Source organism: Roseisolibacter agri (assembly GCF_030159095.1).
GTDB classification, from domain to species: Bacteria; Gemmatimonadota; Gemmatimonadetes; order Gemmatimonadales; family Gemmatimonadaceae; genus Roseisolibacter; species Roseisolibacter agri.
On record NZ_BRXS01000010.1, the window covers coordinates 56,762 to 104,423 of the forward strand.

Annotated in this window: 37 protein-coding genes (1 of these 37 only partly in view); 26 read left to right on the top strand and 11 right to left on the bottom strand. The window is 74.0% G+C overall.

Going from position 1 to position 47,662, the window contains the following annotated elements; translation table 11 throughout:
• The 6 genes from rosag_RS24635 to ygfZ form a co-directional block, all read left to right on the top strand.
• Nucleotides 1-800 carry the 3' portion of an FAD-linked oxidase C-terminal domain-containing protein gene (locus rosag_RS24635; RefSeq protein ID WP_284352852.1) on the top strand. 685 nt of this gene lie to the left of the window's left edge, so 800 of the gene's 1,485 nt are visible here — the last part of the coding sequence; its start codon lies off the left edge, out of view; the stop codon is at nucleotides 798-800.
• A complete protein-coding gene (locus rosag_RS24640; protein ID WP_284352853.1) occupies nucleotides 797-2,011 on the top strand; it encodes an FAD-binding oxidoreductase in 1,215 nt (404 codons plus the stop codon). The genes rosag_RS24635 and rosag_RS24640 overlap by 4 nt, the downstream gene beginning before the upstream one ends.
• Nucleotides 2,008-3,315: a (Fe-S)-binding protein gene (locus rosag_RS24645; RefSeq protein ID WP_284352854.1), complete on the top strand. Its 1,308-nt coding sequence runs from the start codon at nucleotides 2,008-2,010 to the stop codon at nucleotides 3,313-3,315. The genes rosag_RS24640 and rosag_RS24645 overlap by 4 nt, the downstream gene beginning before the upstream one ends.
• A 329-nt stretch (nucleotides 3,316-3,644) precedes the next feature.
• Nucleotides 3,645-4,760: an OmpA family protein gene (locus rosag_RS24650; protein WP_284352855.1), complete on the top strand. Its 1,116-nt coding sequence runs from the start codon at nucleotides 3,645-3,647 to the stop codon at nucleotides 4,758-4,760.
• A gap of 127 nt (nucleotides 4,761-4,887) precedes the next feature.
• Nucleotides 4,888-5,610: an HAD-IA family hydrolase gene (locus tag rosag_RS24655; RefSeq protein ID WP_284352856.1), complete on the top strand. Its 723-nt coding sequence runs from the start codon at nucleotides 4,888-4,890 to the stop codon at nucleotides 5,608-5,610.
• Nucleotides 5,607-6,809 carry a CAF17-like 4Fe-4S cluster assembly/insertion protein YgfZ gene (gene ygfZ, locus rosag_RS24660; RefSeq protein WP_284352857.1) on the top strand — a complete coding sequence of 401 codons (1,203 nt, stop codon included), beginning with the start codon at nucleotides 5,607-5,609 and terminating at the stop codon, nucleotides 6,807-6,809. Before rosag_RS24655 ends, ygfZ begins: the two co-directional genes overlap by 4 nt.
• Before the next feature lie 89 nt (nucleotides 6,810-6,898).
• Here ygfZ and rosag_RS24665 read toward each other — a convergent pair whose 3' ends face one another.
• The gene (locus tag rosag_RS24665) at nucleotides 6,899-7,111 is read right to left on the bottom strand and encodes a hypothetical protein (protein ID WP_284352858.1); all 213 of its coding nucleotides are present in this window, start codon (nucleotides 7,109-7,111) and stop codon (nucleotides 6,899-6,901) included.
• 409 nt (nucleotides 7,112-7,520) lie between these two features.
• On the opposite strand from rosag_RS24665, the gene rosag_RS24670 reads away from it, so the two are divergent.
• The 4 genes from rosag_RS24670 (at nucleotide 7,521) to rosag_RS24685 (ending at nucleotide 13,172) form a co-directional block, all read left to right on the top strand.
• Entirely contained in the window at nucleotides 7,521-9,002 is a 1,482-nt protein-coding gene (locus tag rosag_RS24670) for a magnesium chelatase ATPase subunit I (protein WP_284352859.1), read from the top strand.
• Entirely contained in the window at nucleotides 8,995-9,573 is a 579-nt protein-coding gene (locus tag rosag_RS24675; protein WP_284352860.1) for a GNAT family N-acetyltransferase, read from the top strand. The genes rosag_RS24670 and rosag_RS24675 overlap by 8 nt, the downstream gene beginning before the upstream one ends.
• 268 nt (nucleotides 9,574-9,841) lie before the next feature.
• The gene (locus rosag_RS24680; RefSeq protein ID WP_284352861.1) at nucleotides 9,842-12,499 is read left to right on the top strand and encodes an ATP-binding protein; all 2,658 of its coding nucleotides are present in this window, start codon (nucleotides 9,842-9,844) and stop codon (nucleotides 12,497-12,499) included.
• Between the two features lie 25 nt (nucleotides 12,500-12,524).
• Complete coding sequence (locus rosag_RS24685; protein ID WP_284352862.1) at nucleotides 12,525-13,172, top strand: cytidylate kinase-like family protein; 648 nt, start codon at nucleotides 12,525-12,527, stop codon at nucleotides 13,170-13,172.
• Here the strand turns inward: rosag_RS24685 and rosag_RS24690 are convergent.
• Nucleotides 13,169-14,395 carry an MFS transporter gene (locus tag rosag_RS24690; protein ID WP_284352863.1) on the bottom strand — a complete coding sequence of 409 codons (1,227 nt, stop codon included), beginning with the start codon at nucleotides 14,393-14,395 and terminating at the stop codon, nucleotides 13,169-13,171. The genes rosag_RS24685 and rosag_RS24690 overlap by 4 nt on opposite strands.
• Before the next feature lie 170 nt (nucleotides 14,396-14,565).
• On the opposite strand from rosag_RS24690, the gene rosag_RS24695 reads away from it, so the two are divergent.
• Complete coding sequence (locus tag rosag_RS24695; protein WP_284352864.1) at nucleotides 14,566-15,846, top strand: vWA domain-containing protein; 1,281 nt, start codon at nucleotides 14,566-14,568, stop codon at nucleotides 15,844-15,846.
• Nucleotides 15,847-15,872: 26 nt separating this feature from the next.
• Nucleotides 15,873-16,604: an A/G-specific adenine glycosylase gene (locus rosag_RS24700; protein WP_284352865.1), complete on the top strand. Its 732-nt coding sequence runs from the start codon at nucleotides 15,873-15,875 to the stop codon at nucleotides 16,602-16,604.
• Here the strand turns inward: rosag_RS24700 and asnB (rosag_RS24705) are convergent.
• Complete coding sequence (gene asnB / locus rosag_RS24705; RefSeq protein ID WP_284352866.1) at nucleotides 16,594-18,507, bottom strand: asparagine synthase (glutamine-hydrolyzing); 1,914 nt, start codon at nucleotides 18,505-18,507, stop codon at nucleotides 16,594-16,596. The genes rosag_RS24700 and asnB (rosag_RS24705) overlap by 11 nt on opposite strands.
• Nucleotides 18,508-18,852: 345 nt before the next feature.
• Between asnB (rosag_RS24705) and rosag_RS24710 the strand changes: the two genes are divergently transcribed.
• On the top strand, nucleotides 18,853-19,932 hold the full coding sequence (locus tag rosag_RS24710) for a glycosyltransferase family 4 protein (protein WP_284352867.1): 1,080 nt from the start codon (nucleotides 18,853-18,855) through the stop codon (nucleotides 19,930-19,932).
• A gap of 85 nt (nucleotides 19,933-20,017) precedes the next feature.
• Here rosag_RS24710 and rosag_RS24715 read toward each other — a convergent pair whose 3' ends face one another.
• A complete protein-coding gene (locus rosag_RS24715; RefSeq protein ID WP_284352868.1) occupies nucleotides 20,018-21,406 on the bottom strand; it encodes a citrate synthase in 1,389 nt (462 codons plus the stop codon).
• 299 nt (nucleotides 21,407-21,705) lie between these two features.
• Here rosag_RS24715 and rosag_RS24720 point away from each other — a divergent pair, with 299 nt between their 5' ends.
• The gene (locus rosag_RS24720; protein ID WP_284352869.1) at nucleotides 21,706-22,533 is read left to right on the top strand and encodes an FkbM family methyltransferase; all 828 of its coding nucleotides are present in this window, start codon (nucleotides 21,706-21,708) and stop codon (nucleotides 22,531-22,533) included.
• Nucleotides 22,534-22,592: 59 nt separating this feature from the next.
• Here the strand turns inward: rosag_RS24720 and rosag_RS24725 are convergent, their stop codons facing one another.
• Nucleotides 22,593-23,111, bottom strand: a complete 519-nt coding sequence (locus rosag_RS24725) for an EVE domain-containing protein (RefSeq protein WP_284352870.1) — start codon at nucleotides 23,109-23,111, stop codon at nucleotides 22,593-22,595.
• Between the two features lie 139 nt (nucleotides 23,112-23,250).
• Between rosag_RS24725 and rosag_RS24730 the strand changes: the two genes are divergently transcribed.
• On the top strand, nucleotides 23,251-23,775 hold the full coding sequence (locus tag rosag_RS24730) for an NYN domain-containing protein (protein ID WP_284352871.1): 525 nt from the start codon (nucleotides 23,251-23,253) through the stop codon (nucleotides 23,773-23,775).
• A 12-nt stretch (nucleotides 23,776-23,787) separates the two neighbouring features.
• Here the strand turns inward: rosag_RS24730 and rosag_RS24735 are convergent, their stop codons facing one another.
• Together rosag_RS24735 and rosag_RS24740 are read right to left on the bottom strand one after the other, a co-directional pair.
• Nucleotides 23,788-24,957, bottom strand: coding sequence for a sensor histidine kinase (locus tag rosag_RS24735; protein ID WP_284352872.1), 1,170 nt, complete (start codon nucleotides 24,955-24,957; stop codon nucleotides 23,788-23,790).
• Nucleotides 24,958-25,021: 64 nt separating this feature from the next.
• On the bottom strand, nucleotides 25,022-26,542 hold the full coding sequence (locus rosag_RS24740) for a sigma-54-dependent transcriptional regulator (RefSeq protein WP_284352873.1): 1,521 nt from the start codon (nucleotides 26,540-26,542) through the stop codon (nucleotides 25,022-25,024).
• A 322-nt stretch (nucleotides 26,543-26,864) separates the two neighbouring features.
• On the opposite strand from rosag_RS24740, the gene rosag_RS24745 reads away from it, so the two are divergent.
• Nucleotides 26,865-29,300 carry a GumC family protein gene (locus rosag_RS24745; protein ID WP_284352874.1) on the top strand — a complete coding sequence of 812 codons (2,436 nt, stop codon included), beginning with the start codon at nucleotides 26,865-26,867 and terminating at the stop codon, nucleotides 29,298-29,300.
• 89 nt (nucleotides 29,301-29,389) lie between these two features.
• On the opposite strand, the gene rosag_RS24750 is transcribed toward rosag_RS24745, so the two are convergent.
• The gene (locus rosag_RS24750; RefSeq protein WP_284352875.1) at nucleotides 29,390-30,292 is read right to left on the bottom strand and encodes a response regulator; all 903 of its coding nucleotides are present in this window, start codon (nucleotides 30,290-30,292) and stop codon (nucleotides 29,390-29,392) included.
• 347 nt (nucleotides 30,293-30,639) lie between these two features.
• On the opposite strand from rosag_RS24750, the gene rosag_RS24755 reads away from it, so the two are divergent.
• From rosag_RS24755 to asnB (rosag_RS24775), 5 genes are all read left to right on the top strand, one after another.
• Nucleotides 30,640-31,563: a polysaccharide biosynthesis/export family protein gene (locus rosag_RS24755; protein WP_284352876.1), complete on the top strand. Its 924-nt coding sequence runs from the start codon at nucleotides 30,640-30,642 to the stop codon at nucleotides 31,561-31,563.
• A 97-nt stretch (nucleotides 31,564-31,660) separates the two neighbouring features.
• Nucleotides 31,661-32,431 carry a sugar transferase gene (locus tag rosag_RS24760; RefSeq protein ID WP_284352877.1) on the top strand — a complete coding sequence of 257 codons (771 nt, stop codon included), beginning with the start codon at nucleotides 31,661-31,663 and terminating at the stop codon, nucleotides 32,429-32,431.
• Nucleotides 32,365-33,669 carry a glycosyltransferase gene (locus rosag_RS24765; protein ID WP_284352878.1) on the top strand — a complete coding sequence of 435 codons (1,305 nt, stop codon included), beginning with the start codon at nucleotides 32,365-32,367 and terminating at the stop codon, nucleotides 33,667-33,669. Before rosag_RS24760 ends, rosag_RS24765 begins: the two co-directional genes overlap by 67 nt.
• A gap of 94 nt (nucleotides 33,670-33,763) precedes the next feature.
• Nucleotides 33,764-35,101 (top strand): O-antigen ligase family protein, encoded by a 1,338-nt coding sequence (locus tag rosag_RS24770; RefSeq protein ID WP_284352879.1) that lies wholly within the window; start codon nucleotides 33,764-33,766, stop codon nucleotides 35,099-35,101.
• A gap of 27 nt (nucleotides 35,102-35,128) precedes the next feature.
• Nucleotides 35,129-37,033, top strand: coding sequence for an asparagine synthase (glutamine-hydrolyzing) (asnB, locus tag rosag_RS24775; RefSeq protein WP_284352880.1), 1,905 nt, complete (start codon nucleotides 35,129-35,131; stop codon nucleotides 37,031-37,033).
• Between the two features lie 33 nt (nucleotides 37,034-37,066).
• Here asnB (rosag_RS24775) and rosag_RS24780 read toward each other — a convergent pair whose 3' ends face one another.
• Entirely contained in the window at nucleotides 37,067-37,963 is an 897-nt protein-coding gene (locus tag rosag_RS24780; RefSeq protein WP_284352881.1) for a glycosyltransferase family 2 protein, read from the bottom strand.
• Nucleotides 37,964-38,004: 41 nt separating this feature from the next.
• On the bottom strand, nucleotides 38,005-38,988 hold the full coding sequence (locus tag rosag_RS24785; RefSeq protein ID WP_284352882.1) for an NAD-dependent epimerase/dehydratase family protein: 984 nt from the start codon (nucleotides 38,986-38,988) through the stop codon (nucleotides 38,005-38,007).
• A gap of 197 nt (nucleotides 38,989-39,185) precedes the next feature.
• Between rosag_RS24785 and rosag_RS24790 the strand changes: the two genes are divergently transcribed.
• From rosag_RS24790 to rosag_RS24810, 5 genes are all read left to right on the top strand, one after another.
• Nucleotides 39,186-41,615, top strand: coding sequence for an alginate lyase family protein (locus tag rosag_RS24790; RefSeq protein WP_284352883.1), 2,430 nt, complete (start codon nucleotides 39,186-39,188; stop codon nucleotides 41,613-41,615).
• A 37-nt stretch (nucleotides 41,616-41,652) separates the two neighbouring features.
• Nucleotides 41,653-43,626, top strand: coding sequence for an asparagine synthase (glutamine-hydrolyzing) (gene asnB, locus rosag_RS24795; protein WP_284352884.1), 1,974 nt, complete (start codon nucleotides 41,653-41,655; stop codon nucleotides 43,624-43,626).
• Nucleotides 43,627-43,637: 11 nt separating this feature from the next.
• Nucleotides 43,638-44,858 carry a glycosyltransferase gene (locus tag rosag_RS24800; protein WP_284352885.1) on the top strand — a complete coding sequence of 407 codons (1,221 nt, stop codon included), beginning with the start codon at nucleotides 43,638-43,640 and terminating at the stop codon, nucleotides 44,856-44,858.
• Nucleotides 44,859-44,945: 87 nt separating this feature from the next.
• Nucleotides 44,946-46,265, top strand: coding sequence for a nucleotide sugar dehydrogenase (locus tag rosag_RS24805; RefSeq protein WP_284352886.1), 1,320 nt, complete (start codon nucleotides 44,946-44,948; stop codon nucleotides 46,263-46,265).
• 156 nt (nucleotides 46,266-46,421) lie between these two features.
• Nucleotides 46,422-47,369, top strand: coding sequence for a class I SAM-dependent methyltransferase (locus rosag_RS24810; RefSeq protein ID WP_284352887.1), 948 nt, complete (start codon nucleotides 46,422-46,424; stop codon nucleotides 47,367-47,369).
• Between the two features lie 87 nt (nucleotides 47,370-47,456).
• Here rosag_RS24810 and rosag_RS24815 read toward each other — a convergent pair.
• Nucleotides 47,457-47,662, bottom strand: a 206-nt coding sequence (locus rosag_RS24815; protein ID WP_284352888.1) for a hypothetical protein, incomplete at its 5' end; no start/stop codon positions are given.

Below are 47,662 nucleotides of genomic sequence, written 5' to 3' on the forward strand. Positions count from 1 at the left end.
ATCCGCAGGCGGTGCGCACGCTGCTGGCCGACTTCGCCGACATGGACGACGCGGCGCGCGCGGTATCGCGCATCATCGCGGCCGGCATCGTCCCCGCCGCGCTGGAGATGATGGACGGCGCGGCGATCCGCGCGGTGGAGGCGTCGATCTACGCGGCCGGCTATCCGACGGACGCGGCGGCGATCCTGCTGTGCGAGCTCGATGGGCTGGCGGCGGGGCTGGACGAGGACGCGGCGCGCGTCGCGGCGCTCTGCCGGGCCGAGGGCGCGCGCGACGTGGCGGTGGCCAGCGACGCGGCGCAGCGCGCGCGCCTCTGGCAGGGGCGCAAGAAGGCGTTCGGCGCGATGGGCCGCATCGCCCCGCACCTCGTGCTCCAGGACGCGGTGGTGCCGCGCACGCGGCTGCCCGCGGTGCTCGCGCGCATCGCCGAGATCGGCGCGTCGCACGGCGTGCGCATCGGCAACGTCTTCCACGCGGGCGACGGCAACCTGCACCCGAACATCAGCTACGACGCGCACGACGCCGACGAGAGCGCGCGCGTGCACGCCGCGATGTCGGAGGTGATGCAGGCGTGCATCGACGCCGGCGGCACCATCACCGGCGAGCACGGCGTGGGGCTGGACAAGCGCGACTACATGGACGCGCTGTTCGACGCGCCGTCGCTGGCCGCGATGTGCCGGCTGCGCGACGTGTTCGATCCGGAGCGCCGCGCGAACCCGGGCAAGGTCGTGCCGGTGCACGCGTGCCGCGAGTGGCACGCGACGCCCGCCGTGCGCCGGCACGCGGGAGCCGCGTCGTGACGACCGCCGCGACGGCGCCGGAGACGCTGCCCCTCTTCGGCGCGCCGCGCGACGAGCCCGAGACGGCGGCGCTGGTGCGCGAGGCGGCGTCGCGCGGCACGCGCCTGCGACTCGTGGGCGGCGGCACGTGGGCGGGCGGCGGTCGGCCGGTGCGCGCGGACGCGACGCTGCGGCTGTCGGCGCTGCACGGCATCGTCGATTACGTGCCGGGCGACCTCACGCTCACCGCGCGCGCGGGCACGCCGCTGTCCGAGATCGCGCGCGTGACGGCGGCGGAGCGCCAGCTCCTCGCGCTCGATCCGTTCGGCGACGCGGCGGGCACCATCGGCGCGACGGTCGCCACGGCATCGGTCGGGCCGCTCGCGCACGCGTTCGGCGGGCCGCGCGACAACGTGCTGGGGCTCGCGTTCGTCACCGGCACGGGCGACGTCGTGCGCGCGGGCGGTCGCGTGGTGAAGAACGTCGCCGGCTTCGACCTCGTGCGGCTGCTCACGGGCGCGTGGGGCACGCTCGGCGCGCTCACGGAGGTCAGCGTGCGGCTGCGCGCGCTCCCCGAGGTGGACGCGACGGTCGCCGTCGCGCTGCCGTCCGTGCGCGAGCTGGATGCGTGGCTGGCGCGCCTGCGCGCCGCGTCGCTCGCCGCGTGGGCGCTGGAGCTGGTGAACGCGCCGCTGGCCACGCAGCTGGACGCGGGCGACCGCGCGCTGCTGCTGGCACGGCTGGCCGGCAACGCCTCCGCCGTCGACGCGCAGCGCGCGACGCTCGCCACGCTCGGCGATCTCCGCGAGCTGCCGCCCGACGTGTGGGCACGGCTGCGCGGCTGCGAGCCCGCGGATGCGATCGTCGCGCGGATCTCCGCGCGGCCGTCGCGCCTCGCCGCGCTGTGCGCGGAGCTGTTCGCGCCCGCCGCGCGCGCGTTCGGGCTGATGGCGCATGCCAGCGTCACGCGCGGCGTCGTGCGCTTCGTGCTGCCGGGCGCGGACGGCTTCGGCATGCCGCGCGCGTCGGCACCCGCCACGGATGCGCCGCCCGTGCGCCGCGTGCTGGAGCGCGCCCCCGCCGCGCTCTGGCCCATGCTCGCGGCCGACTGGAGCGCGCCACGCGCCACCGACGCGCTGTCACGCCGCGTACGCGCCGCGTTCGACCCGCACGGCCTTCTCAACCCCGGCGCGATGGACGCGCCGGACGCCGGTCCCGCCGCATCATCATGAGCTCCACCGCCCTTCCCGTCGCCGCGCCGTGCGCGCTCCCCGGCACGCCGCTCGCCGACGTCCGATCGGGGATCGACGCGTGCGTGCACTGCGGCTTCTGCCTGCAGGCGTGCCCCACGTACGTGAACCTGCAGGACGAGAACGACTCGCCGCGCGGCCGCATCCTGCTGATGCGCGAGGTGCTCGAGGGGACGCTGCCCGTCGACGACCCCGACGTGCAGACGCACATCGACCGCTGCCTGGGCTGCCGCGCGTGCGAGACCGCATGTCCGTCGGGCGTGCCGTACGGCCAGATGCTGGAGGCGATGCGCGCGACGCTGGCCGAGGGGCGCCCGCGCCCGCTCGTGGCGCGCGTGATCCTCGGCACCTTCGCGCGCCGGTGGCTGCTGGCGCTCGTGCTCTTCGGCGCGCGCGTGCTGCGCGCGACCCGCATCCCGGGCCTGCTCGCGCGCGTGGTGCGCGGGCGCCTGGGCTTCGCGATGGCGATGCTCGCCTCGACGCGCCGCGCTGTGCCGACGCGCGGCTGGCGCGCCGCGGGCGACGGCGCGCGCGGGCCGGCCGTGCTGCTGGAGGGCTGCGTGATGCGCGGCCTCTACGCGCACACGCACGCCGCCACGCGCCGCACGCTCGCGCACAACGGCTACCGCATGACGGCGGCGCGCAGGCAGGGGTGCTGCGGCGCGCTGCACGCGCACGCGGGCGACCTCGAAGGCGCGCGGGCGCTCGCGCGCACCAACATCGCCGCGTTCGAGCGCGCGCCGGACGCCACGATCGTCACCAACTCCGCGGGCTGCGGCGCGATGCTCAAGGAGTACGGGCACCTGCTGGCCGACGATCCCGCGTGGGCCGAGCGTGCGCACGCCGTCGCGCAGCGGGCGCGTGACGTGAGCGAGCTGCTGGCGGCGGCCGGCCCGCGCCCCGCACGGGGCCGCGTGCGTGACGGCGCCGCGCCGGTGCGCGTGACCTACGACGCCCCCTGCCATCTGCTGCACGCGCAGCGCCTCGCGGACCCGCCGCTGGCGGTGCTGCGCGCGGTGGGCGGCGTGGAGCTAGTGCCGCTGGCCGAGGCGGACCAGTGCTGCGGCAGCGCGGGGATCTACAACCTGATCGAGCCCGAGACGTCGGACGCGGTGCTCGCGCCCAAGCTGCAGCACGTCGCGGAGACGGGCGCCGCGCTGGTGGCGAGCGGCAATCCGGGGTGCCTGATGCAGCTGGGCGCGGGGCTCGCGCGCAGCGGGTTGGCCGCGCGCGTGGTCCATCCGGTGGAGCTGCTGGACGCCGCGTACGCGTCGGCGCCGCGCTAGAGCGCACCCGCAGTCGCCGCGCGACGTCTGTTTATCGCGCGACTGTGGCGCGCGCGCCGCACCGGGCGTCGCCGTGTGCTCGCTACATGCGTTTGTACGGCACAGTGCGTCGCGCGCGCATGGAACGTGCGAAGGCGACCCCGACACTGACACGGGCCTCGCCCAACGCATCGCGTGACGCGCCGTCGATCGTGCCATGGACCGGGCCGCTGTATATTGGCCGCGGTTCGGCGACGGAGTGCGCACGGACGTCGGACCGGAGGCCTCGCCCACGTTCGTTCGATCGTTCGCTGTCGCGCCGCGCCCGGCTTACCCTCACGACCTCCCACATGAAGACACGTCTGGTTGTCACTGCCGGCATGCTCGCCGCCCTGGCGCTGCCGTCGCTCGCGTCGGCCCAGCTGCCCACGGGCATCCGGCAGCGCGCCATCGAGATCGGCGCCATCGGCCGTTACACGATCTTCCCCGACGAGACGCAGACGGACAACGTGATCGCCGGCGGCGGCCGCCTCGGCTACTACATCTGGAACAACCTGGCCGTCGAGGGCGAGGTGTCGTTCGGCGTCACCAAGCCGACGATCAACCCGTTCCCGAACCGCACGGACCTCGACGACGTCTCGCACACGCTGTGGGACGTGCGCCTGCTCTACAACACGCCGCAGCGCGGCCGCACGAGCTTCCACATCGGCGCCGGCTACGGCTACGACGGCTTCGCGCGCGAGCGCGTGAACGGCGTCGGCCCGCGCGGCCACGGCCCGACCGGCCTGCTCGGCCTGCGCCTCTTCGTCACGCCGCGCGTCACGATCCGCGGCGACGTCGGCGGCCTGTACGTGATCGACGACAAGGAGCCGCGCGACGAGGCGAACGAGATCGACAACGAGGAGCGCACGCCGCGCTTCGAGCCGAGCATCCGCCTCGGCCTCGGCATCCTGTTCCGCAACCAGCCGACGACGTCGGTCGTGACGCAGACGATCGCGCGCGTCGACACGGTCCGCGTCGTCACGCCGCCCGACACGATCTACCGCGACCGCATCGCCGCGGCGACGCAGCCGGGCGCCAACGCGGCGACCAGCACGTCGACGGCGAGCAGCGCGACGGTCGTCATCGGCGTCGTGAACTTCGACTTCGACCGCGCCGAGATCTCGAGCGACGCGCGCCGCATCCTGGACGACATCGCGGCGTCGATGTCGCGCCCCGAGGCGACGCAGCTGAAGCTGATCCTGACGGGCAACACGGACGCGATCGGCGGCGAGAGCTACAACAACCGCCTCTCCGAGCGCCGCGCCGAGGCCGTGCGCGCGTACCTGGTGAGCAAGGGGATCTCCGAGAGCCGCATGACGCCGCGCGCCGCGGGCGAGGGCAACCCGGTGGCCTCGAACAGCAACCCCGAGGGCCGCGCGACGAACCGTCGCACGCTCATCGAGCTGGACAACAGCGGCCGCTGATGCGCGTCTGACGCGCGCCGCCTGACGGAACGCGACGGGCCGGCTCCTCACGGAGTCGGCCCGTCGTGCATCGTGGGGTGACGCGCGCCGCTCTCGCGCCTCCGGATGCCGCGATACATTTGGCCGCATGCTGCAGGCGGCGCTGTTCGAGCTCGAGGGCGTGCTGGTCGACACGCACGCCGCGCGGCGGGAGGCGCTGCGGCGCGCGCTCGCGGACGACGGCGTGACGCTCGCGCCGGCGCAGTACGACGCGTGGTGCGCGGGCCTCTCGCCCGACGCGGCGGCGGTGGTGGCCGCTGCGCGGCTGGCGCCGACGTCGGAGGCCGCGCGTGCGCTCGACGACACCGCGGTCGAGCTGGTCGCGCGGCGCGCGGAGCGGGCGTTCGCGGCGCAGCTGGCCGCGGGCGCGACGCTGGCGCCCGGTGCGCGCGAGGCGCTGGACGCGCTCGCCGGCGCGCTGCGCCTCGGTCTCGTCACGCGCGCGCGACGCCGCGAGGTGGACGGGGTGCTCGCCCTCGCCGGGCTCGAGGCGCACTTTGCGTGCGTCGTGACCGCGGACGACGTGCGGGCGCCGCGGCCGGCGGCGGACGGGCACCGACTGGCGCTGGCGCGGCTGGCCGCGCGCGGCGGCGCGGCGCCAGCCGCGACGGTCGCGTTCGAGGACGACGCGCTCGGCGTCGCGGCCGCACGCGCCGCCGGCCTGCGGACGGTCCGCGTGGCATCATCCGCGCACCGCGCGTCGGACGACGACGAGCGCGGCGCCTCGCCGGACGCCCGGCTCACGACGCTCGCCGGCCTCACCCCGGGCTCGCTCGCGGCCCTTCTCGATCTCGCTCCCGTTCCGACATGACCGCTCCCACGCCTCCGTCCGCGCGCGCCGTGGGCTCCGCGCCCTCCGCGCCGCCGACGCTGGTCCGCGACTACGGCGACCCGGCGACGGAGTACGCGGCGCTGCGCACCGGCGCGCTGCTCGTGGACCGCAGCCATCGCGACCGCTGGACGCTCCGCGGCGCCAAGGCGCGCGAGACGCTGACCGGGCTGGTCACCAACGACGTCGCGGCGCTCGCGGCGGGCCACGGCTGCTACGCCGCCGCGCTGACGCCCAAGGGGAAGATCATCGCCGACGTGCGCGTGTTCGCGATCGACGGCGGCACCGCCGTCCCGCCCAGCGTCGACGGCGTGCGGACGTGGCTGGACGACGTCGCGCTCGTGGTCGACGTCCCCGCGCGTGCGGCCGAGGGGTGGGGCGGGATGCTGAAGAAGTACGTGAACCCGCGCCTGGCGCCGTACGCGCGCATCACCGAGCAGGTGCGCGCCTTCGGGTTGTACGGCGTGCACGCGCGCGACGCGCTGGCGGCCGCGTTCGGGACGCCGCCGTCGGCGCTGTCGCAGCTGGCGCCGTACGGCCACGCGACGCTCACGTCGGGCGGCGAGGCGCTGCTGGTGGTGCGCGTTCCCGACCTGGGGCTCGACGGCTTCGAGGTGCTGGTGCCGGCGTCGGCGTTCGACGCGGCGTGGGCGCGCGTGGCGGGCGCGGCGCCGGGGATCGTCGCCGGCGGCGAGCTGGCGTACGCGATCGCGCGCGTGGAAGCGGGCTACCCCGAGTGGGGCCAGGACGTGGACGACGGCACGCTGCCGCAGGAGGCGAACCTCGACGAGCTGCGGGCGATCTCGTACACGAAGGGGTGCTACACCGGGCAGGAGGTCGTCGCGCGCATCCACTTCCGCGGGCACGTGAACCGGCACCTGCGCGGGCTGGCGTATCCGCCCGACGGGACGCCGGTGCCGCGCGGCGCGCAGCTGCTGGACGAGGAGGGGCGCGTCGTGGGCGACGTGCGCTCGAGCATGCTCTCGCCGCGCCTCGGCGGCGTCGCGCTGGGGATGGTGCGCCGCGAGGTGCCGCTCGGCGCGGTGCTGACCGCGCGGTGGAGCTCGACCCCGGAGGACGGGGCGGCGGGTGACGGAGCGGCGGCTGGCGCGACGGCGGACGATCCGCGCTTCCGCACCGAGCGGGGCGTGACGGTGGGGCCGCTTCCCTTCCCGCTCTAGGCGATCCGCCGACGCGGCGAGTGGGAAAACAAGAGCGGGGCGCGTCGCTGTCGCGACGCGCCCCGCTCTTGCCAAACCGAGCCAGGAGATTACGGGTGCTTCGCGGCCGAATCCGTCTTCGCGGCCGAGTCGGCCTTGGCAGCCGAATCCGTCTTCATGGTCGTGTCAACCTTCATGGCGGTGTCCATCGCGGCCGGAGCCGGGGTCATCGCCGGCGCGGCCGTGTCAGCCACCGGGGTCTCTTCCTTCGTGGAGCAGGCGGCGAGAACGAGCACGGCAGCGACGAGGGCAAGGCGCTTCATCAGCGATCTCCTGGGGGTGGGGCGGGGGACTGTGACGCGCACGATCGGCGCGCCACATATCCGCGCCCGAAATGTCGGGCTCGGATTTGGCGCGTCCAATCTCACCGGCGCGTAGAGGGCTGTCAAGGTACGCATGCCACGGGGTACCTCCGGCAAGTCGCGCACTACCAACGCCTTTCGGCGGCGTCTCGTACGCATGTGGCATGCGCGCGACCTGCGGGCGGCCGCGATTCTCCGCCTCGACGACGTCCGCAGCCGCACGAACCTGGCGCCGGCGCCGCGCGTTCGGCCCGGTGCCGGCGCGATGCACGCGCGCCGCGCGCTGCCCCGTGCGCCGCGCCCCGCTCGAATGGATCTTGCGGCCGCCTGGCGTGTGCAAAGCGTTCCATCGCCTTCCCGGAGATCCCCCGTGGCGTCACGTCCCGACACCCTGGGCGCGCTCAAGCGCTCGTCGTTCGCCTCCCGTCGCGCCCGATCCGTGAAGGACGAGGTGCGGCGCAACCTCCTCGTGCGCCTCGCCGGCGGCGGCCCGCTCTTCGAGGGCGTCCTGGGCTACGAGGAGACGGTCATGCCGCAGATCGTCAACGCCCTCCTCTCGCGCCACAACTTCATCCTCCTGGGGCTGCGCGGGCAGGCGAAGAGCCGCATCCTGCGCGCGCTGGTCGGGCTGCTCGATCCGGAGATCCCGGTGGTGGCCGGCAGCGAGGTGAACGACGACCCGTTCGCGCCGATCTCCAAGTTCGCGCGCCAGCGGCTGGCGGAGGCGGGCGACGACACGCCCATCGCCTGGGTGGGACGCGACGGCCGCTACGTCGAGAAGCTCGCCACGCCCGACGTGACGATCGCCGACATCATCGGCGACGTGGACCCGATCAAGGCGGCGCGCGGCGGGCACCTGCTCTCCGACGAGCTGACGATCCACTACGGCATGCTGCCGCGCGCCAACCGCGGCATCTTCGCGCTCAACGAGTTGCCCGACCTCGCCGGCAAGGTGCAGGTGGGCCTGTTCAACATCATGCAGGAGGGCGACGTCCAGATCAAAGGCTACCCGGTGCGGCTGCCGCTGGACGTGCTGCTCTGCTTCACCGCGAACCCCGAGGACTACACGGCGCGCGGCAAGATCATCACGCCGCTCAAGGACCGCATCGGCAGCGAGGTGGTGACGCACTACCCCGAGAGCGTGGAGCTGGGCATCGCGATCACGCAGCAGGAAGCGTGGACCGCGCGCGAGGACGCCGACGGCAACGCGCTCCCCGTGCGCGTCCCGCCGCTGGTCGCGGAGGTGGTCGAGCGCGTGGCGTTCGAGGCGCGCACCGACAAGCGCGTGGACAAGCGCTCGGGCGTGTCGCAGCGCATGCCGATCACGGTGATGGAGAACGTCGTCTCGAACGCGGAGCGGCGCGCCGCGCGCACGGGCGACGGCGACGTGGTGCCGCGGCTGGCCGACGTCTTCGCCGCGCTGCCCGCGATCACCGGGAAGCTGGAGCTGGAGTACGAGGGGGAGCTGGTGGGCGGCCCCGCGATCGCGCGGGAGCTGATCCGCCGCGCCGCCGACGCGACGCTCAAGGCGCACGCGGGCGCGCTCCGCCTGGACGACGTCATCATCTGGTTCGACGAGGGCGGCGCGCTGCAGGTGGACGACGAGTTGCCGTCGGCGCTGGTGGCGCAGGCGTACGACACGGTGCCCGGGCTGCGCGACGCGGTGCGCGCCGGCCGGCTGGCCGACGACGACGATCCGGGCTTCGTGGCCGCGGCATGCGAGGTGGTGCTCGAGGCGCTGGTGGCGCGCAAGAAGATCTCGCGCTCCGACGCGGGCCAGTACGGCCGCGCGCAGAACGAGCAGCGGCGGCGGCCGGGCCAGGACCTGTTCGGCGGCGGCCTGAGTGCCTGAACGGCGCCCCGCCGGCCGCCGCGGCAGCGCCGCGCGGCCGGCGCCGTCGGCGACGACACCGCCGGCGACGACGCCGCCGGCGACGACGCCGCCGGTGACGGTGCGCCGCGCGACGCCCGACGACCTGGAGGTCGTGCTCGCGATGCGCCTCGCGCTGCTGCGCGCGCACGCGGGCAACGTGGTCTACGGCCGGCTGCGCGCCGACGCCCCCGAGCGGGCGCGCAGGCTGTTCGCCGAGCAGCTCGCGTCACCGCACGAGGCGACCTGGCTGGCGGTCGATGCCGCGGGCGGCGCGCTGGGGATCCTGCGCTGCATGGAGGGGCGCGGCTCGCCGCTGCTCGACCCGCCGCGCTACGGCTACGTCGCGTCCGTGTGGGTGGCGCCCGAGGCGCGGCGGACGGGGATCCTGCACCTGCTGATGGCGGCCGCCGAGGCCTGGACGCGCGAGCGCGGGCTCGACGAGCTGCGGCTGCACGCCGCCGCCGACAACGCAACCGCCACCGCCGCCTGGCAGGCGATGGGCTTCACGGTGGCCGAGCAGCTCTTCGTCCGCCGGCTGCCCGCCGACTGAGCGCACGACCCCCGTGCGCGATCGGCCTGGCGGAGTGATCTTCCGCACGGCCACGGGCGGTGGGGACCGTTGCCTCGACGTCCTCCCCACCGTCCTTCCCCTGCTCCGCAGGCGCGTCGCCCGACGCGCCCGCGTCCCGGCCGTTCCCTGCCTGCCCGGCCGTCCGGCCGCGCTCCCGGTCCGGAAGCGCGGCCCCCCTCCTCCGCCACCCATGTCCGCTGCCCCCGCGACGCCCGTACCGACCCGCCGTGCGCGGTCCGGACTCGGCATGCGTGGCCAGATGGTGCTGCTCGTCATCACCGTCGTGACGCCGTTCCTCGCGCTGTCCGCGCTGCGGGCGCGCGAGCGCGCCGTGCGCGCGCGCGAGGCGGCGGAGGCGGGCGCGCTGGCGGCGGCGCGCCTGGTGCGCGGCCAGGTGCAGGACCGCGCCCACTCGATCCAGACGCTGCTCGCGGCCTCCGCGCACGCGGTGCGTCCGACGGCGGCGGCGGCGGCCGTCAACGACACGGTGCTGGCGTCGGTGATGCGCGGGCTGACGGGCGCCGACGCGGTGAGCAACCTCTGGGTGTTCGACACGGCCGGCAGCAACGTCGGCACCTCGCGCCGCCCGCTGCCGGCGCGCGCCAGCATCTTCGCGGGCGACCGCCCGTACTTCCGGCAGACGCTGCGCACCAACGGCCCCGTGGTCAGCGATCCGCTGCGCGGGCGTCCCGACAGCACGCGCTGGTCGGTGAACTTCACGCACCCGATCCGCGGCGCGGACGGCGCGGCGGCCGGCGTCATCATCGGCACCGTGGGGCTGCGCTCGTTCGAGCGCACGTTCGCGCAGGCGCCGCTGCCCGACGGCGCGACGGCCACGCTCACCGACGCCCAGGGCATCGTGCTCGGGCGGTCGCGCGACGCGGCGGCGTGGGTCGGGCGACCGCTGCACCGCGGCGCCGGCGCGGGCGCGACCGCGATGGGCGCCGAGGGCGTGGTGGAGATGACCGGGCGCGGCGGCATCCGGCAGCTGGTCGCGCACACCGCGATCCCCGAGCTGGGCTGGCGCGTGTTCGTCTCGGTGCCCAGCCGCGCCGCGCTCGCGGGCGTGGACCGCGAGCTGCGGCGCGACGTCGGGCTCGCGCTGGCGACGCTGGTGGTGTCGCTGCTGCTGGCCGTCGCCGTGGGCCGCCGCCTCGTGCGGCCGCTGGAGGCGCTGGCCGACGACGCGCAGTCGCTGTCGGCGGGCGAGGTGCCCAAGCGCGTGCTCGTGGACGCGCCGGGCGAGCTGGGGACGCTGGCCGACGCGTTCCACGAGATGGCCGCGACCATCGCGGCGCGCACGGCCGCGCTGCACCGCAGCGAGCAGCGCTACCGGCTGCTGTTCGACGCGTCGCCGCTGCCGATCTACGTGGTGGACCTCGGGACGTACCGCTTCCTCGCGGTGAACGACGCGGCGGTGACGCAGTACGGCTGGTCGCGCGCCGAGTTCGCGGCGCAGACGCTGCTCGACATCCGCCCGCCGGAGGAGCGGCTGCGCTTCCTCTCGGCCGCACGGTCGCTGGGGATGGCGCAGTCGTTCAACGACCGCGCGAACGCTGGCGTGTGGCGCCACCTGCGCAAGGACGGCTCGACGATCGACGTCGAGATCTTCACCGCCATCACCGAGTACGAGGGGCGGCCCGCGCGCCTCTCGGTGGCGATCGACGTCACCGCGCGCCGGCTCGCGGAGCGCGCGCTGCAGGAGTCGCAGGAGCAGCTGCGCCGCGCGCAGAAGATGGAGGCGCTCGGCCGCTTCGCGGGCGGGATCGCGCACGACTTCAACAACCTGCTCACGGGCATCCTCGGCTACTGCGACCTGGCGCTGGCGGACCTCGCCCCCAACGCGCAGGAGCGCGAGGACTTCGAGGCGATCCGCGTCGCCGCGCAGCGCGCCGCGTCGCTCACCGGGCAGATCCTCGCCTTCAGCCGCGGGCACGTCGTGCAGCCCGTGCCGCTCGACCTGAACGAGGTGCTGGCGGGGCTGGAGTCGATGCTGGCGCGCGTGATCGGGGAGCACATCCGCCTGACGGGCCTGCGCGATCCCGCGCTGCACGCGGTGCTGGCGGATCCGGGACAGCTGGAGCAGGTGATCGTGAACCTCGCGCTGAACGCGCGCGACGCGATGCCCGACGGCGGCACGCTCACCATCGGCACGCGCAACGTGCACGTGGAGGCGCACGATCCCGCGCATCCGGGCGTGGCGGCCGGCGACTGGGTGGTGCTGGAGCTGCGCGACACCGGCATCGGCATGGACGCGGAGACGCAGGCGCGCATCTTCGAGCCCTTCTTCACCACCAAGGAGCGCGGCAAGGGCACGGGCCTCGGCCTCGCGACGGTGTACGGCATCGTGCGCCAGGCCGGCGGCGCCGTGCAGGTGCGCAGCGCGCCGGGCGCGGGCAGCGTGTTCACGCTCTACCTGCCGCGCACGACCGTCGCGCCCGAGGCGCGGCGGCCCGAGCACGCGTCCGGCGACGTGCGCGGCGGCAGCGAGACGGTGCTGCTCGTGGAGGACGAGGACGCGGTGCGCGCGATCGCGCGCGAGACGCTGGCGCGTCGCGGCTACGACGTGCTGATGGCGTCCGACGGGCCGGGCGCCGTCGCGCTGGCGCGCCGCCACCCGACGCCGATCCACCTGCTGCTGACCGACGTCATCATGCCGGGCATGCATGGCCGCGAGCTGGCGGAGACGCTGCTGCGCGACCGGCCGGGCATGCGCGTGCTCTTCATGTCGGGCTACACGGAGGACGAGGTGCTGCACCGCGGCATCTCGACCGAGGCGCTGGCGTTCATCGCCAAGCCGTTCACGCCCGACGCGCTGGCGGCGCGCGTGCGCGACGTGCTGGACGCGCGCGACGACGAGGCGGTGCTGGAGGCCGCGCCGTCGCTCGTGCGCGCCGGCAGCTGACGGCTTTCCGCTCGGAGGCCGCGCCGTGCCGATCGTGACCGTCTCGCGGCAGTTCGGGGCCGGCGGCTCCGAGCTCGCCGCGCGCGTGGCCGAGGCGCTGGGCTGGCCGCTGCTGGACAACGCGCTGCTCGACGAGGTGGCCGCGCGGCTGGGCACCTCGCGCGAGGCGGTGGCGGCGCGCGACGAGCGGCGGCCCTCGCTCGCCGCGCGGTTGGCCGACGCGCTCGCGCTGGGCGCCACCGACGCCGAGCCGTCCGTGACCGCGGCGCTGCCCGGACGCGACGCCGAGTCGGTGGCGCCGCCGCCCGCGGAGGAGCAGGTGCTGGCCGTGACGCAGCGCGTGATCGTCGAGGCGGCGGCGCGCGGGCCGGTGGTGGTCGTGGGGCGCGGCGCGCAGGCGGCGCTGGCGGCGCGCGCCGACGCGCTGCACGTGCTCTGCTGCGCGCCGCGCGACGCGCGCATCGCGCGGGTGGCGGCGCGCGAGGGGCTGCCCCTGGGCGCCGCCGCGCGCCGCGTGGACGACGTGGACCGCGAGCGCCTGACGCTCGTGCGCAAGCGGTGGGGCCGCGAGCTGCTGGACCCGTCGCACTACGACCTGTGCCTCAACAGCGCGCGCCTGGGGCTCGCGGAGGCGGCGACGCTGGTGGTCGAGACCGCGCGCGCGCGCCTCTAGTCCGACGCGGGCCGTCCGAGCGCCGCGACCTCCGGGTGGCGCGTGAACACCCACAGCGCGTAGCCGAGCATCAGCGCGGCGCCGCCGCCGATGGCCCAGTCGACGCCGAGCGCGCGCGCCACCGCGCCGCCGAGAAAGGCGCCGACGACCTGCGCCATCCCCACGACCACGAACGAGTACGCGGCCATCAGGCGCCCGCGCAGCGCGTCGGGGACGATGGCCTGCAGGAGCGCGTTCGCCAGCGCGCCGTTGAGGATCATCGCGAAGCCCACCGCGAGCAGCACCGCCATCGCCAGCCACGCCTGGCGCACGAACGCGAACGCCACCAGCAGCGTGGCGAAGGCGAACGACGCGCCCACCAGCAGGCGCCCGCGCGGGATGCGCGGGCCCACGGCCGCCAGGTAGAGCGCGCCCGCCAGCCCCCCGATGCCGACCGCCGCCAGCAGCACGCCGTAGCCGTCCGCGCCGAGGCCCAGGCGGTCGCGCGCGACGACGGGCATCAGCGTCAGGTACGGCGTGCCCAGCACGCTGAACACGAGCACGACGCCCATCAGCGTGCGCACCTCGGGCGTGTGCCACATGTACGCGAAGCCCTCGCGCAGCCCCTCCAGCGCGCTGCCGCTGGGCGCGGGGCGCTCGCGCTTCGGCAGGCGGATGCGGAACAGCCCGATCAGCACCGCGACGTAGCTCAGCGCGTTGACGCCGAAGCACCACGCGATGCCGAACGCCGCGATGACCACCGCGCCGATCGCGGGGCCGACGATGCGCGCGAGGTTGAACCCGCTCGAGTTGAGCGCGATCGCCTCGGACAGGTCCTCGCGGCCCACGAGGTCGATGATCAGCGACTGGCGCGCCGGGATCTCGAACGCGCTGCAGACGCCGTAGACGAACGCGAGCCCGAGCAGCGCCTCGATGGTCACGTGCCCCGTGACCGTCAGCAGCCAGAGCGTGGACGCCTCGGCCAGCATCAGCGCCTGCATCAGCATGACGAGGCGCAGCCGGTCCGCGCGGTCCACGTACACGCCGGCGACGAACGACAGCAGCAGGATGGGCAGCGAGCCCACCGAGGCCACGAGGCCGACCAGGAACGCGTTGTTCGTGAGCTCGAGCGCCAGCCAGCCCTGCGCCATCGTCTGCATCCACGTGCCGACGAGCGAGACCGTCTGGCCGATCCAGAAGAGCCGGAAGTTGCGGTGGCGGACGAGGGTGCGGAACGGGTTCAAGGGAGCGGCGTCGAGCGGTGAGCGGCGAGCGGCGAGCGCGCCCGCCGGTGGCGTCCGCTGCCGTCTCGCCCGATCGGGCACCTTCCGGCGCACCTTCGCGCTTCCCATAGTGTATCCAGGCACGCCTCCGGACGCTCGACGCTCGCCGCTCGACGCTCACCGCTGCCCTCATGCGCTTCCACACGTACACCAAGTACAGCCCCGAGCTGGCCGACGCCGTCGACCTGCAGTCGCTGCTCGACCGCCTCGCCGACTTCCTGCTCGACTCGGGGTTCGCGGGCGGGCCGCACCACCACCCCTTCTGGGGCGACTTCGGCGAGGACCAGGACAAGTCGCTCGACGCGCTGCGGCAGGCGATCCTGGACGCGCTGCTGGAGAGCGGGCAGTTCACCCCCGAGATGCTGGAGGCGCTGCGCGGCGAGGGGACGGAGGACGCCAACGAGAAGCTGGCGCAGCTGCTCGACCAGCTGGTGCAGCGGCTCACCGAGGAGGGCTACCTCACGACCTCCGCGCCGCCGCAGATGCCGGGCACGCAGCAGCCGGTGACGGGCAGGGGCTCGCTCGCCCACGCGGCCAGCAAGGACGTGCAGTTCAACCTCACCGACAAGGGCATCGACTTCCTCGGCTTCAAGACGCTGCGGCACCTCCTGGGGTCGTTCGGCAAGTCGAGCGTCGGCAGCCACGACACGCCCTACCTCGCGACCGGCATCGAGGCCGACGGCTACACCAAGCCGTACGAGTTCGGCGACGTGCTGAACCTGGACGTCAACGAGACGCTGAAGAACGCGCTCGCGCGCACGGGGTCGCTCGACGTGCCGATGGACATCGACTACCCGGACCTCGCCGTGCGGCAGGCCGAGTACCGCTCCAGCTGCGCGACGGTGCTGATGCTCGACACGTCGCACTCGATGATCCTCTACGGCGAGGACCGGTTCACGCCCGCCAAGAAGGTCGCGCTCGCGCTCACGCACCTGATCCGCACGCAGTTCCCGGGCGACTCCATCAAGGTCATCCTCTTCCACGACTCGGCGGAGGAGATCCCGATGGCGAAGCTCGCGCAGGCGCAGGTGGGGCCGTACCACACCAACACGGCCGAGGGGCTGAAGCTCGCGCGGCGCCTGCTGCTGGCGCAGAAGAAGGACATGCGGCAGATCGTCATGATCACCGACGGCAAGCCGAGCGCGCTGACGATGCCCAACGGGCAGATCTACAAGAACTCGATGGGGCTGGACGCGCACGTGCTGGCCGAGACGCTGCGCGAGGTCGCGGACTGCCGCCGCGCGGGGATCGTCATCAACACCTTCATGCTCGCGCGCGACCGGGCGCTGGTGGAGTTCGTGAAGCGCGTCAGCGAGATCGCGCGCGGCAAGGCGTACTTCACCAACACGATGTCGCTCGGCCAGTTCGTGCTGATGGACTTCCTGCGCAAGAAGACCCGGCGCGTGAGCTGAGCGGGACAGGGCGCTAGACTTCGGGCGTGCCCCGCCCCGCTCCTCCCCTTCCCGTCGTCGATCCCGCTCGGGCCCGCGCGTTCGGGACCCGGCTGCGCGCCTGGTTCCGCCGCCACGGCCGCGACCTGCCGTGGCGCCGCACGCGCGACCCGTACCACATCCTCGTCTCGGAGCTGATGCTCCAGCAGACGCAGGTCGTGCGCGTGGTGGACTACTACGCGCGCTTCCTGGAGCGCTTCCCGACGCTGCGGCACGTCGCCGAGGCGGAGCCCGAGGCGGTCACCGACGCGTGGGCGGGACTCGGCTACTACGCGAGAGCGCGCAACCTGCACGCGCTGGCGCGCCGCGTCACCGCCGCCGACGGCCCGGGCGTCATCCCGCCAGACCCCGAGGCGCTGCGCGCGCTGCCCGGCGTCGGCGCCTACACCGCCGGCGCGGTGTCGTCGTTCGCGTACGAGCGTCGCTCGGCGCTGGTGGACACGAACGTCGCGCGCGTGCTGCAGCGCGTGTTCGCGCCGTCGCTCGACCCCAAGCGCCCGCGCGACCTCACGCGGCTGTGGCGCATCGCCGAGGCGATCGTGCCGCGCACCGGCCGCGCGGCATGGGTGCAGAACCAGGCGCTGATGGAGCTGGGCGCCCTGGTGTGCACCGCGCGCGTGATGCGCTGCGACCAGTGCCCCGTGCGCGCGTCGTGCGCGACCTACGCCGCGACCGTCGCCGCGGCGCGCACGACGGTCGCGAAGCGCGTCAGACGCTGACCGTCGCCGAACGCTCCATCGTCGCTGGCGCCGCGACGCGCGCGGGAGCCGACGCGCGCTCCTGCCGCAGCCAGCGCTCGGCCACCAGCACGTACCAGAGCTGACGCGCCGACGCCTCGTCGAGCGTGGGGGACGCGAGCAGCCGGCGCGCGGCCGGCGCGTCGATCCACCCCTCGGCGTGCAGCCGCGACTCGGCCAGCAGCGCGTCGAGCGGCGCGCGCCAGCGGCCGCGGACCCAGCTCTCCACGGGGATCGTGAAGCCGCGCTTGCGCTCCGACGCGGCGCGCTGGCCGATGCGGCGGCGCACGATCTCGCGCAGGATCGCCTTCAGCTCCCCGCCGTGCTGGCGCACCTCGTACGGCAGCGAGCTGGCGTACTCCCACATCTCCTGGTCGAGGAAGGGGGAGCGCGCCTCCAGCGCCCAGTACATCGCGCCGCCGTCCACCTTCGTCAGGTACTCGGCCACGAACTGGTGCGCGAGGTCGTGGCGCAGGTAGTCGCCCAGCAGGTCGCGCGCGGAGCCCACCGACCATGGGATGCGCCGCGCCTCCACGTCGACGTCGCGCAGGCGCTCGCCGAGCACACCGTGGCGGCGCAGCGCGGGCAGGCCAGGCGTCGCCGCGAGGAACGCGCCGAGGCCACCGGTGACGTAGTCGGCGAGGTGCACGCCGCGCTTCGCGATCCCCACGCGCGGCACGAGATGCCGCCCGCGCCGCCACGCCCACGCCACCGCCTCGGGCGTGTGGCGCGCCGCGCGCGCGATCGACCGCATCCACCGATGGCGCGGATAGCCGAGGAAGACGTCGTCGCCGCCGTCGCCGGTGAGGAGCACCGTGGCGGACTCGCGCACCGCCTGCGACACGCGCAGCATGCCGAGCGCCGACGACACCGCGAACGGCTCGCCGTAGGCGCCCACCAGCTCGTCGAGCGCCTCGTCGTCGAAGTCGCGCATCTCCAGCACGCGATGCGGGATGCCGATGTCCTGCGCCGTCGCGGTGGCGGCCGCCGTCTCGTCGGCGACGTGGCCCGGCGTGCCGACGGTGAACGCGGTGATGTCGCCGCCCAGCTCGCGCACCGCCCAGCACACGAGCGCCGAGTCGATGCCGCCGCTGAGGAGCGCGCCCACCGGGACGTCGGCCTGCAGGCGCCACTCGACCGCGCGCAGCAGCAGCCGCTCGGTCTCCTGCACCGCGTCCTCGAAGGTCACGGCGCCCGCGCTGCCGGCGGCGGGCGGCGTCCAGTAGCGGCGCGTGGACATCGCGCCGTCCGCCCACTCGAGGATCGTCGCCGGCGGCAGCTTCTCGACGCCCGCCCATGCGGCGTGCGTCTCGTCCACCCAGCCGTACTCCAGGACGTCGGCCACCGCCTCGGCGGTCAGGTCGCCCGTCACGCCGGCGGCGCGCAGCGCGCGTACCGTGGACGCGAAGGCGATCCCGCCGTCGGGCGTCCGCGCGTAGGCCAGCGGCTTCACGCCCAGCCGGTCGCGGACCATGAACAGGCGGCCGCGGCGCTCGTCCCACAGCGCGAACGCGAACATGCCGCGGATGCGCGCCACCAGCCCGTCGATGCCCCAGGCGCGGTAGCCGTGGAGCAGCACCTCGGTGTCCGTGCGGCTCCGGAAGACGGCGCCGTCGCGCTCCAGTTCCGCCCGCAGCGGGCCGAAATTGTAGATGGCGCCGTTGAAGACGACGCCGAGCGCGCCGTCCTCGGTCACCATCGGCTGGAGGCCGGCGGTGGAGAGGTCGAAGATCGCGAGCCGCCGGTGGCCGAACGCGGCGCGCGACCAGGCGTGCACGCCCTGGCCGTCCGGGCCGCGGCGCTCGAGGGCACCCAGCATCGCGCCCACCGCCTCGACCTTCGGACCGCTCGGCACCGCACCGACCCACCCCGCAATTCCGCACATTGGCTGCTTCCTCGACTCTCGGGCGCCGCGGCGCCGACCGGCGCCGCACAGAGATACGCGCAGGGACACGACGACCCACGCGCGTTCGGGGCCACGGGACGGGGCGTCGCGTCACGAGCAGTCGCGTCACGGCTGGGCCAGCTTCTTGCCCCCTGCCGGCGCCGTTACACTCCGAAGCACCCGCTCCCGCGGACGGGGCCCGTCCCCGCGTCCGCCCCCTGCAGCCCTCGCCTGTCACCCTTCGTGCCTGACGTGCAGTCGTGGCCGTCCCCGGAGTATACCGCTGACACCGCGACCGCGGAAACCGGCGGCGCGGACCGGCCAGCCCCCCGGACGCCGTCGCGGGTGCGCCCGCGCGTCTGCGTCGTCGCGCCGTCGCTGCGCATCCTCGGCGGCCAGGCCATCCAGGCCGACCGGCTGATGCGGCACCTGCGCCACGAGGGCCGGGTGGAGGTGGGCTTCGTCCCCCACAACCCGAAGCTGCCCGCGCCGCTCGACCGGCTGCAGCGCATCAAGTTCGTGCGGACGCTGGTGACGACGGCGGCCTATCTCGCGCTCCTGCTCTGGCGCGTGCCCCGCTACGACGTCCTCCACGTCTTCTCGGCGTCGTACTGGTCCTACGCGCTCGGTCCGATGCTGGCCATCCTGGTCGGGCGGCTGTACGGCAAGCAGGTGATCCTCAACTACCGCAGTGGGGATCTCGAGGATCACATCCGCGAGTGGCCGCTGACGGCCGCGCGCACGATGGCGCTGGCGCACTGCATCACGCCGACGCCGTACCTCACGGGCGTGTACGCGAAGTTCGGCGTGAAGGCGGACGTCATCCCGAACTACCTCGACCTCGAGCAGCGCCGGTACCGCGAGCGCACGCCGCTGCGCCCGGTGTTCCTGCTCAACCGGCTGTTCGAGGGGCTCTACGACTACCCGACGGCGCTCGAGGCCTTCCGCCTGATCCAGGCCGAGGTGCCCGAGGCGCGGCTGCTCATCGCGGGCTACGGGCCGCTGCGCGAGCAGATCCTCGCGTGGATCGCCGAGAAGGGGCTGCGCAACGTCGACTTCCGCGGCAAGGTCACGCCCGCCGAGATGAACGAGCTGTACCACGAGGCGGACATCTACATGACGACGCCGCTGCGCGACTGCTTCCCGAGCTCCATCCTCGACGCGTTCGCGTCGGGCGCGCCGGTGGTGACCACGAACGCGGGCGGCATCCGCCACATCGTGGAGCACGACCGCACCGGCTGGATGGTGGAGTGCGGCGACGCGCGCGGGCTGGCCGAGGGGGCGCTGCGCATCCTGCGCGATCCGGACTACGGCCGCCGCCTGGCCGCCGCGGGCCGCCGCGAGGTGGAGTCGCGCTACGTGTGGGACGCGGTGGGCCCGCAGTGGGAGGCCACGTACGAGCGACTGACGCCGCACCGCGCCTGATCGCGCGAGACGCACATGCGACGAGGGGCGCCCGATCCGGGCGCCCCTCGTCGCATGTGCATCAGAGACCGTCAGCGACGCGCGGTCACTTCCGGATCGAGTCCTTGCGCGTGTCCGGCTGGTAGTCGGTCAGCTGCGACACGTACTGGCGCTCCGGCGCGCCGACGTAGATCTGCCGCGGGCGGGCGATCTTCTGCTCCTTGTCGAGCAGCATCTCCTCCCACTGCGACAGCCAGCCCGCCATGCGCCCCATCGCGAACAGCACGGTGAAGTACGACGTCGGGAACGCCATGGAGCGGTAGATCAGCCCCGTGTAGAAGTCGACGTTCGGGTACAGCTTGCGGCTGACGAAGTACTCGTCGTTGAGCGCCGCCTCCTCGAGCTTGAGCGCGATCTCGAGGTCCTTGTCCATGCCGACCTGCGCGAACACCTGGTCGGCGAGCTGCTTCACGATCTTGGCGCGCGGATCGTAGCTCTTGTAGACGCGGTGCCCGAAGCCCATCAGGCGGCTCCCCTTCCCGCCCTTCACCTCCTCGATGAACGCCGGGACGTTCTTCGGGTGGCCGATCTGCTCGATCATGCGCAGCACGGCCTCGTTGGCGCCGCCGTGCAGGGGACCATACAGCGCCGCGACGCCCGCCGCGACGGCCGAGAACGGGTCGACGTGCGACGAGCCGACGGCGCGCACCGCGCTCGTCGAGCAGTTCTGCTCGTGGTCCGCGTGCAGGATGAGCAGCACGTCGAGCGCCTTGGCGAAGGCCGGGTTGGCCTCGTAGCGCGGCTCCGACATGCGCGCCACCATCGACAGGTAGTTCTCGCCGTACGGCAGCGAGTTGTCGGGGTAGACGATCGGCAGCCCCTTCATGTGGCGGTAGATCATCGCCGCGATCGTCGGCGTCTTCGCCAGCAGGCGGATGATCGAGATGTAGCGCTGCGCCGGGTCGAAGATGTCCTTCGCCTGCGGGTAGAACGACGACAGCGCCGCCAGCGCCGACGTCAGCATCGCCATGGGGTGCGCGTCGTGACGGAAGCCCGTCAGGAACTTGGCGATGTTCTCGTGCACGTACGTGTGGAACGTGATGTCGTGCACCCAGCTGCGATACTCGTCCTGCGTCGGCAGCTCGCCGTGGCGCAGCAGGTACGCCACCTCGAGGAAGGTCGACTTCTCGGCCAGCTGCTCGATCGGGTAGCCGCGGTAGCGCAGGATCCCCTTGTCGCCGTCGATGAACGTGATGGCGCTCTTGCACGACGCGGTGTTCATGAACGCCGGGTCGTAGCTCATCATGCCGAAGTCGTCGTCGGCCGTCTTGATCTGGCGCAGGTCGGACGCGCGGATCGCCTCGTCGCCCTCCGTGCCGCGCTCGAGCATCGTGACGCTGTAGCTGCGCTGCGTGCGCGGGTCCTTCACTTCCAGCGCGCTCGGCGCCGCCTGCGCGGACTTCGCGCCGGCCGCCGTCGTATCGGTCTGGCTCATGCCGCTCTCCCGGGTGGTGTGCGGTCGCGATCGTCGTGCACGCGTGACCCGCGTCGTGCCGTACGTCCTGACGCGCGTCCTGTACGCACGTGGCACGCGGACGGCGACGCCGCATCCGCGCTGCGGGCCAATCTAGCGACGCCGTTCACATGCGGGCAGCACCGGCCACGCGCGCGTGGACGCGCGGGTGCGCGGCCCTGCCCGCGGGCGCCCGCCACGCGTTACCTTCCGCGCCGACGGCGGGTCCCCTCTGCGACCACCGCCCACGTCCGCTCCTCCTCCCCGTCTCCGCCCGCCCCGTGCTCCTTCGCTCGATCGCCGTCACGATCGCCCGCGTGCTGCCGCGCGGCGTGAAGCAGTGGGTCCACGGCCGCCGCTCGCTCGACCGGCTGGCGCGGCGCTCGTTCGCGTCGCTCTCCGGCGCCGGCTCCACGGCCGTGATCGCCGGCGGGCCGCTGGCGGGCGTCAAGCTCGTCACCGGCGAGCACGTCTCGCACGCCCACCTCAACGGCACCTACGAGGAGGACGTGCTGCGCGCGGTGGACCGCGAGGTGCGCGCGGGCGACGTCTGCTACGACCTCGGCGCGAGCATCGGCTACCTGTCGCTGCTGATGGCGCGCCGCGCCCGCCAGGTCTACGCCTTCGAGCCGGCCCCGCACGCGGCGGCCGAGATCCGCCGGCACTCGGCCGCCAACGGCTTCGCGCACATCGAGGTCGTCGGGCTCCCCGTCTCCGACCGGCCGCGCAACGTCACCTTCGCGCTCACCGACGTCGCCTACGGCTCGGCGATCGTGGACGGGAAGACGCAGTGGCCGACGCTCGACCTCACGGCGACGACGCTCGACCAGTTCGCGCAGGACCACGAGCTCCCCGACTTCGTGAAGATCGACGTCGAGGGCGAGGAGGGGCGCGTTCTCGAGGGCGCCCGCACGCTGCTGGAGCGCGGCACCATGACGTGGTGCATCGAGCTGCACAACGCCCCGGTGGCGCGGCACGTCCTGGAGCTGCTGGAAGCGCACGGCTACGTCGTCGAGACGCTCGACGGCCAGCGCTTCGCGGTGCACGGCGACGTCATCGCCGGCGACGTGCAGATCGTCGCCCGCGCGCCGCGCCGCCCGGCGGCCTAACCCGGCGGGCATCGCACGAAGACGGGGGCGGGCGCCGATGCGCCCGCCCCCGTGCCGTGTCAGCGCTTGGCGCGCTTCGGACGCCCGCCCGCCGCCGGCAGGCCGCCCAGCTCGCACACCACCGCCCACTCCTCGGGCGTCACCGGCGTGATGCTCAACCGGTTGCCGCGCCGCAGGATGAGCATCTCCTCCAGCCCCGCCGCGCCGCGCAGCGCGTCGAGCGAGACGTAGTTGGGGAAGCGCGCCACCGCGCGCACGTCGACCATCAGCCAGGTCGGCTCGTCCGGGTCGCTCTTGGGGTCGAAGTGCTCGTGCGTCGCGTCGAACGCGGTGTGATCGGGATACGCGGCCAGCACGATCTCCACGATCCCCGCCACCCCCGCCGGCTCGGCGTTCGAGTGGTAGAAGAACGCCAGGTCGCCGACCCGCATGTCGTCGCGCATGTAGTTGCGCGCCTGGTAGTTCCGGATGCCGTCCCAGTACGTCGTGCGGTCGGGCGCGGCGAGCAGGTGGTCGAAGCCGAAGCACTCGGGCTCCGACTTGAGAAGCCAGTGGCGGGGCGGTCGGGAGGCGGACACGGGCGGGCGTCGCGGACGGGGGGAACGCGGCGGGACGGGCGCCCCGCCGCCGACGCAACACGATGGTCGGGTCCGCCCATTTCCGGCACCCCGGCGCACCATTCGTCCGAGGTGCACGCGAATTGCCCGACAGCGCGGCATGACCACGGCCCAGGCCGGACCCGCCGGAGCGGACGAGGCACCCGCTCCCCACACCGCGGACGCGCGCCCGCGCGCGCTCATCGACGGCTCGAACGTCGCGCACGCGACCGAGGGCGGCGCGCGCCTCGCCAACATCCTGCTCGTCCGCGACCGGCTGCTCGCGCAGGGCTTCGACCCGATCATCGTCGCCGACGCGGCGCTGCGCCACCAGATCGACGACGGCGTGCACTACGAGTCGCTGGTCGGCAGCGGCGAGATCCACCAGGCGCCCGCCGGCACCGACGCGGACTACTTCCTCCTCAGCTTCGCCAAGGAGCTCGACGCGTCGCTGGTGTCGAACGACCGCTTCCGCGACCGGAGCCGCCAGTTCGCGGCGGTGCGACGGCAGATCATCCGCTTCATGATCCTCGCCGACGAGGTCGTGTTCGAGCGGCGCACGGGGAAGCGCGGCGCGCATGCCCCCACCCCGGGCCGCGAGCGCGCGCAGGGCCGCTCGCGCGGCAGCCGCCCGTCGCGCGAGTAGCCGGCGCCCGCGCTAGACCAGCGGGGCGTGCGGCAGGTCGAGCACGAACTCGAACCGCGTCCCGCGCCCCACCTCGGAGTCCACCGACAGCTCGCCGCCCATCGCGCGCACGAGCTTCTGGCAGATCGCCAGCCCCAGCCCCGCGCTCGAGAACGCGTAGTCGCGCGCCTCGGGGCGCTCGCGGAACGTCTGGAACAGGTGCGCGAGCACGCGCGGCGGGATCCCGCGCCCCGTGTCGCGGATCGTGAACCGAACGCGCGAGCCGCGCTCCGCCGCGACGCGCAGCTCGACCTCGCCGGCGGGCGTGAACTTGAGCGCGTTGGTCACGAGGTTCAGGATCACGCGCTGGATCGCCGGCCCGTGCCCGGTGCGCGCGCCGGCCGGCGCCTCGCCGATCACCAGCGTCAGCCCCTTCTCCTCGGCGATGGGCTGCACGATGCCGCGCACCGCCTCCAGCAGCTGCGCCAGCGAGAAGGGCGCGGGCTCGCCGGCGGCCAGGCGGTCGCCGCCGCGCGCCAGCTCCATCACGTCGCCCACCAGCGCCGTCAGCCCGAACGCCGCGCCGTAGACGAGCCCCAGCTGCCGCTCCTGCGCCGCCGTGATCGGCCCGCCCTGCTCCGCGCGCAGCTGCTCCACCAGGAAGAGGATGGAGCCGAGCGGGGAGCGCATGTCGTGCGCGACCTCGACCAGCAGCTCCAGCGCGCGCGCCCCCGAGAGCTGCTCGACGACCACGCGCGCGACGTCCGCACGCGCGGCGTCCTCCAGCCGCTCGCACGCCGCCAGCACCGCCACCAGCGCCCGCGGATCGGCGCTCGGCTCGCCGGCGGCCTCCTGCGTCACCGTCTGCTGCAGCAGCCGCGCGCGCAGCGCGCGCACGAGGTCCGTGAGCGACACGGACCAGGGCAGCTCGGGCGGCACCACCGCCCCACCCCCGGGACCGTCCTGCACCGCGCCGCGCAGCGCCACGCACAGCACGCGGAGCGCGTGGCGCACCGCGTTGTCCGGCCGGCGGTCGGCGCGCGCCGCGGTGCCGGGCGACGCCGTCCAGTGGTCGCTGACCCACGCCGCCGCGCGGTCCACCTCCTCCCACACGTCCACGCGCCGGCCGGCGGCCTCGCGGGGCGGCAGCAGCGGCGTGGCCCGCGTGGTGAGCGGGTGGAAGCTCTCCGGTTCGTCGGTCACGAGTCGGAGCGGAGGGACGAGGCGGGGCGGCTCGGCGCCGGTGCTCATCGCGCGGGTGCGCCGGTCAGTCGCCGAACGTGGCGAGCGCCGCGCCGGCGTCGTCGCGACGGATGTTGTGCTTCTCCAGCAGGCGGTAGAGCGTCGTGCGGTCGATGCTCGCCAGCCGCGCGGCCTTGGACATGTTGCCCGCCGCGCGCGCCGTCAGGCGCGTCAGGTACTCGCGCTCGAAGTGCGTGACCAGCTGCTCCTTGGCCGTGTGGAACGACTCGTTGAAGATCGTCGCGGGCAGGCCGGCCGTGCCGCCCTGCTCCATCGGCGCATCCTCGTAGATCGGGATGTCGTCCGGCGAGATCGGGCGCCCCGGCTCCGCGACCACCGTCACGTGCTCCATCACGTTCTGCAGCTCGCGCACGTTCCCCTTCCAGGGGCGCGTCTGCAGGAAGGCGATGCTCTCCTCCGTCAGCACCGGCAGCGGCGTGCCCGCCTTGCGGTGGCGGCTCCAGAAGCGCTGCAGGAAGTGGCGGGCGAGCAGCGCGATGTCCTCGGGCCGCTGGCGCAGCGCCGGCAGCCGGATGGGGACGACGCACAGGCGATAGAAGAGGTCCTCGCGCAGCAGCCCGCTCTGCACCGCCTCGCGCGGGTCGCGGTTGGTGGCGGAGACGAAGCGCACGTCGACCACCGCGTCCTGCTTCTCGCTGCCGACGCGGCGCACGACGCCGTCCTGCAGCACGCGCAGCAGCTTGGCCTGCAGCGGCATGGGCATCTCGCCCAGCTCGTCCAGGAAGAAGGTGCCGCCGTTGGCCATCTCGAGGAGGCCCGGCTTGTCGCGATCCGCGCCGGTGAAGCTCCCCTTCTTGTGGCCGAACATCTCGCTCTCCAGCAGCGCGCCCGGGATGGCGGCGCAGTTCACCGGCACCAGCTTGCGGTTGGTGCGGCGGCTGTGGCGGTGGATGTACTGGGCGATGAGCTCCTTGCCGGTGCCGCTCTCGCCGAAGATCATCACCGAGGCATCGGTCGCGGCCACGCGCTTGGCCATCGCGATGGCCTGGCGGAACGCCGGCGACTCGCCGATCAGGATGTCGTCCTCCTCGGCGACCGCGGCGGCGGCGGGGGCCGCGGCGGCGGGCGACGAGTGGAGCGAGCGCGTCTCGCGAACCGTCACCGTCGAGCTGCCCGCGCGCGCGGCGTGCGCCGCGCGGCCCACCAGCACCTGCAGGTGCGACGCGGAGAACGGCTTGGGCAGGTAGTCCCAGGCCCCCGCGCGCAGCGCCTCGAGGCTGGAGGCGACCGTCGGGTTGCCGGTCATCACGACGACCAGCGTCTCGCGGTCGGCCGAGCCGATCGCGCGCAGGACGTCCATCCCGCTGACCGGCGTCATGTAGAGGTCGACCAGCGCGATGTCGAAGTGCTGCCGCTGGGCGGCCTCGATCGCGTCCTCGCCCCGGGCGAACGTCACGACCTGGTGCCCATCGAGCTGAAGCACGTTGGCGCAACCCTCGCGTAGGGTGCGGTCGTCGTCGACGATCAGGATGCGCAGCTGCTGCTTGCGGTCCGGGTCGTCCGCACGGTCGGCGGGGTCGGTCATGGCGCGGCGGGATTTTCGGAGGGGGAGCCCGGAACTCGCGCTCGACAGCGACGGCCTGGGGACGTAAACATAGAAGGCCGAGCCCGGGTGTGGCATGGATCGCACAGAGTTGTGTCGACCGCGCCACACGGAAACTTGAGCCGCCGCCCCGGAATCCCGGTGCGGCAGTCCGTCCCAGCTGCCGATACCTTAGGATCGCGTCCCGCACGCGCCCCCCGCCCGGCCCAGGCCGGCGGGTGTCCCGCGCGCGGGGTGCAACCGCCGCCAGTTCCCGCGGGTACCTTCCCGCTCGCGCTTCCGGATCCTCTTCGCGTCGTCACCCATGTCCGCATCGCTCCCGCCGGCCCTTCCGTCCGGCCACGGCTCGGCGCTCGAGCCCTATGCCCACCCCCACACGCCGCCGGTCGTCTACCGGGGCGACGCGGGCGAGGGCGACCAGTCGGGCGGCGGCGAGATCGGACGCGTCCTCTCGGCGCTCAACCGATTCAAGTGGCTCGTCCTGGCCGTGCTCGCGGTCGGCAGCGCCGGCGGCGTCATGGCGACGCGGCTGCTGACGCCCGAGTACCAGGTCCAGTCGACCATCCTGCTCACCGGCGCCCAGGGCGGCAGCTCGTCGCGCGGCCCGCTGCGCGACGACGCCCTCCTCGACGCGCAGGGCTGGCAGGACCTCCTGCGGTCGTACTCGATCGCCGACTCGGTGGTCATGCAGCTGGCGCTCTACCTGGAGCCCAAGAAGGCCGCCGACTCGGTGGTCTTCCGCGGCTTCCAGCTGAACCGCGCCCGCTTCTACCCGGGCCAGTACACGCTCGAGATCTCGGGCCCGCGCTACACGCTCCGCGACAACATCGGCGTCATCAACGAGACGGGCGTCGTCGGCGACTCGATCGGCCGCAAGGCCGCGGGCTTCCTCTGGCGGCCGACCAAGGCGGTCCTCGGCGACGACCGCACGATCGAGTTCCGCGTGCGCACGCCCCGTGAGACGTCCGTCGGCATCCTCCAGCGCCTGAACGTCGAGCTGGCCCAGGGCTCGAACCTGATCCTGCTCGGCCTCTCGGGGACGCCGCAGCAGAAGCCGGCCGAGACGCTGAACGCGTGGGGCGAGCAGTTCGTCCGCATCGCCGCCGACCTCAAGACGGCCCGCCTGTCGCAGTTCGTCCGCATCCTCACCGCCCAGCGCGCGGAGGCCGAGCAGCGCCTGCGCAACGCCGAGATGGCGCTGACGCAGTTCCGCGTGAACACGGTCGCCCTCCCCTCCGAGGGGCTGGCCATGAAGCCGGGGCTGAGCGGCATCGCGATGCGCGAGCCGGTGTTCGACCAGTACTTCAAGGACCGCTACGACCTGCAGACGGTGCAGCGCGACCGCGCGCAGCTCGACGCGGCGGCGGCGAAGGTCACGCCCACCGAGACGCCGATCGAGGCGCTGCTCGCCATCCCGTCGGTCGCGAGCGACCCAGGGGCGATGACGCTGCGCGAGTCGCTCAACGAGCTGGCGAAGAAGCAGGCGCAGTACCGCACGCTGAAGGAGCAGTTCACCGACTCGATGCGCGTCGTGAAGGACGCCCTCTACGGCATCCAGCTCCTGCAGTCCACGACGATCCCGCAGCAGCTGGCCGCCTACCGCGCCGAGCTGGCCAAGCGCGAGGCGACCATGCAGAGCACGATCGCGAAGGCGACGTCGGAGCTGCAGGGCATCCCGTCGCGCTCGATCCAGCAGGAGGCCTATCGCCGCGACCTGGACAACGCGACGCAGCTCTACGCCTCGCTGCAGGCCCGGTCGGCGGACGCCGAGCTGTCCGAGAAGAGCGCGATCCCGGACGTGCGCATCCTCGACCAGGCCGTGATGCCGCTGGAGCCGACCAAGAACACGGCGCCGCGCATCATCCTGATGGCGATCGCCGGCAGCCTGGGCCTGGGCGTCGGCCTCGCGTTCCTGCTGGACCGCCTGGACCGCCGCTTCCGCTACCCCACGCAGGCGACGCGCGACCTGGCGCTGCAGATCCTCGGCGTCGTGCCGGTGGTCGAGCAGGGCCGGCGCGCCTCGGCCGAGAAGGTGGCGAACGTCGTCGAGGCGTTCCGGTCGCTGCGCATGAACGTCCGCTACGCGTGCATGCCGAGCCAGAAGGTCACGCTGGCGATCACCAGCCCGGGGCCGGGCGACGGCAAGTCGCTCGTCGCCTCGAACCTGGCGCTCAGCTTCGCCGAGGGCGGCTGGCGCACGGTGCTGGTGGACGCGGACCTGCGGCGCGGCTTCCTCAACGAGACGTTCGAGCTGCCGGCGACGCCGGGGCTGATCGAGTACCTGGAGGGCACGAGCCCGCTGGACGACGTCCTGAACGCGACGCACCACGCGAACCTGACGGTGATCGCCGGCGGGACGCGGCACCGCCGCGCGCCCGAGCTGCTGGCCACGCCACGCATGCAGGAGCTGGTGGCGACGCTGGCCCGCAGCTTCGACGCGATCATCATCGACACGCCGCCGCTCGGCGCCGGCACGGACGCCTACGCGATCGCGACGGCCACCACGAACGTCGCCATCGTGCTGCGCGGCGGCACGACCGACGTGAAGATGGCGAAGGCCAAGATGGAGACGCTGGACCGGCTCCCCGTCTCGGTCATCGGCGCCATCCTCAACGGCGTGCAGACGGACGACGGCATCTATCAGTACTACTCGTACGACCCGCACTACACGCTGGCGGCGGTCGAGGACCGCGAGGCGCCGGAAGAGGCGGAGGTGGCGCGGATCGGCGACGGCCGCTGACCGCCGCCGACCGCCGCCGACCGCCGCGAGACGAGGAGGGGCCCGACGGCAGCTGCCGTCGGGCCCCTCGTCCTTTTGCCTTCACGCCCTCAGCGCGCCGCGAGCTCCGGCGGCGCCGTGCGCTGCAGGGTCGCGACCGCGCGGCCGACGAGCGCGATCGCGTCGTCGGGGCCGGCGGGGGTGGGTTCCAGCGCCATGACGCTCGTGCGGACGCGCTCCGGCCCCGCCCCGTCCAGCGCGACGGCCAGCCGGTCGGCCAGCACGCGCGCGCCCGCGGCGCCGGTGCGCGGCGCCAGCACCACGAACTGCGTCCGCCCCACGCGCCCGATGACGTCGGAGGCGCGGCCGCTCGCCAGCCAGGCCCCGCGGAGCCGCGCGGCCTCGTCGGCCTCCTCGGCGCGGCGCGTGGCGGCGTCGTCGGCCGGACCGGCGCTGGTGCCGGTGCCGATCGCGACGCACGCGAGCGGGGTCCCGCCGCGCGCCGCGTCCGCCCCCAGCTCGCGGGCGCGGCTGAGCAGCCCGCGCAGGTTGTAGACGGGCGCCTCGCGGTCGAGGAGGCTGGCCCGCTCCAGGCGGTCGGCGTAGCGCTTGGCCGCCAGCCACGCGTCCAGGCGGAGCCGGAGCAGCGGTGCGTCCACGGGCAGCTCCACGACGTCCCACGCGCCGCCGGCGAGGGCCGCCAGCCGGTCGTCGCGGCTCAGCGGGTCGGCGGAGAAGGCGACGACGGGCGTGGCGGGCGTGATCGCGCCGGCCTCGCGCAACGCGCGGCCGACGCGCTGGCGGCCGGCCAGGCGCGCCTCGAGCCAGGCGTCCACGAAGACGACGTCCGGGTTGGTGGCATCGGCGACGTGGAGCGCCTGCTCGAGCGACGCGGCGCGGCCGACGGCGTATCCCCACCCGGAGGCAACGGCGCCGAGGGCGAGGGCGAGCCAGTCGTGGTCGCTGACGAGCAGGACCGACGGCGGGCGCTCGTCGGCCAGGGCGTTCGACATGAAGGGAGGAGGGCGGGAAATACGGACGACGCTGCTGGTACGCCCTTCGCAAGGATCGCCGCAGCGGGTTCCCTCCGATCCGCCGCCGCTCGGCCGACCGGCCACCGCGGCGCGTAGTCCCATGCCCTGAAAGCAGTTGCGCCCGCTCCGGCGCCCCGGTGCTTCAGGAATGGGCCAAAGGTGCCGATTACACGATGTTGAAGGCATGCATGAGCATCTGTAGTATAGGCTCGACAGAGTCCCGGCCCGCTGGCGCCGTATCCACAGTGGCCGGCGAGTCGTCGTCGTCCCGTCTGCCGGCCGCCCGGTCGCGCCTCGTGACCGGGAGCTCCGCCTCACCCCCGCACATGTCATCCAGCGTCTCCGGTCGGCCGTCGTCCCCCGCGACCTTCCCGCCGCGCGTCCGCGGACTGCGTGCGCTGCTGGCCGCCGTGGTGGCGCTGGCGCTCCCGGCGGCGGCGCACGGCGCCGCGGCGGGTCCGGCCCTGGCCGTCTCGAGCGCGCTGCTGCTGCAGACGCCCGCCACGGCGGGCCGCGCGACCGACGCCACGCCGCGCCCCGCGTCCGAGGTCACCTCGCAGACGCTGCGCGCCACGCGCGCCGAGCTGACGGCCGCGCTGGACCGGGCCGAGCGGGCGGCGTCGCGGGCGTCGGGGCGCGAGCGCGAGCGGGCGCAGGCCGAGGCGACGGCGATCCGCGCGCGGCTGCGCGACGGCGACTTCCGGGCGGGCGACCGCCTGTCGCTGGCGCTGGGCGGGGACACGGCGACGCGCGAGATCTCGATCCGCGAGGGTCCGCAGATCGAGCTGCCCTACGGAATCCCGCCGCTCGTGCTCACCGGCGTCCTCCGCGCCGAGCTGAGCGACGCCGTGGCTACGCATTTGCGAAAGTACGTCCGCGAGCCGGACGTCCGCGTGCGACTCCTCCAGCGTCTGAGCGTCAGCGGTGCCGTCGGCCGGCCGGGTGTCTACTGGGTGCAGCCGGACATGCCGCTGGCCGAGGTGATCATGCGCGCCGGCGGGATCGGCGCGGGCGCGAAGACCGACAAGGTCGTGGTCACGCGCGCCGGCAAGGAGGTGATCGACCGCAAGACCTTCGCACGTCTCTCCCGTGAGGGGCGGACGGTGGAGGAGAGCAATCTCCAGCCCGGCGACGAGGTCCGGGTGCCGATCGGCTCGCAGCGCAACTGGGGGCAGATCGCGACGTACGCGTTCTTCGGCGTCTCGATCCTGACCGCCGCTCTCGCCCTGATCCGGTCGTCCTACCAGTAAGTCCGGCCGCGCATCGCTCTCACCACACGTGCTCCCGTTGCAGCCGCTTCACTCGGACGGATCCGGCGCCCAGCCCCCGTCGCTCCTCGACGCCGCGATGTCGCTGCCCGACCCCGGGCAGCGGCGCGCGGTGCGCGCGGCACCGGTCGCCTGGCCCGGCGAGACCGGCATGGCGGCCCGCACGGGCGCGGCGGCCGTCCCCGACGTGGAAGTGGCGGCCCGCTCCGAGCTGCTGAACCGGGCGATCAACGTGCTGGTCGCGGGCATCGCGCTCCTGCTGCTGGCGCCGCTCTGCGTGGTGGTGGCGGCGCTGGTGAAGCTGACGTCGGCGGGCCCGGTCTTCTACACGCAGACGCGCATCGGGCTGGACCGCCGCTGGCGGCGCGACGACGCGGACGACGACGGCGACCGCCGCGTGGAGGACCTGGGCGGCCAGCCGTTCACGATCCTCAAGTTCCGGTCGATGACCGTGGACGCGGAGAAGAACGGTCAGGCGGTGTGGGCGACCAAGCACGACGCCCGCGTGACGGCGATCGGCCGGGTGCTGCGCAAGACGCGCATCGACGAGATCCCGCAGCTGGTGAACGTGCTGCGCGGCGAGATGAACATCGTCGGCCCGCGCCCCGAGCGGCCGAGCATCGTGGTGCGCCTGCGCGAGGACATCCCGGAGTACCCGCAGCGGCACCGCGTGAAGCCGGGGATCACGGGCTGGGCGCAGATCAACCACAGCTACGACTCGTGCATCGAGGACGTGCGCAAGAAGGTCGCGTTCGACCTCGAGTACATCGAGTCGCAGGGCGTGTGGATGGACCTCAAGATCATGGCGCTGACGCTGCCGGTCATGATCTTCCGGCGGGGCGCGCACTGAGCCCGCCCGCCAGCGCCGTCTCGTACCGTCCGCCGGACCAACCGACTGCAGTCCCGGCGGCGCCACGGGGCCCCGCCACCACGCCCGCGCGCCCGCTGCGCATCGCCTTCTGCATCGACAGCCTGGCGACGAGCGGCGGCACGGAGCTCAGCACCGTCCGGATGGCCGAGCTGCTGGCCGCCGCCGGCCACCAGCTGGAGCTGTTCACGCTGCGTGCGCAGGGCGCGATGGGCGCGCGCTACGCGGCCGCAGGGATCCCGGTGCACGAGGTGCCGGTCCGCTCGCTGGTCGGCCTCGACACTGCCCGCGCGATCCGGCGCTTCGCCGCGCGCCTGCGGACGGGCCGCTTCGACGTGCTGCACAGCCACGACCTCTACACGAACGTCGTGGCGGTGTGCGCCGCGCGCCTGGCGCGCATCCCGGCGATCGTCGCCAGCAAGCGCTGGACGGAGTGGCGCCTCGCCCACCGCATGCTCAACCGCGGCGTGTTCCGGCTGGCGGACTGCGTCGTCGCCAACTCGGCGCGCGTCGGCACCACGCTGCGCGCGCACGACCGCGTGCCGGCGGGACGCGTCGCGGTCGTGACGAACTTCGTCGAGGACGCCGCCTTCGCGCGCTGGACGCCCGACGAGCGCCTCGCGCAGCGCCGCGCGCTCGGCCTCGCGGACGACGCGCCGGTGGTCGGCATCGTCGCGCGGCTGCGCGCGGAGAAGGACCACGCGCTGCTGCTCGACGCGATCGCGCTCGTGCGCGCGCGGGTGCCGGCCGTGCGGCTGGTCCTGGTGGGCGACGGCGACGAGCACGAGGCGCTGGAGGCCCGGGCCGATGCGCTGGGCATCCGCGACGCCGTCGTCTTCGCGGGCCACCGCCCCAACCGGCCGAACCCGCACCAGCTGTTCGACGTGTCGGTGCTCTGCTCGAAGCACGAGGGCTTCCCCAACACGGTCGTCGAGGCGATGGCCGCCGCGCGGCCTGTGGTCGCGACCGCGGTCGGCGGCGTGCCCGACGCGCTCGTCGCCAGCGAGACGGGGCTGCTCGTGCCGCCCGGCGACGCGCGCGCGCTGGCCGACGCGATCGCCGCGCTGCTGGCCGACCCGGCGCGAGCCGAGCAGATGGGCGCCGCCGGCGTCGCGCGCGCGCGCGAGGTCTTCCACGCGACCGCCGTCGTGCCGCAACTCACCCGCCTCTACGACGGCCTGCTGGCGCGCGCGCGCCGCGGGCCGTCGCGGGCCGCCTGACCGTCCGATCATGCGCCCTCCCCCGCCTCCCCAGGCCACGGTTCGCGCGTGGGGCCGCCGCGGCGGCCTCGCGCCGCAGGTGCCGGTGGCCCCCATGCCGCACACGGCCGGCCCGCTGCCGGAGACGCGCCGCACCTCGCTGCTGAAGGCGATCCTCGGCGGCGTCGAGTTCACGCCGGCGTACGTCGGGTTCCTCGGCTACATCTTCGTCATCACGACGCTGGTGGTCCCCATCGCCGACGTCGCGATGGCGGTCGCCGTGTTCTCGATGCTGCTGCCGCAGCCGGGCGGGTACCGCTTCCCGCCCACGCTGCGCTGGCTCGTCGCGCTCACCGCGTGGTGCGCGCTCGGTCTCACGATGACGGGGCATCCGGGCACCGTCACCGAGGAGGTCTACGCGCTCATCAAGCTGTGCGTGATCGTCTTCGTGGCGGCGAACGTGCTGCGCACGCGCGGGCAGATCAACTTCTTCCTGATCTTCTTCCTCGCCTGCTACGCGTTCTTCCCCGCGCGCGCGGGCCTGTTCGCGTTCCTGTTCTACGGGGGCGGGCGCGTGGCGTGGCAGGGGCTGTTCGGCAACCCGAACGACCTCGCGGCGATGTCGCTCCTGGCGCTGTCGATGTGCCTGGGGCTGTTCTTCTCCGCGCGCCACACGCTGCTGCGGCTCGTGAGCATGGCCGGCGTGGGCGTGCTCTCGCTCGTCGTGCTGCTGACGCAGTCGCGCGGCGCGATGGTGGCGATGTTCGTCTTCGCCTTCGCGGCCATCGTCAGCACCAAGGGCAAGCAGCGCCTGAAGCTGATCTACGCGCTCGCGATCGCCGGCGTCGTCGGCGCGTACGTCGCGCCCAAGAGCGTGTGGGACCGGTTCGCGGGCCTCGCGAACTTCGGCACCGAGACGGCGCAGCTCAAGGCCGTCGACCCCGAGGGCTCGGCCGAGCAGCGCTGGGAGATCTGGAAGGTCGCGCGGCGCATCACGGTCGAGAACCCGATCCTCGGCGTGGGCTGGGGCGCGTACCCGCTGGAGCACGCGGTCTACGCGCAGCGGCCGGAGTTCAAGCGCACGGCCCGCGGCGCGCGCGACACGCACAGCACGCTCCTCAACGTGGTCGCCGAGACCGGCTTCCCGGGGCTCGTCATCTTCTCGGGGATCTTCCTGTCGGCCGTGCTGTTCGCGGAGCGGACGCGGCGCGCCGCGCGGCGCGTGCTCCCCGAGGACGCGACGATGCTCCTCTACCTGGAGCTCGGGCTGCTGGCGTACTTCGTGGCGGGCATCTGGGGCTCGTACGCGAAGCTGTCGCTGACGTACGTCCACACGCTGGTGCTCTGGGCGTACGCGACCATGATGATGCGGACGCTGCGCGCGCAGGCCGGCGGCGTGCCGTACGGCGCCGCCGCGTACGGCGGCGTTCCGTCGCGCGCCCCGCTGCGCTGACCGCTCCCGAACCCGAGAAGATCGGCCATGTGTGGTATCGCAGGCGTCGCCGGCTGGGCGACCGCTCCCGACGAGACGACCGCGACGCTCCGGCGCATGTGCGCCGCCATCGAGCATCGCGGGCCCGATGACGAGGGGCACTTCGTCGCGCCGGGCATCGGCCTCGGCATGCGGCGCCTGAGCGTCATCGACGTCCACGCCGGGCACCAGCCGATCGGGAACGAGGACGGCGACGTCCAGATCGTCTTCAACGGCGAGATCTACAACCACCGCGAGCTGCGCGCGCGCCTGGAGGCGTGCGGCCACCGCTTCGCCACGCACTCCGACACCGAGACGATCGTCCACGGCTACGAGGAGTGGGGCGACCGCGTGGTGGACCAGCTGCGCGGGATGTTCGGCTTCGCGATCTGGGACGCGCGCCGCCGCCGCCTGCTCGTCGCGCGCGACCGGCTCGGCATCAAGCCGCTCTACTACTGGGTGAAGGACGGCGGCCTCGCGTTCGCCAGCGAGCTCGGCTCGCTGCGCGCGCTGCCGGGCTTCGACGCGCAGATCCACGCGCCGTCGGTGCTGCGCTACCTGCTGTTCGGCTACGTGCCGGAGCCCGACGCGATCTACGCCGGCGTGCGGAAGCTGCCGCCGGGGCACACGCTGACGTGGGAGCCGGGGAGCGCGCCGCGCATCCAGCGCTACTGGACGCCCGTCCGCGACGAGGTCGCGATGGACGAGCGCGACGCCGTCGAGGAGCTGCGCCGCCTGCTCGACGAGTCGGTGCGGCTGCACCTGGAGTCGGACGTGCCGCTCGGCGCGTTCCTGTCGGGCGGCATCGACTCGTCCACGGTCGTCGCGCTCATGGCGCGCCAGCTCGACCGGCCGGTGCGCACCTTCTCCATCGGCTTCGACGATCCGCGCTTCAACGAGGCGCCGCACGCCGCCGCGGTGGCGAAGGCGATCGGCACGGACCACACGGAGCTGATCCTGCGGCCCGACGCGGACGCGCTGCTGGAGCGCGTCATCACGATGTACGACGAGCCGTTCGCCGACTCGTCGGCGCTGCCGACGTACCTCGTGTCCGCGCTCGCACGGAAGCACGTGACGGTGTCGCTCTCGGGCGACGGCGGGGACGAGCTGTTCGGCGGCTACACGCGCTACGCCGAGCGGCTGGGGCAGCGCGAGCTGCCGGCGCTGGCGCGGCAGGCGATCGGCGGCGTCGCGCGGCTGCTGCCGCACGGCGCGCGCGGCCGCAACCGCCTGCTCGACATGGGGCGCAGCGCGCGCGGCCGCTACGCGGCGACCGTCGCCTCGCCGCTGCCGGGCGCCGAGGGCGGCGTGGTGCGCGCGTCGCTGCTGCGCGGCATGGGCGACGACGTCACGATGGACGGCGCGCTCGGCGCGCTGTTCGACGAGGCGTCGGGACGCGACTTCGCGACGCAGATGATGCTCGTCGACATGCAGAGCTACCTGCCGGGCGACATCCTCACGAAGGTGGACCGCGCGAGCATGGCGGTGTCGCTGGAGGCGCGCGTGCCGCTGCTGGACCACGTGCTCGCGGAGTTCGCGGTCACGGTGCCCGCGCGGCTCAAGATGCGCGACGGCACGGGCAAGTGGCTGCTGCGCCAGGCGATCGAGGGGATCGTCCCGCCCGCCGTGCTGACGAAGCCGAAGCAGGGCTTCGGCGTGCCGCTGGGCCAGTGGTTCGCGGGGCCGCTGCGCCACCGCATCGACGGGCTGCTGCGGGAGCGCTCGGAGATCGCCGAGTACGTGGAGCCGGGCGCGGTCGCGCGACTGCACGCGGAGCACGTGAGCGGGCGGCGCGACCACAGCATGATGCTTTGGCGGCTGCTGGTGCTGGAGACGTGGCTCGCGCGCGCGTCGCTGCCGGCGGGCGTGCGCGCGCCGGACCTCGCGGACGTGGCGACCTTCGTCGGCGCGTAGCGACGGGGCGCCACGCGCCCCGTCGGTCGCGCGTCAGCGCGCGCGCAGGGCGCGGCGCAGGCGGCGCAGCGTGTGCCAGGCGTGCCAGCCGACGGCGCGCCGCCGCTGCCAGCGGCCGACGATCGGCTCCGCGCCGGGCACGCGCGCCGCGGCCGCGGCCACGACGTCGAACGCCTCGGGCTCGCCCGCGTGCCACGCGTCGCGCAGGTCCACGCGCGCGGCCGTGATCAGCGCGTCGACGACGGTGTCGCGCCGCGTCGCGTCGGCCGAGAGGCGCTCCATGAGACCGAGCCGGTGCTGCCACATGTTCGAGAACATGCCCGTGATCGCGCGGCTCGCCTGCGCCTCGTGGTGGCGGCGGTGCACGGTGACCTCGGGCACGTGCACGAACGGCCCGCACAGCGCGAGCCGCAGCCAGAGGTCGTAGTCCTCGGAGAGGCGCAGCCGCTCGTCGTAGCCGCCCACGTCGAGCACCGCGCGTCGGCGCACGACCGCACCCGTCTGCGGCACGAAGTTGAACTGCACGAGTGGGGCGACCGCGTCGAACGGCGTGTCGACCGGCGGCTCCGGCAGCTCGGGCCGGCGCTGATCCTGCCACAGCTGCGTGCGAGCGGACGCCAGCAGCGCCTCCGGATGCCGCTCGAGCGCCCCGGCCAGCTGCTCGCAGTGCTGCGGCAGCCACCAGTCGTCGGCATCGAGGAACGCGACCACCTCGCAGTCGGTCGCATGCAGCGCGAGGTTGCGCGCCGCCGACGGCCCACCGTTGCGCGGTGCGCGGATGACGCACGCGCCGAGCGACTCCGCGAGCTCCGCCGAGCCGTCCGTGGACGCGTCGTCGACGACGAGGAGCTCGTCGACGGGCCGCGTCTGGTTGCGGATGGACGCGATGGCGTCGGCGAGGAACGCCCGGCCGTTGTAGACCGGAACCACGGCGGCGACGCGCGCTGCCGCCCGGGCGCTCGCCGACCCGCTCACGACATCGAGGCGGCGGGGCGCGCCGTGGCGCTCATCGCGCCGGCGAACCACTCCCACGTCCGCTGCAGGCCGTCGCGCAGCGACACCGTCGGCTCGTAGCCGAGCACCGCGCGGGCCCGCTCCAACCCGGCGAGCGAGTCGCGCACGTCGCCGGCGCGCGCCGGGCCGTGCTCCAGCGCGATCGGCCGCCCCGACACCTCGCCGATCAGCTGCGCCAGCTCGAGCAGCGACGTGCGCCCGCCCGCGCCGCAGTTCACCACCGTGCCGCTCACCCGCTCGGCCGGCCCGAACGCGCCCAGCAGGTTCGCGTTCACGACGTTCTCGACGTACGTGAAGTCGCGCGTCTGCAGCCCGTCGCCGTGGATGCGGGCCGTCGTCCCCTCCAGCGCGGCCGCGAGGAAGAGCGGGATCACCGCGGCGTACGGGCCGTTGGGGCTCTGCCGCGGCCCGAAGACGTTGAAGTAGCGCAGCGCGACGCCCTCCACGAGCCCCGCGCGCGCGTACGCCAGCACGTACTGCTCGCCCGAAAGCTTGGTCACCGCGTACGGGGAGCGCGGCAGCGGCTCCACCGACTCGACCTTCGGCAGCACCGGCGTGTCGCCGTAGACCGAGCTGGAGCTGGAGTACACGACGCGCCGCACGCGCGCGTTGCGCGCCGACTCGAGCAGGCGCAGCGTCGCGTTGACGTTGGCGTCGTGCGAGCCCCACGCGTCGCTGAGCGACCGCGGCACGCTGCCGAGGGCCGCGAGGTGGAACACCACGTCGATGTCGCGCACCGCGGCGTCGCTGACGTCGGGATCCTGCAGGTCGCCCTCGAGGAAGTCGACGTCCTCGAATGCCGCGAGGTTGTGGCGGAATCCCGTCGACAGATTGTCGACCACGCGCACGGCGTGGCCCGCACGCGTGAGGTGCTCCACCACGTGGGAGCCGATGAAACCGGCGCCGCCCGTGACCAGGCAGTTCGTTCGCTCGCTCAGCATGTACCGTCTGTACCGTCGGTCGGAGGAGGGCTGCGGTCCAATCTAGGTCGGCGGCCGCAGAGCGCACAGCCTGCGCCGCGCGCGCGGACCCGGCGTCGCCGATCAAGTTTCGGCGTCCGCGAGCCGCTACTTTACCTGCCTCCCGTCCCTGCTCCACCCGCCACCACGGCCATCTCCCCGCGCGTGCCGCCTCGCTCGTGATCACGACCGTACTCCGCGTGGGCCGCAAGCTGCGCGGTCGGAGCCTCGACGAGCTCCGGGTGCGTGGCGCGCAGGCGCTGGCCGCATGGCGCGAGCGCGCGGGGCTCGACCGGGACCTCGACGCCGACGGCCGCCTCGCGCGCTGGCTGGCGCCCGGCGTGTCCGCGGCGCCCGAGGCGCTGCTGGCGCGGTTCCGCGAGCGGCCGGCGCCGTTCTGGGCGGCGTTCGACGACCCGGCGGCGACCGTGGCCGCGCTGCGCGCGCGCTGCCCCGACGACGAGGCGCAGGTGCTGGCGCGCGCGGAGCGCGTCCTCGCGCGGCGCTTCGACCTGATGGGCCACCGCGGCCTCGCGTTCGGCGACCCGATCGACTGGCAGCACGACCCGGTGGCCGGCACGCGCGCGCCGCTGGCGCACTGGAGCCGCGTCCCCTACCTCGACCCGGCGCGCGTCGGCGACCACAAGGTCGTGTGGGAGCTGAGCCGCCAGCAGTACCTGGCCACCCTCGGCCAGGCCTACTGGTACACGGGCGACGCGCGCTACGCCCAGGGGTTCGCGTCGCTGGTGACGGACTGGCTCGACGCCAACCCGCCCAAGGTCGGGATGAACTGGACGAGCAGCCTCGAGGTCGCGTTCCGCGCGACGTCGTGGCTGTACGCGCTGCGCTTCTTCGCCCACGCGCCGGAGCTGACGCCCGCGCTGTACGCGCGGCTGGTGGGCGCGCTGCACGTGCACGCGGTGCACCTCGCGACCTACCTCTCGACGTACTTCAGCCCCAACACGCACCTCACCGGCGAGGCGCTGGGCCTCGTGCTGATCGGGAGCCTGGTGCCGGAGCTCGCGGGCGCGGCGCGCTGGCGCGCCCAGGGCGAGCGGATCCTGCTCGACCAGATCGCGCGCCAGCAGCGCGCGGACGGCGTCTACTTCGAGCAGGCGTCGCAGTACCACCGCTACACGGCGGAGTTCTACCTGCAGCTGCTGGTGCTCACGGAGCGCCAGGGGCGCGTGCCGGGCGAGGCGCTGCGCGCGGCCGTCCCGCGCCTGCTCGAGTTCCTGGCGGAGCTCACGCGCCCCGACGGCACGATGCCGCTCTTCGGCGACGACGACGGCGGCCGCCTGACGCAGCTGGACGGGCGCCTGCCCGACGACCTCCGCAGCCTGCTCCTCTCCGGCGCGGTCGTCTGCTCGCGGCCCGAGTGGCGCTGGCTCGGCGACGGCGACGAGGCGGGGACGCTCTGGTGGCTCGGGCCGCAGGCCGCGAGCGCGCTCGACGCGCTGCCCGCCCGCCCGCCCGCGGGCCACGGCCGCGCGTTCGTGCCGAGCGGGTTCTTCGTGCTGCGCGACGGCTGGCACGCGACGGCCAGCCATGCGGTCGTGGACTGCGGCCCGCACGGCGTCTTCAACGCCGGGCACGCGCACGCCGACGCGCTGGCGGTCGTGCTGACGCTGCGCGGCCGGCACCTGTTCGTGGATGCGGGGACGTACACGTATCCGGGGCCGGAGCGGAACGCCTTCCGCGGCGCCGCGGCGCACAACACGGCGCTCGTGGACGGTCTGGCGCCCTCCGTCCCCGCCGACGGCGCGTTCCAGTGGCGCCACGTGGGCGAGGCGCATGCGACCCGCTGGGTGGACGCGCCGGCGCTCGGGCTGTTCGCGGGCGTGCAGTCGGGCGGCGCCTGGCCGCCGGACGTGGCGCACGCGCGCGAGATCGTCCGCGTGGCCGACCGCGGCTGGCTGGTGCGCGACCGCCTGCGCGCCGCGGGGCCGCACGCGCTCTCCCTGGGCTGGCTGCTGGCCCCCGGGCTGCGGGCGACCGTCGCCGCGGGCGGGCCGGACGCGCTGCCGATCGTCGACGTCCACACGCTGGCGGGTGATCCGGTGGCGCGCGTCGTCGTCGTCGGGCCGGGCCGATGGGAGACCGAGGAGGCGTGGGTGTCGCCGCAGTACGGGACGCGGACGCCGGCCACGCGGCTGCGCTGGGTCGCGGAGACGCTGCAGGGCGACGACCCGGTGGTGACCTGCATCCTACCGCCCGCGGCGGACGGGCTGCCGACGGTCCGGCTCGCATCGTGCGAAGGGGAGGGGCGCGCGCTGCTCATCTCGCCGTCGGCCGACGCCGATACTCGGGAGGACGAGGTCCTGCTGCTCCGGCAGGGCACCGGAACGCTGCGCGTCCGCGAGGTGGGCCACGCCGTGGCGCACGACGTGGCGACCGACGCCGCGTGCGCGTGGATCTGGGGCGCCGGCGCGGCGGTCGCCACGCTCGGCGGCGAGTTCCTCGCCCTCGCCGGGGAGAGTATTGTTCGCGGTGGCGATCTCATGCCGGGGGTCCCGCACGCCGATCGCTGGACGACCGCCGTGCGGGAGTCGGGCGGCTGGCGGGTCCACGGCGGGACGTCGACCCTCGCCGCATCGCGCGGTGCCTGAGGGGCCGACGATTGGTCCGAGCAAAGGCTGAGCGCACATGTGCGGGATCTGCGGAATCGTAGTGCCGGCCGGCGGGCAGCGGCGGGTGAGTCGCGCGCTGGTCGAGGGGATGCGCGACACGCTCGTGCACCGCGGCCCTGACGGCGCGGGCACCTTCCACGAGGAGTACGACGACGGCTGCGCGGTGGGCCTCGGCCACCGGCGCCTGAGCATCGTCGACGTGGCGCACGGCGCGCAGCCGATGGCGAGCGACGACGGCGCGCTGCAGCTCGTGTACAACGGGGAGGTCTACAACCACCCCACCGAGATGCGCGCGCTCCAGGCGCAGGGCGTCCAGTACCACACGCACTGCGACACCGAGACCGTGCTGCGCCTGTTCGAGCGCGACGGCGTGCGCGCGCCCGAGCGGCTGCGCGGGATGTTCGCCGTGGCGATCTGGAACCGGCGCACGCGCGAGCTGTTCCTCGCGCGCGACCGCTTCGGCGTCAAGCCGGTGTACTACGTCCACACCGACGACGGCGCGCTCTACTTCGCGAGCGAGATCAAGGCGCTGCTGGAAGCGGGCGCGGTGCGCCCCGCGCTCAACTGGCGCGCGCTCCCCGACTTCCTCGCGAACCACGCGCCCTCCGGCGACGAGACGCTGTTCGAGGGCGTGCGCCGCCTCCCGGCCGGCCACACGCTGGTGTGGCGCGACGGGAAGATCGAGCTGCGGCAGTACTGGGACCTGTCGTACGCGAACTCCGGCACCGACACGCGGCCCGAGGCCGACCTGGTGGCCGAGTACCAGGAGCGCTTCCGCGAGGCGGTGCGCATCCGGCTCATGGCCGACGTGCCGCTCGGGATGTTCCTCTCCGGCGGCATCGACTCGGCGGCCATCACGGCCGCCATGAGCACGCTCGTCGACGACCAGATCAAGACGTTCAGCGTCGCGTTCGCGGAGCGCGAGGCGAACGAGCTGCACTACGCGCGGCTGGTCTCGCAGCGCTACCGCACCGACCACCACGAGATCGTCGTCTCGCCCGACCAGTTCTTCGACGCGCTGCCGTCGCTGGTGTGGCACGAGGACGAGCCGATCGCGCACCCGTCCAGCGTCGCGCTCAACTTCGTGTCGCGCCTCGCGTCCGAGCGCGTGAAGGTCGTGCTGACCGGCGAGGGGAGCGACGAGACGCTGGCGGGCTACAACCGCTACCGCGCGACCATCTACCAGATGGCGGTCGGCCAGCGCTACGAGCAGCTGGTGCCGTCCGCGCTGCGCGGCGCCGTGCGCTCGGCCGTCGGCGCGCTGCCGGCGGGCCGCGTGCGGCAGAAGCTCTCGCGCACGATCCTGACGCGCGCCGCGGACCTGGACACGCTCTACTTCGACAACTTCGCCGTCTTCGCGCGCGCCGAGCAGCCGTCGCTGCTGACGCGCGAGGCGCGGGCGCGCGTGGCGGGCGCGGACCCGTACGCGGCCTACCACGCGGCGCTCGCGCGCACCGACGCGCGCACGCTGCTCGACCGGCTGCTGTACGCGGACACGAAGACGTACCTGCACGAGCTGCTCATGAAGCAGGACCAGATGAGCATGGCCGCGTCGATCGAGAGCCGCGTCCCGTTCCTCGACCACCCGTTCGTCGAGTGGGTGTCGACGCTGCCCGCGTCGATGAAGCTGCGCGGCGTGACGACGAAGCACGTGCTGCGGCAGGCGATGGCGAACCAGCTGCCGCCCGAGATCCTGAGCCGCAAGAAGATGGGCTTCCCGGTGCCGGTGGGCGCGTGGTTCCGCGGCGCGCACCGCCCGCTGGTGGACGAGTACGTGCTGGGCGAGCGCGCGCTGGCCCGCGGCGTGTTCGAGCCGTCGGCGGTGCGCCGCCTGGTGGCGCGCCACCAGGCCGGCGAGAACCACAGCGAGCGGCTGTGGGCACTGGTGACGTTCGAGATGTGGCAGCGGATCTTCCTCGACGGCGAGGGCGCCGGCGACGTGTCGCGCACGCTCGGCCACTCGGCGGGCCGCGCGCCCGCGCTCACCTGACCGGCGCGATCGTGCACATCCTCTGGCTGAAGACGGAGCTGCTCCACCCGGTCGACAAGGGCGGGCGCATCCGCACGTACAACATGCTGCGCGAGATGCGCCGCCAGCACCGCGTCACGTACCTGACGCTCGACGACGGCGACGCCGCGGCCGACGCCGTGGCGCGCGCGGACGAGTACTGCACGGACCTCGTGCGCGTGCCCTTCCGCACGGCGCCCAAGCGCAGCGCGCGCTTCTTCGGCGAGCTGGCGGCGAACCTCGCCTCCCCGCTGCCGTACGCGGTCGCCAAGTACCGCTCGGCCGGCATGCGCCGCGAGATCGAGCGGCTGGTGGGGCGCGGCGACGTGGACGTGCTGGTGTGCGACTTCCTCGCGCCGAGCCTCAACGTGCCGGACGGGCTGCCCTGCCCCACCGTGCTGTTCCAGCACAACGTCGAGGCGATGATCTGGCAGCGGCACACCGAGATGTCCGCGCACCCGGTGAAGCGCCGCTACATGGGCGAGCAGTGGCGGCGCATGCGCGCCTTCGAGGCGTCGGAGTGCCGCCGCTTCGACCGCGTGATCGCGGTGTCGGAGCAGGACCGCGACGTGTTCGCGCGCGACTACGGCGTCGCCGAGCCCCTCGCGGTGCCGACGGGCGTCGACGTCGACTACTTCGATCCGGCCACCATGCCGGCCGCGCCGCGTTCCGCGTCGGAGCTGGTCTTCACGGGCTCCATGGACTGGCTGCCGAACGAGGACGCGATCCTCTGGTTCGCGGCCGAGATCCTGCCGCGCGTGCGCGCGCAGGTGCCCGAGGCGACGCTCACGGTGGTGGGGCGCAACCCGACGCCGCGCGTGCAGGCGCTGGGCGCGCGCGACCCGGCGGTCACGGTGACGGGCGGCGTGCCCGACGTCCGGCCGTACCTCGCGCGCGGCGCGGCGTTCGTGGTCCCCATCCGCATCGGCGGCGGCACGCGCCTCAAGATCTACGAGGCGATGGCGATGGAGATCCCGGTCGTGTCGACGACCGTGGGCGCCGAGGGCCTCCCCGTCGCGCCCGACACCGAGTACCTGTGCGCCGACGCGCCGGAGGCGTTCGCCGACGCCGTGGTGCGGCTGCTGCGCGATCCCGCGCGCGCGCAGGCATTGGGACGCCGCGCCGCGGAGACCGTGCGCGCGCGCTTCTCGTGGACGCGGGTCGCGGAGCAGTTCCTCGACGCCTGCACGCCCGCCGCCGCCGTGTCGCGCTGACGCGCGCCCGAGGCGCGCCGGCGCGGTCCCCTTCCCTGTCAGACGCGCGGCGGCGCCCCGCCCGCTCCAGTGCCACTTCCCTCCGTCATGGCTACGAGTCTCAGCGTTTTCGGTCTTGGTTACGTCGGCTGCGTGTCGGCCGCCTGCTTCGCCCAGGAGGGCTGCGACGTCGTCGGCGTCGACGTGAGCCAGGCGAAGGTCGACATGGTGAACGCCGGCCGCAGCACCATCGTCGAGGAGGGGATCGGGGAGCTCGTGGCCGCGATGCGCGCCTCCGGCCGGCTCCGCGCGACGACCGACGTGCACGAGGCGGTGCGCGCGACGGCCGTCTCGCTCATCGCCGTCGGGACGCCCAGCCGCACCAACGGCAGCATCGACCTGCGCTACATCGAGCGCGTGTGCGAGCAGATCGGCGAGGCGCTGCGCGACAAGGCGGAGCGCCACACGGTCGTCGTGCGCAGCACGATCATGCCGGGCACGATCGACAGCGTCGTGATCCCGGCGCTGGAGCGCACCTCGGGCAAGAAGGCGGGCGTCGACTTCGGCGTCTGCAGCAACCCCGAGTTCCTGCGCGAGGGAACGTCGATCAAGGACTTCTACGATCCGCCGTTCACGCTCATCGGCGCGCACGACCCGAAGGACGCGGAGCCGGTGGCGGCGCTGTACGCGGGGCTCAAGGCGCCGGTGCACGTGACCGCCGTGCGCGTGGCGGAGATGATCAAGTACGTCTGCAACTGCTTCCACGGCCTCAAGATCGGCTTCGCCAACGAGGTCGGGAACGTGTGCAAGGCGCTCGGCATCGACAGCCACGAGGTGATGCGGCTGGTGTGCGAGGACCGGAAGCTCAACATCTCGCCCGCGTACCTGAAGCCCGGCTTCGCCTTCGGCGGCTCGTGCCTGCCCAAGGACCTGCGCGCGCTCACGTATCAGGCGCGCACGCTCGACGTCGACACGCCGATCATGACGTCGATCCTCGAGAGCAACCGCCGCCAGATCGACCGCGCGTTCCACATGGTGATGGCCGCCGGCTCGCGCCGCGTCGGCGTCCTGGGGCTCGCGTTCAAGGCCGGCACCGACGACCTCCGCGAGTCGCCGATGGTCTCGCTGATCGAGATGCTGCTCGGCAAGGGCGTGCAGGTGGCGATCTACGACCCGTACGTGCGCAGCGCGAACCTGATCGGCGCCAACCGCGAGTACATCGAGCGCGAGATCCCGCACATCTGGTCGCTGATGCGCGCCTCGACGGCGGAAGTGCTGGCGGACGCCGAGACGGTGGTGGTGGGCAACAGCGCGAGCGAGTTCCGCGAGATCGGCGCGCTGCTGGACGGGCAGCCGGTGATCGACCTCGCGCGCGCGTTCGGCGCGCGGACCTCCGAGGGCGAGAAGTACCAGGGGATCTGCTGGTAGCCGGCCGGCGGACGGGCGGCCGCCGGCCGCCCGTCCCCGTCGGGCCCTGTTGACGGATTCGCGGGGCACACGAACATTGGCGGGCGACGGAGCCGCGCGGGGCGGCCCGATCGCCGCGGCGCCGCCGCATGTCGCTCGCCACCCAGGGATCATCCCATGGACGCTCGTGACGCACTGCGAGGGCTGGTTCGGCAGCTCCCGGTCATCGGCAAGCCGTATCGCCAGCGCGACGAGCTGCGGGCCATCGAGCGTGAGCTCTGGCAGACGCCCGGCCACTTCTATTCGCCCATCCCGTCGCGGTCGGAGCTCCAGAGCCGCGAGCAAGTCGTCTTCGGGGAGCCGCCCGGTGAGCTGCCGGGCATCCGCCTCAACGAGGCCGGCCAGCGCGCCACGCTGGAACGGCTCGCGGAGCAGCTGCGAGACGAGCCGCAGCTCATCGAGGGGTGGCCCGGGCGGCGCTACTCCTTCGACAACCCCGCCTTCAGCTATTGCGACGCGCTGGTCTGGCACGCGATGCTCCGGCTCCTCCGCCCGAAGCGCGTGATCGAGGTCGGCTCCGGCCACTCGTCCTGCGTGCTGCTCGACACGAACAACAGCCACCTCGACGACTCGGTCGCCTGCACCTTCATCGAGCCGTACCCCGAGCTGCTGTACCGGCTCATGCAGCCGGAGGACCGCGAGTCGGCGCGTGTGATCACGTCCAACCTCCAGGACGTGCCGATCGAGACGTTCACGGCGCTGGAGAGCGGCGACGTGCTCTTCATCGACTCGTCGCACGTCTCGAAGACGGACTCCGACGTCAACTACGCCTTCTTCGAGATCCTGCCGCGGCTCGCGCAGGGCGTGCACGTGCACGTCCACGACGTGTTCTACCCGTTCGAGTATCCGAAGGAGTGGGTGTACCAGGGCCGCGCGTGGAACGAGGCGTACCTGCTGCGCGCCTTCCTGCAGTACAACCACACCTTCGAGATCATGCTGTGGAACTCATGGGTGGAGCGGCAGCGTCGCTCCTGGCTGGAGGAGCTGATGCCGCTCGCGCTCCGGCACGCGCCGGAGGCGAGCCCCCCCACGTCGGCGCAGAGCATCTGGCTGGTGCGCGTCTGAGCCCAGCGCGGAGCACGAAGGGGACTGCCTGACGGCAGTCCCCTTCGTGCTTCCGGTCGCGAGCGCGGCGCGACGCCTAGCGCACCATCACGGCTGGACGACGCCGGCGGTGGCGCTCTCCACCGCCGTCAGGTCGGCGCCCGGCGTGCTGCCGCCGGTGCCCGCACGGAAGTAGGCGCTCGTCGACGTCAGCCGCGCGTTCGCGACCGACACGCCGTTGACCGTGGCGCTCGTGATCCCCGCCAGCCCCGCCTCCGCCACGAAGCCGTTCGTGCTCGGATAGAGCCACACCG

Excerpts from the sequence above, each read along its gene's own strand:
- rosag_RS24645 (WP_284352854.1), top strand. The coding sequence starts at position 2,008 with ATGAGCTCCACCGCCCTTCCCGTCGCCGCGCCGTGCGCGCTCCCCGGC.
- rosag_RS24650 (WP_284352855.1), top strand. The coding sequence starts at position 3,645 with ATGAAGACACGTCTGGTTGTCACTGCCGGCATGCTCGCCGCCCTGGCG.
- rosag_RS24655 (WP_284352856.1), top strand. The coding sequence starts at position 4,888 with ATGCTGCAGGCGGCGCTGTTCGAGCTCGAGGGCGTGCTGGTCGACACG.
- ygfZ (WP_284352857.1), top strand. The coding sequence starts at position 5,607 with ATGACCGCTCCCACGCCTCCGTCCGCGCGCGCCGTGGGCTCCGCGCCC.
- rosag_RS24665 (WP_284352858.1), bottom strand. The coding sequence starts at position 7,111 with ATGAAGCGCCTTGCCCTCGTCGCTGCCGTGCTCGTTCTCGCCGCCTGC.
- rosag_RS24680 (WP_284352861.1), top strand. The coding sequence starts at position 9,842 with ATGCGTGGCCAGATGGTGCTGCTCGTCATCACCGTCGTGACGCCGTTC.
- rosag_RS24695 (WP_284352864.1), top strand. The coding sequence starts at position 14,566 with ATGCGCTTCCACACGTACACCAAGTACAGCCCCGAGCTGGCCGACGCC.
- asnB (WP_284352866.1), bottom strand. The coding sequence starts at position 18,507 with ATGTGCGGAATTGCGGGGTGGGTCGGTGCGGTGCCGAGCGGTCCGAAG.
- rosag_RS24715 (WP_284352868.1), bottom strand. The coding sequence starts at position 21,406 with ATGAGCCAGACCGATACGACGGCGGCCGGCGCGAAGTCCGCGCAGGCG.
- rosag_RS24730 (WP_284352871.1), top strand. The coding sequence starts at position 23,251 with ATGACCACGGCCCAGGCCGGACCCGCCGGAGCGGACGAGGCACCCGCT.
- rosag_RS24740 (WP_284352873.1), bottom strand. The coding sequence starts at position 26,542 with ATGACCGACCCCGCCGACCGTGCGGACGACCCGGACCGCAAGCAGCAG.
- rosag_RS24745 (WP_284352874.1), top strand. The coding sequence starts at position 26,865 with ATGTCCGCATCGCTCCCGCCGGCCCTTCCGTCCGGCCACGGCTCGGCG.
- rosag_RS24750 (WP_284352875.1), bottom strand. The coding sequence starts at position 30,292 with ATGTCGAACGCCCTGGCCGACGAGCGCCCGCCGTCGGTCCTGCTCGTC.
- rosag_RS24755 (WP_284352876.1), top strand. The coding sequence starts at position 30,640 with ATGTCATCCAGCGTCTCCGGTCGGCCGTCGTCCCCCGCGACCTTCCCG.
- rosag_RS24760 (WP_284352877.1), top strand. The coding sequence starts at position 31,661 with ATGTCGCTGCCCGACCCCGGGCAGCGGCGCGCGGTGCGCGCGGCACCG.
- rosag_RS24770 (WP_284352879.1), top strand. The coding sequence starts at position 33,764 with ATGCCGCACACGGCCGGCCCGCTGCCGGAGACGCGCCGCACCTCGCTG.
- asnB (WP_284352880.1), top strand. The coding sequence starts at position 35,129 with ATGTGTGGTATCGCAGGCGTCGCCGGCTGGGCGACCGCTCCCGACGAG.
- rosag_RS24785 (WP_284352882.1), bottom strand. The coding sequence starts at position 38,988 with ATGCTGAGCGAGCGAACGAACTGCCTGGTCACGGGCGGCGCCGGTTTC.
- asnB (WP_284352884.1), top strand. The coding sequence starts at position 41,653 with ATGTGCGGGATCTGCGGAATCGTAGTGCCGGCCGGCGGGCAGCGGCGG.
- rosag_RS24805 (WP_284352886.1), top strand. The coding sequence starts at position 44,946 with ATGGCTACGAGTCTCAGCGTTTTCGGTCTTGGTTACGTCGGCTGCGTG.
- rosag_RS24810 (WP_284352887.1), top strand. The coding sequence starts at position 46,422 with ATGGACGCTCGTGACGCACTGCGAGGGCTGGTTCGGCAGCTCCCGGTC.